The 56,862-nt window shown below is 72.8% G+C and carries 48 protein-coding genes and 3 tRNA genes (1 of these 51 only partly in view); 18 read left to right on the forward strand and 33 right to left on the reverse strand.

Going from position 1 to position 56,862, the window contains the following annotated elements; genetic code table 11:
- Positions 1 to 291: 291 nt before the first annotated feature.
- Both ACIGO8_RS25605 and ACIGO8_RS25610 read left to right on the forward strand, forming a co-directional pair.
- A complete protein-coding gene (locus ACIGO8_RS25605) occupies positions 292 to 1,536 on the forward strand; it encodes a sensor histidine kinase (RefSeq protein ID WP_399735083.1) in 1,245 nt (414 codons plus the stop codon).
- Positions 1,467 to 2,129 carry a response regulator gene (locus tag ACIGO8_RS25610; RefSeq protein WP_399735086.1) on the forward strand — a complete coding sequence of 221 codons (663 nt, stop codon included), beginning with the start codon at positions 1,467 to 1,469 and terminating at the stop codon, positions 2,127 to 2,129. The genes ACIGO8_RS25605 and ACIGO8_RS25610 overlap by 70 nt, the downstream gene beginning before the upstream one ends.
- A 98-nt stretch (positions 2,130 to 2,227) precedes the next feature.
- On the opposite strand, the gene ACIGO8_RS25615 is transcribed toward ACIGO8_RS25610, so the two are convergent.
- Positions 2,228 to 2,301: transfer RNA gene (locus ACIGO8_RS25615), tRNA-Lys, on the reverse strand.
- 95 nt (positions 2,302 to 2,396) lie between these two features.
- A complete protein-coding gene (locus tag ACIGO8_RS25620; RefSeq protein ID WP_399735089.1) occupies positions 2,397 to 3,155 on the reverse strand; it encodes an IclR family transcriptional regulator in 759 nt (252 codons plus the stop codon).
- A 350-nt stretch (positions 3,156 to 3,505) separates the two neighbouring features.
- Here ACIGO8_RS25620 and ACIGO8_RS25625 point away from each other — a divergent pair, with 350 nt between their 5' ends.
- Both ACIGO8_RS25625 and ACIGO8_RS25630 read left to right on the forward strand, forming a co-directional pair.
- Positions 3,506 to 4,570, forward strand: coding sequence for an LLM class flavin-dependent oxidoreductase (locus ACIGO8_RS25625; protein ID WP_399735813.1), 1,065 nt, complete (start codon positions 3,506 to 3,508; stop codon positions 4,568 to 4,570).
- Between the two features lie 259 nt (positions 4,571 to 4,829).
- Entirely contained in the window at positions 4,830 to 6,560 is a 1,731-nt protein-coding gene (locus ACIGO8_RS25630) for a glycosyl hydrolase family 18 protein (protein WP_399735092.1), read from the forward strand.
- A gap of 216 nt (positions 6,561 to 6,776) precedes the next feature.
- Here ACIGO8_RS25630 and ACIGO8_RS25635 read toward each other — a convergent pair whose 3' ends face one another.
- A complete protein-coding gene (locus ACIGO8_RS25635; RefSeq protein WP_399735095.1) occupies positions 6,777 to 8,789 on the reverse strand; it encodes a putative bifunctional diguanylate cyclase/phosphodiesterase in 2,013 nt (670 codons plus the stop codon).
- 355 nt (positions 8,790 to 9,144) lie between these two features.
- Between ACIGO8_RS25635 and ACIGO8_RS25640 the strand changes: the two genes are divergently transcribed.
- Entirely contained in the window at positions 9,145 to 10,398 is a 1,254-nt protein-coding gene (locus ACIGO8_RS25640) for a M6 family metalloprotease domain-containing protein (protein WP_399735816.1), read from the forward strand.
- A gap of 74 nt (positions 10,399 to 10,472) precedes the next feature.
- Here ACIGO8_RS25640 and ACIGO8_RS25645 read toward each other — a convergent pair.
- From ACIGO8_RS25645 to ACIGO8_RS25655, 3 genes are all read right to left on the reverse strand, one after another.
- A tRNA-Lys gene (locus ACIGO8_RS25645) sits at positions 10,473 to 10,546 on the reverse strand.
- Entirely contained in the window at positions 10,537 to 11,175 is a 639-nt protein-coding gene (locus ACIGO8_RS25650) for a hypothetical protein (RefSeq protein ID WP_399735098.1), read from the reverse strand. Before ACIGO8_RS25650 ends, ACIGO8_RS25645 begins: the two co-directional genes overlap by 10 nt.
- Positions 11,176 to 11,313: 138 nt before the next feature.
- Entirely contained in the window at positions 11,314 to 11,670 is a 357-nt protein-coding gene (locus ACIGO8_RS25655; protein ID WP_399735101.1) for a hypothetical protein, read from the reverse strand.
- Between the two features lie 286 nt (positions 11,671 to 11,956).
- Here ACIGO8_RS25655 and ACIGO8_RS25660 point away from each other — a divergent pair, with 286 nt between their 5' ends.
- Positions 11,957 to 13,150, forward strand: a complete 1,194-nt coding sequence (locus tag ACIGO8_RS25660) for a serine hydrolase domain-containing protein (protein ID WP_399735104.1) — start codon at positions 11,957 to 11,959, stop codon at positions 13,148 to 13,150.
- Positions 13,151 to 13,166: 16 nt separating this feature from the next.
- On the opposite strand, the gene ACIGO8_RS25665 is transcribed toward ACIGO8_RS25660, so the two are convergent.
- The 4 genes from ACIGO8_RS25665 to ACIGO8_RS25680 are packed head-to-tail and all read right to left on the reverse strand — an operon-like array spanning position 13,167 to position 18,025.
- Positions 13,167 to 14,525: an AAA domain-containing protein gene (locus tag ACIGO8_RS25665; protein ID WP_399735107.1), complete on the reverse strand. Its 1,359-nt coding sequence runs from the start codon at positions 14,523 to 14,525 to the stop codon at positions 13,167 to 13,169.
- Positions 14,522 to 16,111, reverse strand: coding sequence for a hypothetical protein (locus ACIGO8_RS25670; RefSeq protein ID WP_399735110.1), 1,590 nt, complete (start codon positions 16,109 to 16,111; stop codon positions 14,522 to 14,524). The genes ACIGO8_RS25665 and ACIGO8_RS25670 overlap by 4 nt, the downstream gene beginning before the upstream one ends.
- Positions 16,102 to 17,214 (reverse strand): hypothetical protein, encoded by a 1,113-nt coding sequence (locus ACIGO8_RS25675; RefSeq protein WP_399735113.1) that lies wholly within the window; start codon positions 17,212 to 17,214, stop codon positions 16,102 to 16,104. The genes ACIGO8_RS25670 and ACIGO8_RS25675 overlap by 10 nt, the downstream gene beginning before the upstream one ends.
- Positions 17,147 to 18,025 (reverse strand): phosphatase PAP2 family protein, encoded by an 879-nt coding sequence (locus ACIGO8_RS25680; RefSeq protein ID WP_399735115.1) that lies wholly within the window; start codon positions 18,023 to 18,025, stop codon positions 17,147 to 17,149. Before ACIGO8_RS25680 ends, ACIGO8_RS25675 begins: the two co-directional genes overlap by 68 nt.
- A gap of 157 nt (positions 18,026 to 18,182) precedes the next feature.
- On the opposite strand from ACIGO8_RS25680, the gene ACIGO8_RS25685 reads away from it, so the two are divergent.
- Positions 18,183 to 18,776 (forward strand): histidine phosphatase family protein, encoded by a 594-nt coding sequence (locus tag ACIGO8_RS25685; protein WP_399735117.1) that lies wholly within the window; start codon positions 18,183 to 18,185, stop codon positions 18,774 to 18,776.
- Between the two features lie 96 nt (positions 18,777 to 18,872).
- Here the strand turns inward: ACIGO8_RS25685 and ACIGO8_RS25690 are convergent, their stop codons facing one another.
- On the reverse strand, positions 18,873 to 20,174 hold the full coding sequence (locus tag ACIGO8_RS25690) for a tetratricopeptide repeat protein (protein ID WP_399735119.1): 1,302 nt from the start codon (positions 20,172 to 20,174) through the stop codon (positions 18,873 to 18,875).
- Between the two features lie 224 nt (positions 20,175 to 20,398).
- On the opposite strand from ACIGO8_RS25690, the gene ACIGO8_RS25695 reads away from it, so the two are divergent.
- Together ACIGO8_RS25695 and ACIGO8_RS25700 are read left to right on the forward strand one after the other, a co-directional pair.
- Positions 20,399 to 20,893 (forward strand): hypothetical protein, encoded by a 495-nt coding sequence (locus tag ACIGO8_RS25695; protein ID WP_399735122.1) that lies wholly within the window; start codon positions 20,399 to 20,401, stop codon positions 20,891 to 20,893.
- Positions 20,894 to 20,970: 77 nt separating this feature from the next.
- Complete coding sequence (locus ACIGO8_RS25700; protein WP_399735124.1) at positions 20,971 to 21,837, forward strand: spermidine synthase; 867 nt, start codon at positions 20,971 to 20,973, stop codon at positions 21,835 to 21,837.
- Between the two features lie 197 nt (positions 21,838 to 22,034).
- Here the strand turns inward: ACIGO8_RS25700 and ACIGO8_RS25705 are convergent, their stop codons facing one another.
- A complete protein-coding gene (locus ACIGO8_RS25705; protein ID WP_399735127.1) occupies positions 22,035 to 22,631 on the reverse strand; it encodes a hypothetical protein in 597 nt (198 codons plus the stop codon).
- Between the two features lie 34 nt (positions 22,632 to 22,665).
- Between ACIGO8_RS25705 and ACIGO8_RS25710 the strand changes: the two genes are divergently transcribed.
- From ACIGO8_RS25710 to ACIGO8_RS25720, 3 genes are all read left to right on the forward strand, one after another.
- On the forward strand, positions 22,666 to 23,388 hold the full coding sequence (locus tag ACIGO8_RS25710; protein WP_399735130.1) for a response regulator transcription factor: 723 nt from the start codon (positions 22,666 to 22,668) through the stop codon (positions 23,386 to 23,388).
- A complete protein-coding gene (locus ACIGO8_RS25715; protein WP_399735133.1) occupies positions 23,385 to 24,767 on the forward strand; it encodes a sensor histidine kinase in 1,383 nt (460 codons plus the stop codon). The genes ACIGO8_RS25710 and ACIGO8_RS25715 overlap by 4 nt, the downstream gene beginning before the upstream one ends.
- A 259-nt stretch (positions 24,768 to 25,026) precedes the next feature.
- A complete protein-coding gene (locus ACIGO8_RS25720) occupies positions 25,027 to 26,523 on the forward strand; it encodes a cellulose binding domain-containing protein (RefSeq protein ID WP_399735136.1) in 1,497 nt (498 codons plus the stop codon).
- A gap of 78 nt (positions 26,524 to 26,601) precedes the next feature.
- On the opposite strand, the gene ACIGO8_RS25725 is transcribed toward ACIGO8_RS25720, so the two are convergent.
- The 6 genes from ACIGO8_RS25725 to ACIGO8_RS25750 form a co-directional block, all read right to left on the reverse strand.
- Positions 26,602 to 28,254, reverse strand: a complete 1,653-nt coding sequence (locus ACIGO8_RS25725) for a bifunctional aspartate transaminase/aspartate 4-decarboxylase (protein WP_399735139.1) — start codon at positions 28,252 to 28,254, stop codon at positions 26,602 to 26,604.
- Between the two features lie 57 nt (positions 28,255 to 28,311).
- A complete protein-coding gene (gene aspT / locus ACIGO8_RS25730; protein ID WP_399735142.1) occupies positions 28,312 to 29,994 on the reverse strand; it encodes an aspartate-alanine antiporter in 1,683 nt (560 codons plus the stop codon).
- Between the two features lie 182 nt (positions 29,995 to 30,176).
- Positions 30,177 to 30,249, reverse strand: a tRNA-His gene (locus tag ACIGO8_RS25735).
- Between the two features lie 140 nt (positions 30,250 to 30,389).
- Entirely contained in the window at positions 30,390 to 30,992 is a 603-nt protein-coding gene (gene orn, locus ACIGO8_RS25740) for an oligoribonuclease (protein WP_399735145.1), read from the reverse strand.
- A 115-nt stretch (positions 30,993 to 31,107) separates the two neighbouring features.
- Entirely contained in the window at positions 31,108 to 32,301 is a 1,194-nt protein-coding gene (locus ACIGO8_RS25745) for a helix-turn-helix domain-containing protein (protein ID WP_399735148.1), read from the reverse strand.
- Positions 32,302 to 32,608: 307 nt separating this feature from the next.
- A complete protein-coding gene (locus ACIGO8_RS25750; protein WP_399735151.1) occupies positions 32,609 to 33,040 on the reverse strand; it encodes a hypothetical protein in 432 nt (143 codons plus the stop codon).
- A 334-nt stretch (positions 33,041 to 33,374) separates the two neighbouring features.
- Here ACIGO8_RS25750 and ACIGO8_RS25755 point away from each other — a divergent pair, with 334 nt between their 5' ends.
- Together ACIGO8_RS25755 and ACIGO8_RS25760 are read left to right on the forward strand one after the other, a co-directional pair.
- A complete protein-coding gene (locus tag ACIGO8_RS25755) occupies positions 33,375 to 33,896 on the forward strand; it encodes a universal stress protein (protein WP_399735154.1) in 522 nt (173 codons plus the stop codon).
- A 174-nt stretch (positions 33,897 to 34,070) separates the two neighbouring features.
- Positions 34,071 to 34,634 carry a GPR1/FUN34/YaaH family transporter gene (locus ACIGO8_RS25760; RefSeq protein ID WP_399735157.1) on the forward strand — a complete coding sequence of 188 codons (564 nt, stop codon included), beginning with the start codon at positions 34,071 to 34,073 and terminating at the stop codon, positions 34,632 to 34,634.
- Between the two features lie 283 nt (positions 34,635 to 34,917).
- On the opposite strand, the gene glmS is transcribed toward ACIGO8_RS25760, so the two are convergent.
- Complete coding sequence (gene glmS, locus ACIGO8_RS25765) at positions 34,918 to 36,735, reverse strand: glutamine--fructose-6-phosphate transaminase (isomerizing) (RefSeq protein WP_399735160.1); 1,818 nt, start codon at positions 36,733 to 36,735, stop codon at positions 34,918 to 34,920.
- A 33-nt stretch (positions 36,736 to 36,768) separates the two neighbouring features.
- Positions 36,769 to 37,044: a hypothetical protein gene (locus ACIGO8_RS25770; RefSeq protein ID WP_345488104.1), complete on the reverse strand. Its 276-nt coding sequence runs from the start codon at positions 37,042 to 37,044 to the stop codon at positions 36,769 to 36,771.
- Positions 37,045 to 37,229: 185 nt separating this feature from the next.
- Here ACIGO8_RS25770 and ACIGO8_RS25775 point away from each other — a divergent pair, with 185 nt between their 5' ends.
- Together ACIGO8_RS25775 and ACIGO8_RS25780 are read left to right on the forward strand one after the other, a co-directional pair.
- Complete coding sequence (locus tag ACIGO8_RS25775; RefSeq protein ID WP_399735163.1) at positions 37,230 to 38,855, forward strand: beta-N-acetylhexosaminidase; 1,626 nt, start codon at positions 37,230 to 37,232, stop codon at positions 38,853 to 38,855.
- 61 nt (positions 38,856 to 38,916) lie between these two features.
- Positions 38,917 to 39,846: a hypothetical protein gene (locus ACIGO8_RS25780; protein WP_399735166.1), complete on the forward strand. Its 930-nt coding sequence runs from the start codon at positions 38,917 to 38,919 to the stop codon at positions 39,844 to 39,846.
- Here ACIGO8_RS25780 and ACIGO8_RS25785 read toward each other — a convergent pair.
- The 11 genes from ACIGO8_RS25785 to ACIGO8_RS25835 all read right to left on the reverse strand — a co-directional run bounded on the left by ACIGO8_RS25785 (position 39,843) and on the right by ACIGO8_RS25835 (position 53,703).
- The gene (locus ACIGO8_RS25785) at positions 39,843 to 40,481 is read right to left on the reverse strand and encodes a PT domain-containing protein (protein WP_399735169.1); all 639 of its coding nucleotides are present in this window, start codon (positions 40,479 to 40,481) and stop codon (positions 39,843 to 39,845) included. The genes ACIGO8_RS25780 and ACIGO8_RS25785 overlap by 4 nt on opposite strands.
- A gap of 136 nt (positions 40,482 to 40,617) precedes the next feature.
- The gene (locus tag ACIGO8_RS25790) at positions 40,618 to 42,399 is read right to left on the reverse strand and encodes an IucA/IucC family protein (RefSeq protein ID WP_399735172.1); all 1,782 of its coding nucleotides are present in this window, start codon (positions 42,397 to 42,399) and stop codon (positions 40,618 to 40,620) included.
- Positions 42,396 to 42,932, reverse strand: coding sequence for a GNAT family N-acetyltransferase (locus ACIGO8_RS25795; RefSeq protein WP_399735175.1), 537 nt, complete (start codon positions 42,930 to 42,932; stop codon positions 42,396 to 42,398). The genes ACIGO8_RS25790 and ACIGO8_RS25795 overlap by 4 nt, the downstream gene beginning before the upstream one ends.
- A complete protein-coding gene (locus tag ACIGO8_RS25800) occupies positions 42,929 to 44,212 on the reverse strand; it encodes a lysine N(6)-hydroxylase/L-ornithine N(5)-oxygenase family protein (protein WP_399735177.1) in 1,284 nt (427 codons plus the stop codon). Before ACIGO8_RS25800 ends, ACIGO8_RS25795 begins: the two co-directional genes overlap by 4 nt.
- Positions 44,199 to 45,638: a pyridoxal phosphate-dependent decarboxylase family protein gene (locus ACIGO8_RS25805; protein ID WP_399735180.1), complete on the reverse strand. Its 1,440-nt coding sequence runs from the start codon at positions 45,636 to 45,638 to the stop codon at positions 44,199 to 44,201. Before ACIGO8_RS25805 ends, ACIGO8_RS25800 begins: the two co-directional genes overlap by 14 nt.
- A 135-nt stretch (positions 45,639 to 45,773) precedes the next feature.
- Complete coding sequence (locus tag ACIGO8_RS25810; RefSeq protein WP_399735183.1) at positions 45,774 to 46,712, reverse strand: siderophore-interacting protein; 939 nt, start codon at positions 46,710 to 46,712, stop codon at positions 45,774 to 45,776.
- A 3-nt stretch (positions 46,713 to 46,715) separates the two neighbouring features.
- Entirely contained in the window at positions 46,716 to 47,768 is a 1,053-nt protein-coding gene (locus ACIGO8_RS25815; protein ID WP_399735185.1) for an ABC transporter substrate-binding protein, read from the reverse strand.
- Between the two features lie 193 nt (positions 47,769 to 47,961).
- Positions 47,962 to 49,122: an acyl-CoA dehydrogenase family protein gene (locus ACIGO8_RS25820; protein WP_399735189.1), complete on the reverse strand. Its 1,161-nt coding sequence runs from the start codon at positions 49,120 to 49,122 to the stop codon at positions 47,962 to 47,964.
- 2 nt (positions 49,123 to 49,124) lie between these two features.
- Positions 49,125 to 50,063 carry a hydroxymethylglutaryl-CoA lyase gene (locus ACIGO8_RS25825; RefSeq protein WP_399735192.1) on the reverse strand — a complete coding sequence of 313 codons (939 nt, stop codon included), beginning with the start codon at positions 50,061 to 50,063 and terminating at the stop codon, positions 49,125 to 49,127.
- Positions 50,060 to 52,075 carry a biotin carboxylase N-terminal domain-containing protein gene (locus ACIGO8_RS25830; protein WP_399735194.1) on the reverse strand — a complete coding sequence of 672 codons (2,016 nt, stop codon included), beginning with the start codon at positions 52,073 to 52,075 and terminating at the stop codon, positions 50,060 to 50,062. The genes ACIGO8_RS25825 and ACIGO8_RS25830 overlap by 4 nt, the downstream gene beginning before the upstream one ends.
- Before the next feature lie 20 nt (positions 52,076 to 52,095).
- Positions 52,096 to 53,703, reverse strand: coding sequence for a carboxyl transferase domain-containing protein (locus ACIGO8_RS25835; RefSeq protein WP_399735197.1), 1,608 nt, complete (start codon positions 53,701 to 53,703; stop codon positions 52,096 to 52,098).
- An 87-nt stretch (positions 53,704 to 53,790) separates the two neighbouring features.
- Between ACIGO8_RS25835 and ACIGO8_RS25840 the strand changes: the two genes are divergently transcribed.
- Positions 53,791 to 54,381, forward strand: coding sequence for a TetR/AcrR family transcriptional regulator (locus ACIGO8_RS25840; RefSeq protein ID WP_399735200.1), 591 nt, complete (start codon positions 53,791 to 53,793; stop codon positions 54,379 to 54,381).
- Between the two features lie 551 nt (positions 54,382 to 54,932).
- Positions 54,933 to 55,715, forward strand: a complete 783-nt coding sequence (locus ACIGO8_RS25845) for a phosphatase (protein ID WP_399735203.1) — start codon at positions 54,933 to 54,935, stop codon at positions 55,713 to 55,715.
- Here the strand turns inward: ACIGO8_RS25845 and ACIGO8_RS25850 are convergent.
- Positions 55,705 to 56,694 carry a cation diffusion facilitator family transporter gene (locus tag ACIGO8_RS25850; RefSeq protein ID WP_399735206.1) on the reverse strand — a complete coding sequence of 330 codons (990 nt, stop codon included), beginning with the start codon at positions 56,692 to 56,694 and terminating at the stop codon, positions 55,705 to 55,707. The genes ACIGO8_RS25845 and ACIGO8_RS25850 overlap by 11 nt on opposite strands.
- Before the next feature lie 23 nt (positions 56,695 to 56,717).
- Positions 56,718 to 56,862, reverse strand: partial view of an acyl-CoA thioesterase gene (locus ACIGO8_RS25855; RefSeq protein ID WP_399735209.1) — the 3' end only. The gene runs 725 nt beyond the window's last position; only the last 145 of its 870 coding nucleotides appear in the window; its start codon lies off the right edge, out of view — the gene reads right to left on this strand; it ends in the stop codon at positions 56,718 to 56,720.

Below are 56,862 nucleotides of genomic sequence, written 5' to 3' on the forward strand. Positions count from 1 at the left end.
GGTGCGGGTTCAGGCGCAGGTGCGGAACGCGCCCGCAAGGGCGCCGTCCCGTGTGCCCACCCGTCCCGCCCCAGCGGGACGAATGCCCACACGGGCGCGGGGCGAGGGCGCCGCGCAAGCAGGCGCAGCCCACACGGAGGTGAGCGAAGCGCGCCGCGCAAGCAGGCGCAGCCCACACGGGGGTGCACCAGGGGCGCCGCGCAAGTGGGCGCGCGGTAGGGACAGGTATACCGCGGGGACGCCCGGCAGAGGCATGGCCCCGGGGGCGGGGGCGCGCCTAGCGTGAGGCGCATGGCACCCCGCACCCCCCGCCCCTGGCGCGCCCTCGCCTACCTCCTCACCGGCCCCCTCAGCGGCGCCACCGCCCTCGCCGCCCTCCTCCTCGCCCCGCCCCTCGTCCTCCTCACCGGAATCGGCTTCGGCCGGCTCGAGCGGTGGCGGCTGCGGCTGGTCGACCCGGACCCGGCCGCCGACCCGCACCGCACGCCCGACGCGCCCGGTCTCGCCGCGTGGCTGCGGCTGCGGGTGCGGGAACAGGTGACCTGGCGGGAGCTCGCGTACGTCCTGCTGCACGCCACCGTCCTGTGGCCGCTCGACCTGCTCGTCCTCACCTTGGGGATCGGTCTGCCGGCCGCGCTGCTGAGCGCGCCGGTGCAGCTCGCGGCGGACGGCCACGAGGCCAAGGTGGTCAAGGCGTATCTGGTCACGTCCTATCCGCAGGCCTTCGCCGCCGCGCTCCTCGGTCTCGTCCTGCTGCCCGTGCTCCTCTATCCGCTCACCGTGCTCGCCGCCGCCCGCGCCGCCCTCGGCCGCGCGCTGCTCGCCCCGCGCGAGGCCGAGCTGCGGGCGCGGATCGGAGAGGTCACCGCCTCGCGGGCGCGGCTCGCGGCCGCCTTCGAGGCCGAGCGCCGCCGTATCGAGCGCGATCTCCACGACGGCGCCCAGCAACGTCTGGTCGCCCTGACCATGACGCTCGGCCTCGCCCGCTACGACGCCCCGCCCGGCCCGCTCGCCGACCAGCTCGCCAAGGCCCACGAGGAGGCCGGGCACGTGCTCACCGAGCTGCGCGAGCTGATCCACGGGATCCACCCGCGGGTCCTGGCCGACTACGGGCTGGCCGCCGCGCTCACCGACGCCGCCGACCGCACCACCACGCCCGTGGACACCGCCGGCGTCGACGCCGCGCTGCCCCGGCTCCCGGCCGCCGTCGAGAGCGCCGCCCACTTCGTGGCCCGCGAGGCCCTCGCCAACGTCGACCGGCACAGCGGCGCGGACCGGGCCCGCATCACCGCACGGCACAGCGAGGGGACACTGCTCCTCGTCGTCGAGGACGACGGCCGCGGCGGCGCCGACCGAGCGCGGGGCTCCGGTCTCACCGGACTCGCCGACCGGCTCGCCGTGCTGGATGGCACACTGACGATCATGAGCCCGCCGGGCGGGCCGACCCTGCTACGAGCGGAGATCCCGTGCCGACCGCTGCTCAGCCCCTCCGTGTCGTCCTCGCCGAGGACAGCGTCCTCCTCCGCGAGGGCCTGATCGGTCTGCTGTCGCGTTTCGGCCATCAGGTGGCCGCCGCCGTCGGCGACGCCGAGGGCCTGCACGCCGCGGTCGCCGCGCACGACCCGGACGTCGTGGTCACCGACGTACGGATGCCGCCCGGCTTCCAGGACGAGGGGCTGCGCGCCGCCGTCGCCCTGCGCGCCGAGCGGCCTGGCCTGCCGGTGCTGGTGCTGAGCCAGTACGTCCAGCGCAGTTACGCCGCCGACCTCCTCGACACGGGTGACGGCACCGGCGTGGGCTATCTGCTCAAGGACCGGGTCGGGCAGGTCGAGGAGTTCGTGGCCGCCCTGGAGCGGGTCGCGGCCGGCGGCACGGTGGTCGATCCGGAGGTCGTACGGCAGCTGCTGCGCCGCCACCGCGACCCGCTGCAGGCGCTGACCCCGCGCGAGCGGGAGGTCCTGGGCCTGGTCGCGGAGGGCCACTCCAACGCGAAGATCGCCCGCCGCCTGGTCGTGACGGAGGCCGCCGTCGGCAAGCACATCGGCAACATCCTGGCCAAGCTGGACCTGCCGCCGGCCGAGGACACCCACCGCCGGGTCCTCGCCGTCCTCGCATACCTCCAGGCGTAGGGCGGGCGGGTCCGGAAAGTCCCGCCTCGTCCCGTCCCGCCTGGCCCGTGGGCGCAGCAAGAAGGCCCCTCGCTTACGCGAGGGGCCTTCTTCGTCTGTGCGCCGCCAGGGACTCGAACCCCGGACCCGCTGATTAAGAGTCAGCTGCTCTAACCAACTGAGCTAGCGGCGCCTGCTGACAGAGAAAATACTACCTGGTCCCGAGGGGTGCTCGTGACCACCCGCGCCGCCGTCCCGGGACCGGCCTCCCGCGTGGCCTCCCGGTCCTCAGATCGCCAGCGACAGCACCACCGGCGCGGCGCGCCGGTTCAGCGTGTCGGCCGCCGAGCGGAGCCGGTGGGCGTGCTCGATGGGCAGGGACAGGGCCAGGCAGCCCACGGCCGAGCCGGCCGTCAGCGGGACCGCCGCGCAGACCGTGCCCACCGCGTACTCCTGGAGGTCGAGCACGGGGACGGTCGGCGGCTGGCTGTCCAGCTTGGAGAACAGCACCTTCTCGTTGGTGATCGTCCGGGAGGTCAGCCGGGCGATCTTGTGGCGGGAGAGGTGGTCGCGGCGCCCGTTGAGGTCGAGCTGGGTCAGCAGGCACTTGCCGACGGCGCTGGCGTGGGCGGCTGAGCGGAAGTCCACCCACTCGTTGACCTTCGGGGTGCGCGGCCCGTCGGCGAACTGGGTGATCTTGACCTCGCCGTCGATGTAACGGCTGATGTAGACGGCGGCGCCGACGGAGTCGCGCAGCTCGGTGAGCGTCTCCTGGAGCTTGCGCTCCAGGGCCTCGCGGCGGGTGAGGCCGGAGCCGAGGAGGACCGTGGAGTCGCCGATGACGTAGGCGCCGTCGGAGACCTGCTCCACGTAGCCCTCGCGCCTCAGCATCAGGAGCAGGGACGACAGATGGGCGACGGGCAGGCCGGTCTCCCGCGCGATCTGCGCGTCCGTCACGCCGCCGCCGTGCCGTGAGACCGTCTCAAGCACGCGCAGGGCGTATTGCACCGAATGGAACGGCGCGGTGGGCTCGGGCTTCAGCGCCACGGTTTCCCCCTACCAGGTTGTGACCGCAAGCTTCCGTACCACGATAGCCGCCAAGCCCCCGCCACGGGACGGCTGTTGGCGAGATTGATGCGGCGCTCAGGGTGCCTGTCCTGCGACTCACCACCCTGGCATATGCCATGGTCACAGCCCTGCGGGAGAAAAGGAGGTCAGGGCCGTGGGCGGGGCCCTGCGCGCGGCCGTTCGGAGGGCTTCCGGACGTGAAGATTTTTTCCCGGGAATAACCGGAGACTCCCTCCTGTTAGCCCTACTGAACCGGATTCCCCGGTTCCCGTACTGAGTCACCGCGCAGGAAGGCCACCAGAGTGAGCGACGAGGCGATGCGAGACGTGATCCGAGACGCGATCCGAGGCGAGGTGCTCGGGACCGCGCCCGTGCCGCTGTCCGTACTGGACCTCGTGACCGTCGGCAGCGGACGCACCGCGAGCCAGGCGCTCGCCACCAGCGTGGAGCTCAGCCGGCTCGCCGAGAGCCGCGGCTTCCACCGCCACTGGGTGGCCGAGCACCACTCCATGCCCGGCGTCGCCTCCTCCTCGCCCGCCGTGATCCTCGCCCACCTCGCCGCCCACACCAGCCGCATCCGGCTCGGCTCCGGCGGCGTGATGCTGCCCAACCACGCGCCGCTGGTGATCGCCGAGCAGTTCGGCACCCTGGAGGCCCTCGCTCCGGGCCGGGTCGACCTCGGCCTCGGCCGCGCGCCCGGCACGGACGGCGCGACCGCCGCCGCGCTGCGCCGCACCGCCACCCTCCACGAGGGCGCCGACGACTTCCCCGAGCAGCTGGCCGAGCTGACCCGCTTCCTGGACGACGCGTTCCCGGACGGCCATCCCTACGCCCGGATCCACGCCGTGCCCGGTCCGGTGCAGGGCCCGAAGGGCCGGCCGCCGATCTGGCTGCTCGGCTCCTCCGGCTTCAGCGCCCGGCTGGCCGGCCTGCTCGGCCTGCCCTTCGCCTTCGCCCACCACTTCTCCGCGCGCAACACCGTTCCGGCGCTCGATCTTTACCGCGAGTCCTTCCGGCCCTCGTCCGTCCTCGACGCGCCGTACGCGCTGATCGCCGTCTCGACGCTCGCCGCCGACGACCCGAAGGAGGCCCACCGGCAGGTGCTCACCGGCGCGCTGTCGATGGTGCAGCTGCGTTCCGGCAGGCCGGGGCTCGTGCCGACGCCGGAGGAGGCGGAGGCGTACGACTTCCGCCCGGCGGAGCGGGAGTTCGTCGACGGCTGGCTGGCGGACATCGTCTACGGCACGGCGGACGAGGTCCGCGGCGGCCTGGACGACCTGCAGAAGCGGACCGGCGCCGACGAGCTGATGATCACGGCGCACGCGCACAGCGGCGAGCTCCGGGTGCGCAGTTACGAGCTGATCGCCGACGCGTACGGGCTGCCGCGGCTGTGAAAAACCCGGGGCGCTGGTTCGTCGCCGGGCGGCCACGAGCCGTCCGGCAGCCGCCGCCCTAAGGGAACCTTAAACCGCTCGTCACCTGTGGTGGCGGGCGGTTGCTTTTTGTGCTGCGCGACCTCCGGACGGCGCTGACAAGGGCTTTCGCGACCCAATTGGTCTAGTCCTCAATCTGGTTCAGACCATTGACGTGCTGTTCATACGGCGGATATCACTGCTCCAACTTCCGTACCGCCACCCCTCCCGGAGGCCGCACGTGCACCCCCGCAATCCCCGCTCCCCCCGCAGACCACTGATCGCCGCGCTCCTCACCTCGGCCCTCGCCGCCGGAGCGCTCGCCGCCACCGCCGGCCTCGGCTCCGCGCAGGCCGCCGGCAGCGCCGCCACCGCCGCGCCGTCCACCGGCGGCGTCAAGATCGCCTACTACGACCAGTGGAGCGTGTACGGCAACGCCTTCTACCCCAAGCACCTCGACGAGCGGGGCATCGCGGCCAAACTCGACGTCATCAACTACTCGTTCGGCAACATCCACCCGACCGACCTCACCTGTTTCGAGGCCAACAAGGCCGCCGGCGACGACAACAACCCCAACGCCGGTGACGGCGCGGGCGACTCCTACGCCGACTACCAGAAGTCCTTCTCGGCCGCGGACAGCGTCGACGGCGTGGCCGACAAGTGGGACCAGCCGATCGTGGGCGTCTTCAACCAGTTCAAGGAACTGAAGGCGAAGCACCCCAAGCTGAAGATCAACATCTCGATCGGCGGCTGGAGCTACTCCAAGTACTTCTCCGACGCGGCCAGGACCGACGCGAGCCGCAAGAAGTTCGTGGCCTCCTGCATCAAGCAGTACATCCAGGGCGACCTGCCGGTCGAGGGCGGCTTCGGCGGCCCCGGCACCGCGGCCGGCATCTTCGACGGCATCGACATCGACTGGGAGTACCCCGGTTCGCCCGACGGCCACCTCGGCAACCACTACGCCGCCGAGGACAAGCAGAACTTCACGCTGCTGCTCGCCGAGTTCCGCAAGCAGCTCGACGAGTACGGTGCTGCCCACGGCGGCAAGAAGTACCTGCTGACCGCCGCCCTGCCGGCCGGCCAGGACAAGATCAAGAACATCGAGACGGACAAGATCGGCGCGTACCTCGACTACGCCAACATCATGACGTACGACATGCACGGCGCCTGGGACGGCGACGGGCCGACGTACCACCAGTCACCGCTGTACTCCGGCGCCAACGACCCGACCGACGTCATCAAGCCGGGCACCGAGAAGTACTCGATCGACAACGCCATCGACTCCTGGATCGACGGCAAGCCCGCCTACGGCATCACCGGCGGCTTCCCGGCGAACAAGCTGACGCTCGGCTACGAGTTCTACTACCGCGGCTGGAAGGGCGTCCCGGCCGGCACCACCAACGGCCTCGCCCAGACCGCCACCGGCGGCTCCGGCGCCCGCCCGCTCAGCCAGGCCGCCGGCATCGCGTACTACAAGGAGCTCGGCGGCATCGTCGACAACCCGGCCGCCACCTTCTGGGACGACCAGGCCAAGTCCGCCTACTTCTACAAGGACGGCGAGTTCTTCACCGGCCTGGACCAGCGCACCATCCAGGCCCGCGCCGACTACGCCCACCAGCGCGGTCTGGCCGGCGCGATGATGTACTCGCTGCTCGGCCTGGACGCCAACGCCACGCTCCTCAACCAGATCGTGACCGCGGTCGGCTCGTCGCCGACGAGCCCGACCACTCCGCCCACCACGCCGCCGACGACGCCTCCCACGACTCCGCCGACCACGCCGCCCACGACTCCGCCGACGACGCCGCCGACCACCGGCTGCACCGCCCCGGCGTACGTGGCCGGCACCGTCTACACCGGCGGCACGGTCGTCTCCCACAAGGGCCACAAGTGGCTCGCCCAGTGGTGGACCCAGAACGAGGAGCCGGGCACGACCGGCCAGTGGGGCGTCTGGAAGGACCAGGGCGCCTGCTGACGCCCGGCCCCGACTCCCTGCCCCTGACGCCCCGCCCCTGACGGCGCTGCCTCGCCGGCCCCGTCACACCGCATGAGCCACTGCCCCCGCCCGGAATGTCCCTCCGGCCGGGGGCAGTTCCATGCCGGGGACCCGGCGGCCCGGGGGCCCGAGGGCGGGTGCCGTACGGAAGCGCCGGCCAGGCGGCGCCGGACGGGAAGCGCCGGACGGGAAGCGCTAGACGGGGAGCGGCGCGACGCCGATGAGTTCGCCGATCCGCTCCGGCGCCACCGCCCGCGAGTAGAGCCAGCCCTGCCCGGTGTCGCAGCCGATCCGGCGCAGCCGGGCGGCCTGGCCCGCGGTCTCGACGCACTCGGCGGTGACCGTGAGCCCGAGCCGGTGGGCGAGCTGCACCAGCGCCTCCACGATCAGCTGGTCGGCCGGGTTGGCGTGCTCCTCGTCCTGGAAACCGCGCACGAAGGATCCGTCCAGCTTCAGGACGGAGACCGGCAGCCGGCTCAGATAGGCGAGGTTCGAATAACCGGTGCCGAAGTCGTCGATCGCGATCCGCACGCCCATGTCGCTCAGTGCCTGCAGCGCCTGGAGCGGCCGCCCGGCCGAGCCCATCACCGCGGACTCGGTCAGCTCCAGCTGGAGCAGGTGCGGGGCGAGCCCGGTCTCGGCGAGGATGCCGGCCACGTCGGCCACCAGGTCGGAGTCCCAGACCTGACGCACCGCCACGTTGACGCTGACGAAGATCGGCCGGTCGCCGGGATGGTCCTTCTGCCACTGCCGGGCCTGGCGGCAGGCGGTGTGCAGCACCCAGCGGCCGAGCTCGACGATCGAGCCGTCCTCCTCGGCGATGCCGACGAACCGATTCGGCGTCAGCACGCCGAACTGCGGGTGGTTCCAGCGCACCAGCGCCTCCACGCCGCGCACCGCCGCGTCGGCGAGGTCGACGAGCGGCTGGTACTCGAGCGCGAACTCGCCGCGTTCCACCGCCGGGCGCAGGGTCGAGCTGAGCGCCTGCCGGGTCATCCGGTGGGCGTTGCGCTCGGGGTCGAAGAGCGTCCAGCGGGCCTTGCCGTCGGCCTTCGCCCAGTAGAGCGTGGTGTCGGCGGCCTGCATCAGCCAGGTCGCCGAGGAGCCGTGGGCGCGCCGCTCGACCACGCCGATCGAGGCGGAGACGGAGAGCCGCTGCCCGGCCAGGTCGAAGGGCTCCTGGAGCGCGGTGAGCACGGACTGGGCGAGGTCGGCGAGTTGCTCGGTGCCGGTGGAGTCCTCGACGAGGATCGCGAACTCGTCGCCGCCGAGCCGGGCCACGAGGTGGCCGCCGTTGCGGGTGTAGCCGTAGCCGTCCGCGCACTCGGTGAGCCGGCTCGCGACGGCGGCGAGCAGCCGGTCGCCGACCCGGTGGCCGAGGGTGTCGTTGACCGCCTTGAAGCCGTCGAGATCCAGGTAGCAGATCCCGATCCGCCCTGTTCTGCCATGCCCGTACGACTCGTAGGACTGGTGGGACTCGTACGGCCGGTCCTCGTCGTACGACCGCTCCTCGGGCTCCTCCGCCGGGCCGTCCGCGGCGGCGCTCTCCAGGGCGGCGGTCAGCCGCTCGAAGAACAGGGTGCGGTTGGGCAGCCGGGTGACCGGGTCGTGCATCTGGAGGTGGCGCAGTCGGGCCTGGAGTTCGCGCCGGTCGCTGATGTCCGCGACGGAGAGCAGGACGCGCGGGCTGTCGGGGACGGGCGAGACGGTGACCTCGGCCCACAGCGAGCGCCCGTCGGGGTGCTTGAGCCGGCGGGTGCAGCGGAAGCGGGAGCGCCGGCCGCGCAGCACCTCGCGGTAGGCGTGCCAGGTGCGGCCGTCGGAGGCGAGGTCGACGAGGTCGGCGGCGGCCTGTTCGCGCAGGGCGGCGGCGTCGGTGCCGAGGAGGGCGCCGAGCGAGTCGTTGGCGGCGACGACGACGCCCGACTGGTCGACGACGGCCATCGCGAGCCGGGAGGCGCGGAACGCGGCGCGGTAGTCCCGGAGATCCCGGTCCCGGTGGTCCAGGTCCCGGTCCCGGTGGTCCAGGTCCCGGTCTCGGAGATCCCGGTCCCGGTCCGGGAGGTCATGGTCCCCGTGGCCGCGGTCTCCGTGGTCCCGGTCCCGGCGGTCCCGGTCCCCGAGTTCGGATTCGGGTGCCGGGTCGTGACGCTCCGTGAGCGCCGGTTCTGCCGACGGGTGCACCGGTACTTCGGGGGTTCCGCTCACCGCTCGCTCCCGTAGTGGCTTCGGGCCGTACAGATGTGGTCGGAAAGGTCGGCCAAGGAAAGTGTGCCGATCATAGAGGCTGGCCGGGGCGCCGTTCCAGCTCCTGAGACCGCCGTAGCGGCCGGGCGCGTGGTGACACCGCCCACCCGAACGCTCCGGCCGATCGTTTCTGCGCGGGTCTGACACGGGTCGATGAGGCGCTGACCGAATGTGACTTTCCGTGAGCTGATGCACGCCCGTGTCGCGTCGACCCGGCGGGTCCCGCTCACCCGACCGGGGCAGCGGAAAGGTGCGAAACCCCGCAAACCACCACAAGGTGGGTGAGGTGTCCCGCATTCCGGAGCCGGAGGTCCACGTGAGGAGTCAGCAGCCACCCGGGGGAGTGCAACGCTCGCGCCTGCGTGCCGGTGCGGCTGCCTTCACCTCGCTCGCGGCGCTCGCCGCGACCGGCCTCGTCGCCGGGCCCGCCGTCGCCGCGCCCTCCGCCGGACCCTGCGCCCTGCCCCGTACCGCCGCCCATCACTCACTCGGCCTCGACAGCTGGAACGAGTCCTATCCGCGGCCCACCCGGGCCCTCGACGCCGTCATGATCTTCCTGTCGTTCCCCGACTCCGCGCCGCTGACCAGCCCCTCCGAGCTGGCCGCCGACCACTTCCCCGGCACCGCCCGGTTCTTCGAGCGCGCCTCGTACGGCCGCTTCGCGCTGCGCGTCCACCCGCAGAAGACCTGGACCCGGATGCCGCAGGACTCCGCCGCGTACGCGATACGGCGCGACTGGAGCGCCGAGCACCGCGCCGCGTATCTGCGCGACGCGATCCGGGCGGCCGACGGCACGGTCGACTTCTCCCGCTACGACATCGTCTATCTGGTCGCCGACCCGGACGCGCCCGGCGTGGACTCCGACGCCACCAAGGTCGTCAACCTGGAGCGCCCGCTGGAGGCCGACGGCACGGAGATCAAGCGGGTCGTCACCGTCTTCGAGCGCCACCCGCCCGACCGCAACGTGCTCGCCCACGAGACCGGCCACGTCTTCGACCTGCCCGACCTCTACCACCGGCCCACGGACGGCAAGGGCGACTGGGACACCCATGTGGGCGACTGGGACGTCATGGGCAGCCAGTTCGGCCTCGCGCCGGACCTCTTCGCCTGGCACAAGTGGAAGCTGGGCTGGCTCGACCGCGCCCAGGTGGCCTGCCTGCGCGGCCGCGGCACCCATGTGATCGGCCTGGAGCCGGTCTCCGCCGCCCCGGTGGCCGGCGGCACCGTCGGCACCCGTCTCGCGGTGGTCCGCACCGGCGAGAACAGCGCGCTCGCCATCGAGGCCCGGTCCGCGACCGGCAACGACAAGGACACCTGCACGGAAGGCGTGCTCGTCTACCGGGTCCGCAACCAGGCGGCCTCCGGCGAGGGTCCGGTCGAGGTGGTGGACACCCATCCGCGCACCGAAGCCTGCTGGGAACGCTCGGTCTACCCGCCGCTCGCGGACGCGCCGCTCCAGGAGGGCGAGTCCTTCACCGTGCCGGACACGGGCGTACGGGTGGAGGTCGCCGAGCGGACCAAGGCGGGCGTCTGGACCGTACGGATCACGGGCCCGCAGCCGGTCCGGTGAGGCCCCGGCCCGTCACGGCGTCGGATGGGAACACGAAGAAGCCCCTCGCTTGCGCGAGGGGCTTCTTCCGTCTGTGCGCCGCCAGGGACTCGAACCCCGGACCCGCTGATTAAGAGTCAGCTGCTCTAACCAACTGAGCTAGCGGCGCCTGCTGACGTCGTAGACATTAGCATCCGGATCGGCCGAAGGAAAAATCGATACCCGCACGTCGGCGGCCGAAACCGCCCGGGCGGCTCGAACACAGGCCCACAGCAGAACCTCGGGCCCCGGAAGCCAGGGCGAGCGGGTGTCGGGCGCGACCACCCAGCGCGGTGCGGAGGTGTCGCCCTCGCGCGGGGCGAGCGGCGGGACGGTCACGGCGTCGCCGGTGCCGTGACAGAGCGGCCGCGGCACTGCCTCGCCCCACTCCTCCCAGTCGAGCAGGCTCGGTAACCGCTGGGCGGTGCCGGGCGCGGCGAACAGCAGCATCCGGCCCCGGTGGACGGCCACCGGCCCGCAGCCGGGCCCCTCCGCCCAGAGCCGGTCGAGCATCCGGCGCCCGAAGATCGGCTCCACGTTCACCACGTCGAAGACCGTCCCGCAGGGCAGCACGGCCGCGCTGCCGGGCCGCTCCCGCCAGCGCGCGAGCGCGGCGCCGGGCTGACCGGCGGCCGCGGAGGCGAGCCAGGCGGCCCCGCAGTCGGTGACCCGTGCGGCCTGGTGCCGCTCCTCGTCCGGGTTCCGCAGGAAGCGGAAGATGTCGTACGGGGTCGTCTCGTCACGCAGCCAGGTGGTCATACCAAAGATCTACCGGCCGTGACGGCTCCGCTTCGGCGAGTTGCGGAAAACCCGGACAGGCCGGTGCCGGGCGGAGTATCGTGCGGCCCGCATATGCCGGACGGCAGACCGGGAGGCCTACTCCTCGAGCCGGGAGGCCTACTCGTCGAGGTCGCGGCCGCTGCCGCGGATCAGGTCCCGGCCGAACTCGATCATCTTGCGCGCGTAGTCCTCGGTCCACTCCGCCCGCTCGGCCACGTCCGCCGGCGTCAGCCGGTCGAAGCGGCCCGGGTCGGCCAGCTGGGCCGCCGCCACCGCCTGGAACTCGATCGCCCGGTCCGTCGCCGCGCGGAACGCCAGCGTCAGCTCGGTCGCCCGGGCCAGCAGCTCCCGCGGGTCCTCTATCGACTCCAGGTCGAAGAAGTGCTCCGGGTCGGCGGTCGCCTCGGCCGGCTCGAAGATCAGCGGCGCCGGCCTGACCCGCCGCTGCCCGCTCCGCTCCGCGGATTCCGCCATGATCCTTCTCCTCCTCGCACGCACACGGCCCGGACGCCCGGGCCGCCACCTTCCATTCTCCCGCGCCTGGCAAGAGGGCGTCCCCGGATCCGGTGCCGACGTCCCCGGATCCGGTGCCGGCGGTCCCCGATCCGGTGTCCGCGTCGGGCCGGCGGTCCCTGATCCGGTGTCAGGGTCGGTTCAGGGTCGGGCCCGGGTGATCCCCGTCGAAACGGGCGGGCCGGACGGACAGACTCGAGAAGAACAAGATCGACGTCCTGCCCGCCCCGCCTCGTGGAGTCCGACCGTGCACCGTTCCGCAGCCCTGCTCCTGACCGCCGCCGCGGCCCTGGCCCTCGCCGTTCCCCAGCAAGCCGTCGCCGCCGGGCCGCCGGCCGCCGGCGGCCTGGACCGCGCCGCCCTGCGCGAGGCGATCACGCTGCGCCCCGACGACGGCGCCGCCGGAGCCGTCGCGGAGATCCACAAGAACGGCGAGACGTGGCGGGGCACCTCCGGAGACCTCGTGACCGGCACCCGCGTCAGCCCCGACGCCCACTTCCGCATCGGCAGCGTCGGCAAGCCGATGATGGCGGTGATCCTGCTCCAGCTGGCCGCCGAGGGCCGCATCGACCTCGACCGGAGCGTCCAGGAGTATCTGCCCGGCCTGCTGCCCGAGGACCGCTTCAAGGAGCCGGTCACGGTGCGGCAGCTGCTCGACCACACCAGCGGCCTGCCCGAGGACTTCGAGGGCGCCCCGCCCACCGACCCGGACGACGAGATCGACGGCCGCTTCGACTACGTCACCTTCGACGAGGTCGTCCAGCAGACCCTCCACCCCGAGGGAAGGCCCGCGCCCGGCCCCCGCTTCCGCCCCGGCACCCGGCAGGAGTACAACTCCTTCAACTACCGCGTCGCCGGCAAGCTGATCGAGGACGTCACCGGCCACAGCTTCCAGGACGAGGTCACCCGCCGCATCCTCAAACCGCTGCACATGACCCAGACCAGGGCCGCCCGGCCGGACCGCGCCACACCCGTGCCCCGGCCCTACCTGCCCGGCTATCTGCCCCGCACCAGCGGCGAGCTCGTCGACGTCAACGTCCAGGGCGGCCTGCCCGCGTCCATGACCTCCACCACCCGCGACCTCGACCGCTTCCTCACCGGCCTCTTCGAAGGCCGCCTGCTGTCGCCGGCCCAGACCGAGGAACTGTTCACCGTCCCCAAGGGCCCCGACGGCAAGCCCCTGCCCTACGCCAACACCTCCAACTGCAACACCGGCCCGGCCAAGGGCACGGCCTGCTACAGCGTCGCCCTGATGTACGTCCCGCTCCCCGACGGCTCGGTCCTGTGGGGCAAGACCGGCTCCGACCCCGGCTATCGAAGCGGCGTCTTCGCCACCCGCGACCTCCACCGTCGCGCGGCCTACGCGATAGGCACCGCCAGCCGCGACTCCGGTGCCCCGGCCCTGGCCCAGCGCCTCGCCCGGACCGCCTTCTCCGACTGACGCTCCCGCAGCAGCCTCACGGCGCCCACGCCACCCGGTGCTCGGCCAGGTGGGACAGGACCGCGTGGTTCGCCTCCCAGCCGTCCGGGAACTTCACCGTGACGCCCAGCTGGACCGGCTCCGTCGAAGGGTGCTCGTCCAGCAGGTCGGTGACGCCCGCGCGGCACACCACGATGCAGGCGTGGCGGTGGCGGGAGGCCAGGACGCACAGGCGGCCGGTCTCCAGGTGGAAGGCGGTGGCGTCCGGGCGGCCGGACAACGGGTGGAGGACGACGGTCACGTCGTACTCGCGGCCCTGGAGGCGGTTGGCGGTGTCCACCGTCACGCCCGGCACGCCGAGCTCCGCGAGCGCCGCCCGTACCGCCGCCGCCTGGTCGCGGTGGGCGGTGCCGACGGCGATGCGGTCCGGGGTGAGCGGCGCCGGGTCGGAGGAGCGCTCCGAGACCGAGGCCCCGCCCCGGTCCAGGAGGCGGCGCACCACCAGGGCCACCGCCTGGACGGCCTCCGGGTCGGTGCGCGGGGTGTGGCGGGCGGGCAGTTCGAGCAGGCCCCAGCCGGACTCGGCGGCCTCGTCCAGGACCCGGTCCGGGGCCGAGCCGTCCGACGGCACGCCGAAGGAGAGCTTCCGGTCGCCGTGGCCGGTGCCGCTGCGGAAGGGCGTGTACGGATAGAAGGCGTCGGAGACGAGGGGCGCGGCCGACGCCGGGAGGCGCCAGGACACCGGGAGCCGGTGCTGCGGGAGGTCGGGGTTGTGGGCGAGCAGGGTGCTCACGGCGGAGGCCGACGGGTCGTAGGACAGGCCCGCCCACTGCTCCGCGCCCACCACGGAGAACGGGTCCAGCTGGCCCGGGTCGCCCACGAACAGGGCCCGCTCGAACAGGCCCGCCACGGCGAGCAGCGCGTCCGAGCGCATCTGGTAGGCCTCGTCCACGATCGCGTGCGCCCAGGGCTCCACGTTCTTCACGTGCGCCCACTTCGCCGCCGTGGACACGACCACCGGCAGGCCCGCCAGGTCGCCGGCCTTGGCCGACGTGCGCACCTGCTCCAGGCCGTCGAGCGCCTTGTCGTACGGGTCGGAGTCGTTGGAGTGCAGCCGGCCCACCTGCAGCTCGGGCTCCTTCTCGGCGATCCGCAGCACCAGGTCGTCGACCTGCGCGTTGGTCTGCGCGACGACCATCAGCGGCCGTCCGGCCGCGGCCAGTTCGAGCGCGGCCCGCACCACGAGCGTCGACTTGCCGGCGCCCGGCGGGGAGTCGACGACGACGCCCCGGGCGTCGCCGTGCAGGGTGCTCGCCAGGATGTCGGCGGTCGCCCGCGCGGCCTCGGCGGACGGGTCGAAGGGCCCGGCGTCCAGGCCCGTACGGTCGAAAGTCACAGGACGTCCTCCGGCGTCACGGCATCGGGCAGTTCCACGGCGTCCGCGCGCGGTGGCCCGCCGTGCGTCCACGGCGTCGCCTCCGGGTCGGGCAGCTTCGCGCCCATCCGCTGCTCGTGCTCGAACAGCGTCCAGGCGATCCGCTCGCCCTTCTCCGGCAGCGAGCCCTCCGCCGGCTCCTTCCCGCGCCCCATCTTGTCCAGGACGCGCAGGACGAGGGAGCCGTCGGGCTCGTGTCCCACGAACTCGGCCGACTGCGGCTTGCCGTCCAGTGAGCGGTACACCTTGACGCCCGCGCCCAGCTGCGGACGGTCCTGCGTGCGGACGGTGAGCAGCGGGCGCGGCGCCGGCCGCTTCGACTCCGACCAGGCCATCGTCACCTCCACCACCTCCGCCACGAACGCCTCGCCCGCGAGCCGGCGGCCCGCCAGCACCAGCGGGTCGTCCAGCGCCTCCTGCGCCTCCAGCTGGCCCTGGGCCTGCTCGCGCGCGGCCAGCTTCTGCGCCGCGGTCACGGCGTCGTCCCGGCGCGGCTGCGGCGGCTCGCCGGCCGCGATCCGGTCCCGCTGGCCGGTGAACGACCAGCGGTCGCGGGTCCAGCGGTCCTCGACGCGCGCGCCCTCCGGGAGCTCCCGCAGCAGGTCGAGCGCCCGCCACACCGCGTCCCAGGTCGGCTTCAGCTGGGCGGCGAGCAGCCCGCGGATCGCGCGCTCGGCGCCGTGCAGGGCGGCGAGCCCGGTGTCGGCCGCCTCGCCGTCCTCGGCCGCGCCCAGCGCCTGCCGGGCCCGGTCGTACGCCTCGATCGCGGGCGCGAGCAGCCGGTTGTCGAAGGCGGGATCGGTCGCCGGACCGGCCGGCGGGCACAGCAACTGGCCGCGCTCGTCCCGCCCGAGCTCCGCCCGCAGCGCCGCCTCGGCCCCGGACCCGCCCTCCGGGACGTCGATCCACGCGAGCAGCGCGCCCAGGTGCTGGTCCTCCAGGGACGACTGGCCGGTCGCCCAGTGCCGGTTCAGCAGGTCCGTCGCCGCCACCAGCAGCGAGGAGCCCGGCACCCGCGCCCGCTCTCCGAAGTGCGTCAGCCAGCGGCCGAGCAGCGGCACCCGGGGCGGCGCGGGAAACGGCGTCTCCGGGTCCTGCTCGGCCGTGCGCCGGAAGCGCATGGAGCGCCCGAGGAGCCGTACGTACTCGATGCCCGCCCGGCTCGGCACCACCAACTGCGGCGCGTCCGCGCACAGTTCGACCTCGACCTTGACCTTCTTGCCGGTCTCCGGATCGGTCTCGGACCGCTCCACGGCCTCCACCGCGCCCGCGAAGGAGTCGACGTACGGCAGGATCGCGTCGGCGAGTTCGGCGAGGAACGCGAAGCGCAGGTCACGGTCGCGCGGCTGCGGCACGACGAGCAGCCGCGGCTGCTCCGGGTCGGTGCCCACCAGTGCTCCCAGCGGTGCGCCCGCCTCGCCCGAAGTCGTCAACGGCACGAAGACCAGCGGCCGTTCGGACAGATGCCGGTGACGGACCGTGGCCAGCGGCTGGGCCCGGCCCGACTCGACGGCCTCCATCCGGGCCAGCGAGGAGATCAGCGACATGCCAGGGCCTCCGTCCGCAGCGCGCGCGCCCGGCGCAGCGCCGCGACCGCCGGATCGTCCGGGTCGCCGGCCTCGCCGCGCGCCGCCGCCAGGACCTCGCCGATCGTCGTCAGGCCGCCCAGCTCGCCGCGCACCGACCGGCCGAGCGTCGTCACCACGTCCGCCGCCCGGGCCCGCTCCCGGCAGTGGAAGGCCAGCTCACAGGCGGACAGGCAGTCCGGCGCGTACGCGTGCGGCACGCACTCCACCGCCGCCGCCAGCTCCTGCGCCGAGCACTCCGCCACGTCGAAGGTCACGCCCGGCGGCAGCGTGTCGGCGATCTCCTCGATCCGGGTGAGCCGGGACAGCTGCCGCCGGGTCACCGACAGCTGCTTGCGCACGTCCACCGCCGAGGCCGTCGGCAGGTTGGAGAAGTCCTTCGGGCAGACCAGGAGCACCTGGTGCGCCACCCGCGCGCCGTCCGTGCGGGCCGCGACCCGCTCGAGCGCGAGGACGTAGACCGCGGCCTGCCGGGCCGCCGCGCCGACCTTCGCCGCGTCGGCGGAGCCGTCGACCATCGGGAAGGACTTGATCTCCACGACCGTCCACTGCCCGCCCGGGTGCACCACGACCGCGTCCGGCTCCAGATAGACCGGGGAGCCCGCCACCTCCAGGGCCAGCATCGGGTGGTCGAGCAGTGCCCAGCGGCTGGCCGCCGTCGCCTCGCGCAGCGCGAGCGCCGTGCGGGCGGCGCGGCCCTCGGGACCGGCCGCCGCGAGGTCCGGCAGATCCACCGCGGACGGCTCCTCCACGCCGAGCAGTCGCAGCAGCTCGCGGCCGCCGTCCGCCTTCACCTTGGCCTCGAACGCGTTGCCCCGGGCGATCGCGAACTGCGACTGGCCGAAGCCCGAGGGCGCGCCCAGCTTCTCCGCGAGCGCCGTCTTGTCCACCCCGGCGCCGTCGAGGATCGCCCGCCGCCGGCAGCCGGGGTTGGCGGCCAGCGCGGCCAGCGCCCGCGCGTCGAGCGGACGCGGCACGGAGGCCGGTCCGCGCAGCTCAGCGAGCCGATGCCGGAGTGTCGTCTGCGGCGGTCGGTGCGGACCGCTGTCCAGGGATGCGCTCACCCGCGGAAGTCTCCCATCCGCCACTGACAAGCGGGGAACTTCGCGGGGATTCGCCCCCGATGGCCCGGCCCGTCACCCGGCCCGCCCGGCCCGTCACCCGGTCCGCCAGGCGCGTCGCGTACGGGGTGAGCAGCAGGCCCGCGCCCATCACGGCCGCGCCCGCGACCGCGTCCAGGAAGTAGTGGTTGGCCGTGCCCATCACGACCAGCGCCGTCAGCAGCGGATAGGCCACGCCGAGCGCCTTGAACAGCGGCGTCCGCCCGTACCGCCACAGCATCACCCCGCACCACAGCGCCCAGCCCACGTGCAGGCTCGGCATCGCCGCGTACTGGTTGGTGAGGCCCCCGAGACCGCGCGGCGCGCTCGCCTCGCCGCCCCACCAGCCGTAGCCGCTGAACCGCGCCATCGTGTCGACGAAGCCGTGGGCCGGGTCGAGGAGCCGGGGCGGGCAGGTCGGCAGCAGCGTGAAGCCGACCAGTCCGAGGAGGGTCGCGGCCATCAGCCAGGTGCGGGCCGCCCGGTAGTGGGCGGGCCGGCGGCGGAAGAGCCAGACCAGGACCGCCGGCGTCACCACGTAGTGCAGCGAGGCGTACGCGAAGTCGGCCGGGACACCGAGCGCGGGCGTCGCCGTGAACAGGCGGTTGAGCGGGTGCTCCAGGTCCAGGCCCAGCGTCTGCTCGATCCGCAGGATGCCGAGCCCGTGGCCGACGGCGCCGTCCACGTCGCCGCGGGCGAGGAGGCGTCCGCCGGAGTAGGCCGCGTACACCGCGGCGATCAGCGGCAGCTCCGCCCACCAGCGTGGCCCGCGCATACGAGGTCCCCCCGCCTTCTGTCGACCCGCCGTCCGCCGACCGGTCCTCGACCGTGGAAGGACGCGAGGCGGGGCCGACGGGTTGCCCGGAGGTCACGCGGAATCCACGTGGGCGATGATGGAAGGGCACCCGATCCGTGAACCTCAGGAGCCCTCCATGGCACCGCGCATCCTGCTCGCCCGGCACGGCCAGACCGAATGGTCGCTGCTCGGCCGCCACACCGGCAGGACCGACATCCCGCTGCTCGACGAGGGCCGGCGCGGCGCGAAGCTGCTCGGCGCGCGCCTCGGCCGCGGACCGTGGAACGGCCTCGACGGCGTCGAGGTGCGCACCAGCCCGCTGGTGCGGGCCCGGGAGACCTGCGACCTGGCCGGTTTCGGGGAGCGCGCGGAGAACTGGGACGCGCTGATGGAGTGGGACTACGGCGCGTACGAGGGCATGACGCCGGCCGAGATCAAGGCCCTGCAGCCGGACTGGTTCATCTGGCGCGACGGCGTGCCCGACGGCGAGACCCTGGACCAGCTCTCGGACCGCGCCGACACGATCGTCGAGTGGGCCCGCTCGGCCGACCGCGACGTCCTCGTCTTCGCGCACGGCCACATCCTGCGCTCCATCGCCGCCCGCTGGCTCGGCGAGCACGTCTCCTTCGCCGCCCGCATCCGCCTCGACCCGACCAGCCTGTCGGTCCTGGGCTGGGCCTACGGCGACCCGGCGCTCGAGCGCTGGAACGACACCGGCCACCTGGAGTAGCCGCACCGGCAGGCCGTCCGTACGAGGCGCCGTCGGTACGAGGCGCCGTCCGTACGAGGAGCTGTCGGTACGAGGCGCCGTCGGTACGAGGCGCCGTCAGTACGAGGCCAGGACCCGGCGGGTTTCCGACAGGAGGGTGCGGATACGGGCCGACTCGACGCCCTGCAGGGAGTCCTCGACGCGCCGCACCTCCGCCGCCGCCTCCTCGGGCCGGCCCGCGTGGGCGAGGTCGCCGGCGAGCTGGGCGCGGTAGAGGGCGAGGTTGCGGGCGAAGTGCGGGTCCTGGAGGACGGTGGCCCGCTCGGCGTGGCGGGCCGCGCGGGACCAGTCGCCGAGCAGCGACCAGCACTGGGCCTCCAGGGCCTCCATCTCGGGCTCGCCGAAGAACGACATCCACTCCGGGTCGCCCTCGCCCGGGCCGCGCTGGAAGTAGCCGTGGGCACGGCCGAGGGCCTGCGCGCAGGCGGACCGGTCGCCGAGGCCCGCCCACGCGCCGGCCTCGCGCAGCGCGAGCAGCGTCAGCAGCCGCGCGGAGGCGAGCGGCTGCGCCGCGCGCAGACCGGCCTGCGCCGCCCGCACGGCCTCCCGGTAGCGGCCGGTGTCGCGGGCCAGGAACGAGGTGTTGCAGAAGGCGTGCGCCTCCAGGGCCGCGTCCCCGGCCACCCGGGCCATGGCGAGCGCCTCTGCGTAGTGGGAGCGGGCGTCGTCGACCCGGCCCGAGTCGTGGGCGAGCCAGCCGACGGAGATGGCCAGTTCACCGGCGCCGTTGTGCAGCCGGTCGGCGGTGGAGCGGCGGGCGGTGACGCCCGCGTCGAGCAGCGCGAAGGCGGTCCGCAGGGGCTGGGTGGCCCGCAGGTACAGGCCGTCGGCACCGTGCCGGTCGTCGAGCAGCCGGATCTGCCGTACCGCGTCCTCGACGGCGCGGACCTCGGTCTCGCCGACGCGGTGGACGCCACGGGGCGCGGGGATCGTGGCGCCGGCGGTGCCGCCGAGTCCCAGCGAGGCGGCCGCCACGGTGACGGTGCCGCCGGTCATGAATGCGCGACGCAGCACGTCGCTCTCCTCATCGTTCCGGGTGGTGATGGCGAGGGGCGGCGGCAGCCCGGCCGCCGTGGCCGCCGCAGCGGCCGGCCGCCGGCCGCGAACGGCCTCCCGCGCCGAGAACCCCAGGTCCGCAAGGCTCAGTCCGGGGAACATGTGCAGGAAGACCCGCTCGTAGGCGTAGTTCGGGCAGCGGATCTCGCCCGCCTCCACGCGCCCGATGTACCGGGCGTCGCACGCGACCTGCTCGCCGATCTCCCGCGCCGCCCGGCGGACGAGCGCGGCGAACTCCGCCGGCGAACGCTGTCCGCGCAGTCTGCGGAAGGCGAGATTGGGAACTGCCCGTGACAACGCCATGGCCGAGCCCTCTCCTGGTGCTGCCGGTGTTCCGGCGGGGCAAGAACGTACCTGCTGTGACCGGCCGCGTACGCAGGGTTTGGCAACAAATCGGATATCTCGCCTGCGATCTGCCATGAACTGCCATCCTTTGCGGCGGCGTGCCGCCGTAGCCGTTGACGCGTACGGGCGTTGAACCATGCGGAGAGACGGAACGTGTCTCCTCTGGAGTGAGGAGGGGTCCCATGGTGGAGACCGGAGCGATCGGCACGGCGGCGGCTGCGGGCGTCCGGGCCGGGTCGACCGCGCAGCACACGCCCACGCAGGACGCGAGCGCCTTCCCCGCGCACCTCGCGTCCCCGCTCGCGTCCCAGGACTGCGACCTGGTGACCGTGCCCGCCCGCCAGGGCCTCGAGGCCGTGGACATCCTGCGCCGCGGCGGCGCTCCGGCGGTCGGTCCCGTGCTGCACGACGACGCCTGCGACACCCTCGGCTTCCTGGTGCCGCCCGGCACGGCGGCGGCCTGGGACATGCCGGGCAGCGCGTGTACCAGGACCGACGGCCGCGGCCTGCGGCTGCCGGAACTCCCCGAACTCCCCGGCACCGACGGCGCCACCCCGCGCCCCGCCGACTGGCTGCTGCCTCCCGGCGACAGCGGCGAGGTCACCGACCCGGCGATGCTCCGCGAGGCGCTGGGCCAGGCGGCCCGCCTGATCGAGGCGGCGGACGGCTGCCGCTAGGCCGGGTCCTGGCCCGGAAAAAGTCCCGCCCGGCCCGCGCGGCGGTGGCAGGGAGCGGCTGCGCCGATAATGGGGACGTGGGCAGGAACAGGCAGCGGGAGCAGGGCGTCGCAGGCGGAGCGGTCGTCGAGACGGTGGACGGCGGGCTCGCCGAGCTCATACCCGACCGGGAACGGCCCCGCGCCTGGACGCTGCTCCTCGACGGCGCCCCGCAGTCGCACGTCGACCTCGACGATCCCGCGTACCTCTCCTTCGAGTACCAGCGGCGCCTCGGCCACGTCGCCGACCTCGCCGCCCCGCCGAACAAGCCGATCCAGGTCCTGCACCTCGGCGGCGGCGCCTTCACGCTCGCCCGGTACGTCGCCGCCACCCGGCCCCGCTCCACGCAGCAGATCGTCGAACTCGACGAGCGGCTGGTGAGCCTGGTCCGCCGGGAGCTGCCGCTCGACTCCGCCGCCCGGGTCCGGGTCCGCTCCACCGACGCCCGTGCCGGGCTCGGCAAGGTGCCGGACGGCTGGGCCGACCTGATCATCGCCGACGTCTTCAGCGGGGCGCGCACGCCCGCGCATCTGACCAGTACGGAGTTCCTGGACGAGGTACGGCGGGTGCTGCGGCCCGGCGGCTTCTACGCGGCCAACCTCGCCGACGGTCCGCCGCTGACCCATCTGCGCGGCCAGATCGCGACCGCCGCCACCGTCTTCCCGGAGCTGGCGCTCGCCGCCGACCCGACCGTGCTGCGCGGGCGCCGCTTCGGCAACGCCGTCCTGCTCGCCTCGGACCGGGAGCTGCCGGTGGCCGAGCTGACCCGGCGGGTGGCGACCGACCCGCATCCGGGGCGCGTCGAACACGGGCGGGCGCTCGCCGACTTCACGGGCGGCGCGGCGCCGGTCACCGACGCGAGCGCCAAGCCCTCGCCCGTACCGCCCGCGTCCGTCTTCCGCTGAGCCCGGGGGCCGCGGGCCGCGGTTCGCCGGCCGACGTCCGCCGCCCGCGGGACCCGGGCCGGATCCACGACCGTCGGGCCCGATGCCCGACGCCTCAAGCCTCACGCCTCACGCGTCACGCCTCACGCCTCACGCGTCACGCCCGACACCCGTCGCCCGTCGCCTCACGCCCGAACCGACGTCCGCCGCCCGGGCTCTCAGCGTTCGTCGATCTCCACGCGCGGCGCCGTGTCGTGCCACACGCAGAAGACCGAGATCTCCCGCCCGTCCTTGGTGAACGTCACCCGGATCCAGGTGGGCTGCTTCCACACCTGCATCTGCCAGCCCGATCCGGGCGTCGCGGAGACCAGCTCGGCGGAGGACGGGCCGAGGTCGAAGACGACCCGGCCGCCGTCCGTCCCGTAACTCTTCACGTTGCCCGTGCCGCCCGTGCCGCCCGTCCCGCCGGCCGCGCCCTGCGAGCCGCCGCCCTGGCCGCCGGGGCTGCTCGTCGCGGGCGCGGCCGGTGTGTGCCGCGGGGACGGGGCCGTCGTCGCCGGCGCCGAGGGACGGGTGGTGCCGGGCGTGGCCGTCGGTGTCGCGGACGGCGTCCGCGCGCCGTGCGTGGAGGAGGCCAGCGGGTCGGCGGCGGTGCCGTCGGTGGCGGTCCCGGACGGGATGGGCAGGGCGCGCGGCGGGTCGTAGACCGTGCCGGCCAGCACCGTGTGCACGCCCCACCAGGAGAGCGTGACCGCCGCGCCGGTGGCGAGCGACCACGCCAGCGCGTGTACCAGTCCTCTTCGCATCCGGCTCATACTGCCATCCCTCGAATGGCGTACGGTGCCGCCCATGGCAAGTGTGCTCGTGGTCGAGGACGACCAGTTCGTACGCTCCGCCCTCATCCGGCATCTGACCGAGGCCGCACACACCGTGCGGAGCGTCGGCACGGCCCTGGAGGCGTTGCGCGAGGTCGCCCATTTCCGTTTCGACGTGGTCATCCTCGACCTCGGTCTGCCCGATCTGGACGGCGCCGAGGCGTTGAAGATGCTGCGCGGCATCACCGACGTGCCGGTGATCATCGCGACCGCGCGCGACGACGAGGCGGAGATCGTCCGGCTGCTCAACGACGGCGCGGACGACTACCTCACCAAGCCGTTCTCCGTGGAGCACCTGTCCGCGCGGATGGCGGCCGTGCTGCGCCGCGCCCGCGCCTCCGCCGGCGAGGCGCCGCCCTCGCGCGAGATCCGGGTCGGCGGCCTCGCCATCGACCCGCTGCGGCGGCAGGCGGCGCTCGACGGCACCGCGCTCGACCTGACCCGGCGGGAGTTCGACCTGCTGGCCTTCCTCGCGGGCCGGCCGGGCGTCGTCGTCTCGCGCAAGGAGCTGCTCGCCGAGGTGTGGCAGCAGTCGTACGGCGACGACCAGACCATCGACGTACACCTGTCATGGCTGCGACGGAAACTGGGTGAGACGGCCGCCCGCCCGCGCTATCTGCACACCCTGCGCGGCGTGGGCGTGAAGCTGGAGCCGCCGCAGGAGGCCGCGGCCGCGAGACCGGAGCCGCGGCCGTGAGATGGGCGCTCGTCAAGGTGTCCCTCGCGGTCACCGTCATGGTCGTGGTCGCGTTCGCGGTGCCGCTCGGCCTGGTCGTCAAGGAGATGGCCCGCGACCGGGCCTTCTCCAACGCCGAACGGCGCGCCGCCGGCCTCGCGCCGGTCCTCGCCATCACCACCGACCGCGAGCAGCTGGAGCGGGCCGTCGCCACCACCGACGACGGCGCCGAGGGCCGGCTCGCCGTCCACCTGCCGGCGCCCGCCGGCGCGCCGGGCGGCAAGGACGTCGAGATCGGCAGCCGCCGGGTCGGCGACGAGGACCTCGCCACCACCCGCAGGCTCGGCCGGGCCACCATCGCCGAGGTGCCCGGCGGCTCCGCGCTGCTCCAGCCGACCGCGCTCAGCTCCGGGCAGGTCGCGGTCGTCGAACTCTTCGTGCCGGAAGGCGAGGTCAGCAACGGCGTCGCCACCGCCTGGCTGGTGCTCGCCGCCGTCGGCATCGCCCTGATCGTGGGCTCGGTCGCGGTCGCCGACCGGCTCGGGCTGCGCATGGTGCAGCCCGCGCAGCGCCTCGCCCGCGCCGCCCACGACCTGGGCGAAGGCAAGCTCGGCGCGCGGGTGCGCGAGGAGGGACCGCCGGAGCTCAAGTCGGCCGCGGTCGCCTTCAACTCGATGGCCGACCAGGTCGTACGGCTCCTCGCCAACGAACGCGAACTGGCCGCCGACCTCTCGCACCGGCTGCGCACGCCGCTGACCGTGCTCCGGCTCAACGCGGCCTCGCTGGGCTCCGGCCCGGCGGCCGAGCAGACCCGGGCGGCGGTCGAGCAGCTGGAGCGCGAGGTCGACACCATCATCCGTACGGCGCGGGAGGCGAAGCCGCAGACCGGGGCGACGGCGGTGGTGGCCGGCTGCGACGCGTCCGAGGTGGTGCGGGAACGGATGGACTTCTGGTCGGCGCTCGCCGAGGACGAGGGCCGCAAGGTGCGTGTCGCGGGCATCGACCGGCCGGTACGGATCCCGGTCGAGCGGCCCGAACTCGTGGCCGCGCTGGACGCGTTGCTCGGCAACGTCTTCCGGCACACGCCGGAGGGCACCGCCTTCTCCGTCGACCTCCACAACGGCGACGACGCCGTGATCGTCCTGGTCTCGGACGCGGGGCCCGGCATCGCCGACCCGGCCGCCGCGCTCGCCCGCGGCAACAGCGGCGGCCGGGCCGGCTCGACCGGCCTCGGCCTGGACATCGTGCGGCGGATGGCCGAGTCGACCGGCGGCGACGTCCGGATCGGCCACTCGGTGCTCGGCGGCACCGAGGTCCGCATCTGGATCGGTCTGGGCGACGCGGCCGACCGGGGCGCGCGCGGCGCTTCGGGTCGCCGAGGACGCCGTCGGGCCCGCTGAATCCTTCGGTGGCGCGCGGCGCGTCCGGGTCGACGCGGACGCCGTGGGGCCGGTGAACCTTTCGGCGGCGCGCGGCGCTTCGGGGCGCCGTGGACGCCGCCAGGCCCGGTGAACCTTTCGGCGTTCCGATGCCTTCCTTAAGCGGAGCCTAAGGATCCTCAACCACCGCCCTCTCCTTGGCATTTGTCCGTTTCCCAGCCGCTAGCGTGCTGCCGCACCCACCTCCCCCCACCCCCGGCACGCAGAGGCAGGCAACGCGATGGGCAACAGTTCGCACCGGCGCAGGACGAGTCGCAAGGCCAAGGCCGTCGGCGTGGTCGTCGGCGTCGCCGTGGTGGGCGGCGCGGCGTTCGCGCTGACCGGGACGGCGCAGGCCGCGTCCGTCGGCGCCGCCTACACCAGGACCAGCTCCTGGACCGGCGGCTACACCGGCCAGTACGTCGTCACCAACGAGACCTCCAGCGTCCAGTCGGGGGGCTGGACGCTGGAGTTCGACCTGCCCGCGGGCACCACGATCAGCTCCCTGTGGAACGGAGAGCACTCCGTCTCCGGCCGCCACGTCACGGTGAAGCCCGCGAGCTGGAACCGGCAGCTCGCGCCCGGCCAGTCCGTCACCGTCGGCTTCGTCACCTCCGCCGCGGGCGCGGCCGGTGACCCGCTCAACTGCCTGATCAACCAGGCCGCCTGCAGCGTCGGCGGCGCCACGCCCACGCCGAGCGGCCGCCCCACCGGGCAGCCCACGCGGACGGCCACTCCGGCGCCCACGCCGACCGGGACGGCGACCGCGAGCCCGAGCCCGACGAGGACGGCGGTGCCGACGCCCACCGCGACCGCGACCACCGCGCCGGCTCCCGCGCCCGGCACGGCCGCGAGGTTCGCCCCGTACGTCGACACCTCCCTCTACCCGGCCTACGACCTGCTCGCCACCGCCGACCAGACCGGTGTGAAGGAGTTCAACCTCGCCTTCATCACCTCCGGCGGCGGCTGCGCCCCGCTGTGGGGCGGCGTCACCGACCTCGCCTCCGACAAGGTCGCCGCCCAGATCGGCGCCCTGCGGGCCAAGGGCGGCGACGTCCGCGTCTCCTTCGGCGGCGCCGCCGGCCGCGAGCTGGCCCTGAACTGCTCCAGCTCCACGGACCTGGCCGCCGCGTACGGCAAGGTCGTCGACCGCTACGGGCTCACCAAGGTCGACTTCGACATCGAGGGCGCGGCGCTGCCCGACACCGCCGCCAACACCCGCCGCGCGCAGGCCGTCGCCGCCCTGCAGAAGTCCCACCCGGGCCTGAACGTCTCCTTCACCCTGCCGGTCATGCCCGAGGGCCTGACCCAGCCGGGCGTCGACCTGCTCGCCGACGCGAAGCGCAACGGCGTCCGCGTCGACGCGGTGAACATCATGGCCATGGACTACGGCCCGGCCTACAGCGGCGACATGGGCCAGTACGCCGTCTCCGCGGCCACCGCCACCCAGGCCCAGATCAGAAGCGTCCTCGGACTGTCCGACGCGGCCGCCTGGAAGGCCGTCGCCGTCACCCCGATGATCGGCGTCAACGACGTCTCCTCCGAGGTCTTCCGCGTCCAGGACGCCGGCCGGCTCGTCGACTTCGCGAAGTCCAAGGGCCTCGGCTGGCTGTCGATGTGGTCCTCCACCCGCGACAAGCAGTGCGCCTCGGGCGCGGTGACCTACGCGGACCCCACCTGCTCCTCGATCCTCCAGCAGCCGTACGCCTTCACCAAGACCTTCGCCGCCTACCGGTAGCCCACCGGCGGACCGCCGAAGTCCCCCCACACGCGCGCCCCGGGCGGAGCCACCCCACCGTCGCCCGGGGCGCGCCCCTCAACCCGCCCTCGCCGTACGCCATTCCTCCGCGTAGTCGTTGAAGAGCGCCCGCAGGTGGTGGCCGATCTTCAGGTAGTCGAGGTCGTCGAGGTTCGCGAGGGAGACCCGCACCGACCACTGCGGGCCGTCGAAGCCGCCGCCGTTGAGAAGGACCACGCCGGTCTGTTCGGCGAGCCGGAAGAGCGGGTCGACGGGCTCGTAGTTCTTCTCCAGGAAGTCGGCGAAGTCCTTGCCGTGGACGCGCTCCGCCTCCGCGAGGAGGTCGAGCTCGACGTAGTAGCCGGCCCGCTGCTCGTCGTCGGCGATTCTCATCCGCGCGCCTTCGAGGAGCAGGTCGAGGCGCTTGCGCACGATGCCGCGGATCCGTTCCTTGTAGGCCTGGCCCTCCGGCAGCAGGTCGAAGAGGGAGAAGAGGCACATCATGACCTGCTGGGGCAGCGAGAGGCCGGCCGTGTGGTTGAGCGCGACCTGCCGGGAGTCGGCGACCAGCCGGTCGATGAAGCGGAGCCGGTCCGGCTCCAGGGACAGCGCGCCGTAGCGCTCGCGCAGCCGCGCCTTCCGTGCCGCGGGCTGTTCGGCGATCATCCGGTCGATGACGTTGTCGTCGTTCAGGCCGATGACGCCCAGGCGCCAGCCCGTCGCGCCGTAGTGCTTGGACCAGGAGTAGACGAGCAGCGTGTGGTGGGGCAGCTCGGCGGCCAGGGAGCGGAAGCCGGGCACGAAGGTGCCGTAGACGTCGTCCGTCACGATCACCAGGTTCGGGTTGGCGGTGGCGACGATGTCCTTGATCTGGTCCGTCACGCGCTCGCTCAGCGCCAGCGAGGGCGGGTTGGAGGGATTGACCAGGCAGACCAGCTTGACCGACGGGTCGGCGAGCTTGGCGACCTCCTCCGCCGGATAGCGCCACTCGCGCACGCCGGTCTCCGCGAAGAGCGAGGCCTCGACGTGGACGACGTCGAAGCCGTACGTGTCGAGCTCGGGGATCTCGATGTACGGCGTGAAGACCGGCACCATCAGGGCGATCCGGTCGCCCTTCGCCAGGATCCCGTTCTTCGTCAGCGAGTCGAAGACGTAGCACATGGCCGCCGTGCCGCCCTCGGTCGCGAAGTACGACACGGTCCCGGCCGGCGGGCGGCCGTCGAACAGCTCCTCGGCGACGTAGGCGCGGACGATCTGCTCGGTGTGGCCGAGGATGCGGTCCGGTACGGGATAGGTGTCGCCGATCGAACTGTCGGTCAGCTCGTGCACGAAGGCGTCCTTGTCGAAGCCGAAGCGCTCGACCGCGTACTCCACGCACCGCTGCAGCAGTTCGATGCCGGGCAGATCGGGATGGCGCCGTACGAAGGAGTCGAAGCGCGCGCCCGAGCCCGCCCGCTCGGGCATGCCGCCCAGGTCGTCGGCGGTCCACACGCGGCGCGACTCGGAGAGCGCGAAGTAGCCGAGCGCGTGGAACGCCTCGCGCGGCCCGGTGGCGGTCCAGTTGGGGTTGCCGCGGCCCGCGTTGAGCATCTGGACCTGCGACTTGCCCTTCTGGCCCGGCTCGCCGGCCTGCGCCGCCTCGGCGATCTTGATGAACGTGTCCTTCAGCTCGAAGGGCGAGAGCTGCGCGAAGGACTTGATCTCCTCGCGGGAGAAGGTGGTCTTGGGCACGGTCCTACCGTCCTTACGGGAGTGGGTGCGGTCTCGTCCGTCTCGGTGAGCAAGCCGCTAGGCGCCGAGGACGCCGACCAGCAGCGGACCGGTCAGCGGCAGCAGGAAGTTCGACAGGGCGTAGGTGATCGTGTAGCCGAGCATCGGCACCGAGCTCTGCGCGACCTGGGTGACCGAGGTGATCGCGGGCGTCGAGCACTGCTGGCCGGCGATGGCGCCGATCAGCAGGGGCGGCTCGATCCGCAGCAGCTTGCGCCCCACGAGGAGCGAGAGCGTGGCCGGCACGAGCACCATCGCGATCCCGGCGAACGGCAGCAGCGCACCGTACTCCTTGAGCAGCGGCCCGGCCTGCGGGCCGGAGACCAGGCCCGTGCAGGCGATGAAGACCGCGAGGCCCATGTCCTTGAGGGTGGTGGCGGCCTGTGGCGGGAAGGCGCCGAAGGTCTGGCTGCGGGAGCGGAACCAGCCGAAGAGCAGCCCGGAGACGAGGCAGCCGCCGCCGGTGCCGAGCGACAGCGGCACGCCGCCGAACTTCACCACGATCTGCCCGATCAGGGAGCCGGCCGTGATGCCCGCGCCCAGGTAGATGAAGTCGGTGGCGTCGTTGCGCACCACGGAGCCGATCTTCGCGACCAGGCTGCCGAGCGCCGACCGTGCGCCGACGAGCGTGAGCACGTCGCCGCGGTGCACCTCGGTCTCGGGCGTGGCGGGCAGCACCTGGTCGCCGCGCTGCACCTCGGTGACATAGACGCCGCTGGTGGCGAACTCCGGGTGGTCCTTGCTCAGCGCGTCGAGGGAGCGGCCGGAGACGGACTTGTCGGTGAGCGAGACCTGGGCGGTGGCGAGCGGGGTGTCGAGGCCGGGGACGGCCGGCGTCTCCGGGCCGATGCGGCGGCCCGCGTCGATGATGCTGGACCGGCGGCCGACCATGAGGACCAGGTCGGAGAGGGTGAGTTCGAAGTCGGGCGGGGGAGGGGTGAGGACGCGGGCGCCCCGCTTCACCGCCTCCACGGTGACCCGGCTGCCGTTCTGCCGCTCCAGCTGGGAGACGGTGGCGCCGTCGGCGATCGTGACGAGGAAGGTGCGGCCGACCATGCCGGGCAGCGCCTCGCGCTCGTCGGCCTCCAGGCCGCCGGAGCCGCCGCGCATCCGCTCCCACAGCGCGCGCGAGGCGTCGCGGAGGTTGATCCGCAGCAGCATCGGCATGATCTGGCTGGTGTAGATCACGATGGTGACCAGGCCGAAGAGGTAGCAGACGGTGTACGCGGTGGCCACATGGCCCTGGTAGGTGCTGATCTGCTGGGCGGTCAGGCCGTCCAGCTTGCCGATGGCCTCGGTGGCGGTGCCGACCACGGCGGACTCGGTGGCGGCGCCGGCGAGGATGCCGGAGGCGGTGCCGACGTCGAGGTCGAAGGCCTTGGCGAGGCCGAGGGCGATGCCGACGACGCAGACGAGCTCGATGCCGCAGAGCGCGAAGAAGCGCAGGCTCTTCCTGTTGAGGTTGGCGAAGAACTGGGGCCCCGCCATGTAGCCGAGGGCGAAGATGAAGATCGCGAAGAAGACGGTCTTGACGTCCGCGTCGACCTGGACCTCGGTCCAGGCACCGAGGAGGAGCGAGACGATCAGCGTGCCGCAGATGCCGCCGAGGGTGATGGGGCCGACGCGCAGCTTGCCGACGAGGTATCCGGCGCCGAGGCAGAGGAACACGGCGAGTTCGGGATGGTCCTTGATCACTCCCACCCGGCCTCACCTCGTCCCCGAGGAGAGAAAGTGAAGATATCGGACATAAAGGGACGCTAACAGCGTCGATCCACCCCGACCCGCCGCCTCGGCCGAACGGGCGACGGGCCCCGCCTCGTCCCGTGCCGCCTGGAGACACGACTGAGGCCCCGGTTCTTCCGAACCGGGGCCTCAGTCTTCAGGGTGAGTAACGGGACTCGAACCCGCGACATCCTGGACCACAACCAGGTGCTCTACCAGCTGAGCTATACCCACCACGACCGGCGGTTTTCCCGAAGGTTTCCCCGACCGGCCGAGAAGAAGTCTACAGGGTCCCGGAGGGTGCTCGCGCACACGTTTCCCGAGGCGGGTCCGGTGGGCGCGAGCGGGGCCGGCGGGGGGCTAGCCGGAGGAGGTCATTCGGCGGGCAGGACGTGACGGGCCGCGATCTGCTTCGCGGTGTCGGAGTCGGGGCCGGGCTGCGGGACGAAGATCGCCTCGCGGTAGTAGCGGAGCTCGGCGATGGACTCGCGGATGTCGGCGAGCGCCCGGTGGTTGCCGTTCTTCTCCGGACTGTTGAAGTACGCCCTCGGGTACCAGCGGCGGGCCAGTTCCTTGACCGAGGAGACATCGACGATCCGGTAGTGGAGGTGGTTCTCCAGGGCCGGCATGTCACGGGCGAGGAAGCCGCGGTCGGTGGAGACCGAGTTCCCGCACAGCGGAGCCTTGCCGGGCTCCTTGACGTGCTCGCGGACGTAGGCGAGGACCTGCGCCTCGGCGTCGGCGAGCGTCGTGCCGGCGGCGAGGGCGTCGAGCAGGCCCGAGGCCGTGTGCATCTGGCGCACGATCTCCGGCATGGTCTCCAGGGCCGCGTCGGGCGGGCGGATCACGATGTCCACGCCTTCGCCGAGCACGTTCAGTTCCGAGTCGGTGACCAGCGCGGCCACCTCGATGAGTGCGTCGTCCGTCAGCGAGAGCCCGGTCATCTCGCAGTCGATCCACACCATGCGATCGTTCATGCGTCCTACCTTATGGCCGATGGATGCCCGAAGGGCGCCTGCGGTGGTGCCGCGGGCGCCCTTCGGTCCTTCTCGGTGCGCGGGGCTTGTGGCTCGCGCCGTACGGGGTGCAGCGCTACGGGGCGCTGCGCTGGCCCGGCAGGGCCGGCCGGCCGGGCGCGAAGGCGTCCGACTGCGGCTTGCCCGCCTCCAGCGGGTGGCCCGGGCGGCGCGGCGCGCCGTGGGCCTGGGCGTGGACCTGGGCTCCCTGGGCCGGGACGACCGCGTCCAGGAGCGCCGGGCCGCCGCCCTCACCCTGCGGCCGCCGGGCCCGGTAGGCCGCCCGGTAGGCGGCCGGCGAGGAGCCGAGCTGCCGCCGGAAGTGGCCGCGCAGGGCCACCGGCGAGCGGAAGCCGCAGCGGCCCGCGACCTCGTCGACCGAGTAGTCGGAGGTCTCGAGCAGCCGCTGCGCCTGGAGCACCCGCTGGGTGATCAGCCACTGCAGCGGCGCGGAGCCGGTCAGCGAGCGGAAGCGGCGGTCGAAGGTCCGCCGTGACATGTACGCGCGGGCCGCCAGGGTCTCCACGTCGAACTGCTCGTGGAGGTGCTCCAGCGCCCAGGCGACGACCTCGGCCAGCGGGTCGGCGCCGATCTCCTCGGGTAAAGACCTGTCGAGGTAGCGCTCCTGCCCGCCGGTGCGCCGCGGCGGGACGACCAGGCGGCGCGCCAGGGCGCCCGCGGCCTCCGTGCCGTGGTCGGTCCGCACGATGTGCAGACACAGGTCGATGCCGGCCGCGGTGCCGGCCGAGGTCAGCACGTCGCCGTCGTCGACGAAGAGCTCCCGCGGGTCCACGTGGACCGACGGATAGCGCTTGGCGAGCGTCGGCGCGTACATCCAGTGGGTGGTCGCCGGGCGACCGTCGAGCAGGCCGGCCGCGGCGAGCACGAACGCGCCGGTGCACAGGCCGACGATGCGCGCGCCCTCCTCGTGCGCCCGGCGGAGCGCCTCGAGCGCCTCCGGTGGCGGCGGCGAGGTGATCGAGCGCCAGGCCGGCACGACGACGGTGCCGGCGCGGCTGATCGCCTCCAGGCCGTACGGCGCGGTGAGTTCGAGCCCGCCTGTGGTCCGCAGGGGGCCGTCCTCGCCGGCGCAGACGAGCAGCCGGTAGCGTGGCACGCCCGCGTCCTGGCGGTCGATGCCGAAAACGGAGAGCGGGATGGAGCTCTCGAAGATGGGGCCACCGCTGAACAGCAGTACCGCGACGACTTCGCGACGGCGGCGCCCGGACAGCTTCCGTGCCGCCTCCGGTGCGGCGGAGTCCTGGCTCATGACGCTAAGCCCCCCTCGGTGTTGGCGTCTCCCTGGTCGTGTCGCTGTGCCACGTTTCCCCTCGGTTTTGCACGAGACCCCAGTCTTCGGTATCCATGATCGAATCTACTGCGTCCCGGGGAGCCGCAGAGCCACGTTCTCCTTCCGGGACATTGTCGACATGGCAACTTGGCGTGAAGCGTTCGATCGCCAGGCGCAGCCCAGAGCGGTGATGCCTGGACCTACGCGGGTTGAGCGGTCTTCGGCCAAGGACTCGCCGGTGACAGCAACTTGGCTGAAAACATACGGGATCGGCTGTACGACCCTGTCAACTCCGCGAGTGGTCCGGGCCCTGCGGACCGCCTCGCCCGTCCCGTGAACCGGCCCGCTGCTCCGCCCGCTGCTCCGCCCGCAGACCGCGCTCCGAGCGCCGCAGCAGCACCCGGCAGGCCGTCGTCACGGCGGCGAGCCCGAGGGCCGCGCCGGCCGCCCCGCCCACCGAGGTCCCGTAGACGAGCAGCACGACCGGGACCAGCACGCAGCAGAAGGCCGCCCAGCGCACCACGTCGCTCGCCGCGTCCTGCGGTCCCGCCGGCTCGGGCGCCCGGCGCCGCCCCGTCGCCCGGCCGGGCCCGCGGCCCGCACGGGCCGCGGCCGGAGGTACGACGAAGGCGGTGACCGTCTCGGCGGCGGCGAGGTCGGTGGCGCGGTCGGCGGCGGCGCGGCCGGCGGCGGTGTCCGTGGGCGACGGTGCGGGCACGGGCGAACTCCCTGCGACGGTGGCGTGACCTGTGGGAACGAGGAGCGGAACGTTCCGGTCACTGCGCGGGGCGTCCGTTTGGCCCCCGTACGGACACCTGTAGGGCACATCCGGCATTGCGCTACGGCGCGCGGCTCGTGCATGCTCCCTGGAACGCCGTACGGGCGCCCTCGCGGTCACCCCGTGGAGGCCCTGGGCACGGGAGGAGTGTCGCCGTACCCTTGGGGGTATGGGGTTGGGAAGACGATTCCCGGACACAGCTCCGCCGCCACACGTTGTTCCGCTCCCCGTCCTTTCCGCCCCTCTCCAGAGGACCTTCTTCGCCGAGACACCGATGGCCGGTCACGAAATCCCCGAACCCGCGGACCGCAAGCGCGTCGCCGACTCCACGGTCGACCCCCTCGCGGTGGAACAGCCACGTCACGCCTGCGACCCGGCCTTCCGGCACGGCGTCGTCGTCGGCTTCGACGGCTCGACGTCCAGTGAGCGCGCCCTCGCGTACGCCATCGGCATGGCCCGCCGCTCCGGCTCCGGTCTGATCATCGTGCACGTCGCGAACCGGCTGCCCACCACCGTGTGGGCGGGCTGCGAGCCGCCGGTCTTCGTCGACGTGCCGGACCACCGCACCGAGGTCCTCGGCCTGGAGCTGGCCTGCGCCGACCACCTCTCCGAGGTGCCCTGGATCCTCGTCGAGCGCGGTGGCGACATCTGTCACGAGCTGGAGGAGGTCGGCCGGGAGTACGCGGCCGACGCGATCGTGGTCGGCTCCACGCACGGCATCGTCGGACGGATCTTCGGCTCGGTCGCGGGCCGTCTCGCACGGCGCGCCCAGCGCCCCGTCATCGTGATCCCGTAACGCGCGCCCCTTCCGCCGCGCGCCGTCCCGGCTGTCTCTGTCGCCCCCAACTCCCTTGAACCGGCCATAATTTCGGCCTTCCTCAGGTGAATTGTGCGCTTGTGAAGGGTACATAAAAGGTCACCGGAACAAAGCGCCCCAGCAGCACAACTGCACACCTGAAGGGAGCCCGCCGTGTCCAATGAAGCCGCCGCGGGAAACAGCACCTCCACCCTCGGACACCTCGCACTCGGACTGACCCTGCTGGCCTTCGGGCTCGGCTCCACCGGCGTGATCGACCACGTCGGCGCGGCCGACGCCGCCGGGCTCGCCACCTGGGTCGGCGGTGTGGCCCTGTTCCTCGTCGGACTGCTCGCCCTGCGCGCGGGCAGCACCGCGGAGGGCACGGCCCATGCGGCGCTCGGCGCCTTCTGGTTCACCTGGGGCACCGGGGCCGGCGACGGCGGCGGCTCGGCCGAGGCCGCGGGACTCTTCCTGCTGCTGTGGGCGCTCCTCGCGCTGACGCTGACCGTGGCCGCGCGCGGGAGCGGGCTCTTCGGCCAGGGCGTGTACGGGCTGCTCTTCGTCGGCCTGCTGCTGCTCGGCATAGGCGCCCTCGCCGACAACGCGGGCCTCGGCAAGGCGGGCGGCTGGGTCGCCGCGGTGGCCGGCCTCGCGGCCTGGTACGGCGCGACGGCCGCGGTGACCGGCTGGCCCACCTCCGTGGCCCGCCGCTCCCGCGGCGCGGCGACGGCCTGACCGAAGGGCCCCCGGCGTAGTCGGCCAGTGGCCCAACGGCGAGTGAGCCGAAGGGCCGCGCCGGAGGAACAGTGACGAACGCGCGCAGTCCCCGAGGAACGAGGGGACGAGCACGTACGGCGCTGTGAGTCCGGCTCACAGCGGCCCGGAGGCGAACCGAGCCCCCAAAAAGAAAAAGCGGTCCCCGTGCTCCTGGGAGGCACGGGGACCGCTTTCGTGTCCGGTCGACCGCCGGGGGACAGGCCCGGCGTGCGGTTCGTCGGGGGACAGGCCCGAGGAGCCGCTACTCGACCGTGACGGACTTGGCCAGGTTGCGCGGCTTGTCGATGTCGCGGCCCATGGCGAGCGCCGTGTGGTAGGCGAGGAGCTGGAGCGGGATGCCCATGAGGATCGGGTCGAGCTCGTCCTCGTTCTTCGGCACGACGATGGTGTGGTCGGCCTTCTCCTGCGGCTGGTGGGCGACCGCGAGGATGCGGCCGCTGCGGGCCTTGATCTCCTCCAGCGCGGCGCGGTTCTTCTCCAGCAGGTCGTCGTCGGGGACGATCGCGACCGTGGGCAGGGCCGGCTCGATGAGGGCGAGCGGGCCGTGCTTCAGCTCGGAGGCCGGGTAGGCCTCGGCGTGGATGTAGGAGATCTCCTTCAGCTTGAGGGAGGCCTCCAGGGCGACCGGGTAGCCCCGGACGCGGCCGATGAACATCATCGACTGGGCGCCGGCGTACTCCTTGGCCAGCTTCTGGATCTCGTCCTCGGTCTTGAGGATCTCCTCGATCTGGCCGGGCAGCTTGCGCAGGCCCTCGATGATCCGCTTGCCGTCGGTGACGGACAGGTCGCGGATGCGGCCGAGGTGCAGGGCGAGGAGCGCGAAGGCGACCACGGTGTTGGTGAAGCACTTGGTGGACACGACGCAGACCTCGGGGCCGGCGTGGACGTACACGCCGCCGTCCGCCTCGCGGGCGATGGCGGAGCCGACGACGTTGACGACGCCGAGGACGCGGGCGCCCTTGCGCTTGAGCTCCTGGACGGCGGCGAGCACGTCGTAGGTCTCGCCGGACTGGGAGACGGCGATGTAGAGGGTGTCGGGGTCGACGACCGGGTTGCGGTAGCGGAACTCGGACGCGGGCTCGGCGTCGGCCGGGATGCGGGCCATGCCCTCGATGAGGGAGGCGCCGATGAGGCCGGCGTGGTACGAGGTGCCGCAGCCGAGGATCTTGATCCGGCGGATGGAGCGGGCCTCGCGGGCGTCCAGGTTGAGGCCGCCGAGGTGCACGGTGGAGAAGCGGTCGTCGATCCGGCCGCGCAGCACGCGGTCGACCGCGTCGGGCTGCTCGGAGATCTCCTTGTGCATGTACGTGTCGTGGCGGCCCATGTCGTAGGAGGCGGCCTCGTACTCGACGGTCTCGGGCGTGGCGTTGGTGGTGGCGCCGGAGGTGGTGTACGTGCGGAAGTCGTCGGCCTTGAGGGTGGCCATCTCGCCGTCGTCGAGGGTGACGACCTGGCGGGTGTGGGCGACGAGGGCGGCGACGTCGGAGGCGACGAACATCTCCTTCTCGCCGATGCCGAGGACGACCGGGGAGCCGTTGCGGGCCACGACGATGCGGTCGTTGAAGTCGGCGTGCATGACGGCGATGCCGTAGGTGCCCTCGATGTGCTTGAGCGCCTCGCGGACCTTCTCCTCGAGGGAGTCGGCCTGGGAGCGGGCGACGAGGTGGGTGATGACCTCGGTGTCGGTCTCGGAGGCGAAGACGACGCCGTCGGCCTCCAGCTTGGCGCGCAGTTCGGCGGCGTTGTCGACGATGCCGTTGTGGACGACGGCGACCTTGTTCTCGGGGTCGAGGTGCGGGTGGGCGTTGACGTCGCTCGGGGCGCCGTGGGTGGCCCAGCGGGTGTGCGCGATGCCGGTGGTGCCGGCGAAGCGCTTGGGGACGCGGGCCTCCAGGTCGCGGACCCGGCCCTTGGCCTTCACCATCTTCAGGCCGGCGGCCTTCGGGCTGGTGACGACGATGCCCGCGGAGTCGTAACCCCGGTACTCGAGCCGCTGCAGTCCTTCGAGCAGCAGCGGGGCGACGTCACGCTTTCCGATGTAACCGACGATTCCGCACATAAAGGTCTGACCCCTCCAGGTAGGTAGGTGTGCTCAGCCGTAGACGATCCGGCGCAGCTGCCGGAGCGAGAGCTCCGGTGGCGCCACGGCGCGGTGCGGCAGTTCGGCCGCGATGCGCTCGAAGATCTCGGCGTTCACGGAGCCGCCGGACTGCAGTTCGCGGTGGCGGCGGCGGACGAACTCCTCGGTCGACTCGTCGAAGTACGCCAGCACGTCGAGCACCACCCGGGCGGCCTCACCGCGCTGGAGCGCGGTGCTGCGCACCAGGTGGTCGATGAGGTCGTCGTGCGACGGTCGGCGTTCGAGCACCCGTGAATACTGAGGGCAACCCGCGATTCATTGCAAGAATTCTGCCCGATATCGGGCAGAGGGCTCCATGATCGCGCCTCCGAACGGGCTAATTGGTCTACACCTTGACCGCGGATGAGGTGCACGGTACGCATGGTGACTGTTCGGATACGCATCGCCCGCAGTCAGACGCCCATCGAAAGGCCATGCCTGTGAGACAGCGCAGAACGTTTCCGCTCCTCTTCTCCTCCCTCTCCCTCCTGCTCGCCGCCGGCGCCCTCGCGGGACGGGCCGACGCCGCGCCCGACCGGCCCGCCCAAGCCGCCGCCGCGAGCGCCGTACGGCCGCTCGGCGCCGTCGTGCCCGCGCCCGCCTCCGTCACGCCCGGCGGCACGCCGTACACCCTCAGCCGGGCGACCGCCATCCGGGTGGACTCCACCGATGCCGAGGCCCGGGAGATCGGCGGCTACCTCGCCGCCCTGCTCCGCCCCTCCACCGGCTACCCGCTGCCGGTCCTCGACGAGGCCGCGGGCCTCGGCGGGATCCGGCTCCGCCTCGACCCGCGCGCCACCGCGCTCGGCGACGAGGGCTACGAGCTGCGCTCCGGCCGCGGCGGAGTCACCCTCACCGCCCGCGCGCACGCAGGGCTCTTCCACGGCGTCCAGACCCTGCGCCAGCAGCTGCCCGCCGCCGTGGAGCGGCGGACCGTGCAGCCCGGTCCGTGGAAGATCGCCGGCGGCACCGTCACCGACACCCCGCGCTTCGCCTACCGGGGCGCGATGCTCGACGTCTCCCGCCACTTCTTCACCGTCGACCAGGTCAAGCGCTACATCGACCAGCTCGCCCTCTACAAGGTGAATGCTCTGCACCTGCACCTGAGCGACGACCAGGGCTGGCGCATCGCGATCGACTCCTGGCCCCGGCTCGCCGCCCACGGCGGCTCCACCCAGGTCGGCGGCGGACCGGGCGGCTTCTACACCAAGGACGACTACCGCGAGATCGTCCGCTACGCCGCCTCCCGCTACCAGGAGGTCGTCCCCGAGATCGACATGCCCGGCCACACCAACGCTGCCCTCGCCTCTTACGCCGAACTCAACTGCGACGGCGTCGCCCCGCCGCTCTACACCGGCACCGGTGTCGGCTTCAGCTCGCTCTGCGTGCCGAAGGAGGTCACGTACGACTTCGTCGACGACGTGATCGGCGAGCTCGCCGCGCTCACGCCGGGCCGCTACCTCCACATCGGCGGCGACGAGGCCCACTCCACCAGCCACGCCGACTACGTCGCCTTCATGGACCGCGTCCAGCCGGTCGTCGCGGCCCACGGCAAGACCGTCATCGGCTGGCACCAGATCACCGGCGCCCGGCCCGCGCCCGGCGCGCTCGCCCAGTACTGGGGCCTGGACCGCTCCTCGGCGGCCGAGAAGGAACAGGTCGCGGCGGCCGGGCGGAACGGCACCCGCGTCATCCTGTCGCCCGCCGACCGCGCGTACCTCGACATGAAGTACACCAAGGAGACCCGGCTCGGCCTGGCCTGGGCCGGCTACGTCGAGGTCCAGCGCTCCTACGACTGGAACCCGGCGACCCTGCTGCCGGGCCTGCCGGAGTCGGCCGTCGCGGGCGTCGAGGCGCCGCTGTGGACGGAGACGGTCTCCGAGAGCGCCCACATCGACCAGATGGCCTTCCCGCGCCTGCCGGGCATCGCCGAACTGGGCTGGTCACCGGCCGCGAGCCACGACTGGGAGGCGTACCGGCTGCGCCTGGCCGAGCAGGGGCCGCGCCTGAGCGCCCTGGGCGTCGACTTCTACCGCTCGCCGCAGGTGCCCTGGCCGTAGGAGGTCAGCCCGTTGGCGCGCTCTGCGTGCGGGGCCGGGCGCCGCCGCGGAGACTGACGGCATGCCTGTGTCGCGAGGGGAGCCGTCCCAGCCGACGCCCGCGCCGCCGAAGGTGTCGTACTTCGACAAGGTGGCCTACATCGTGGCGCCGGGGACCGTCGTCATCGGGCTGCTCTACTACTTCGGCAGCGTGTACACCGACGCCTACTACGCCGCGTTCGGTGTCCCCGCGGCCGACCTTCAGCTCTCCGTCCAGGCCTACCTGGCGAAGAGCCCGAAGGCGGTCTTCGGGCCGCTGTGGTTCCTGCTGATCTGCGGTCTGATCGTGCTGCTGGTGCTCGGCCGGGTCGGGCACCAGCTGGCCCGGCCGGGCCAGGACCGCCGACGCCGCACGGTGTGCCGGGTGCTGCTCGTGGTCGGTCTGGTCATGGTGATGCTCGGATTCCGCGTCTTCTTCGGGCAGACGGTCTGGATGCCCCTGCCCGCGAGCTGGTGGGGCACCCGGCTCGCCCCGTCCTTCCTGGTGGCCCTGGGGGCCACCTTGGCGTTCTTCTCCGTGCAGCAGCGCCTGCTGCGGATCGCGGACCACCCGCGGCGCCGTCGCGAGGGCGCCGCCGAGCGGATGTGGACCGCGGGCGGCGCGCTGCTCATCGGGCTCCTGGCCATGAGCCTGTTCTTCGGCGTGTCCCAGTACGTGGCGGACGCGGGCACGACCGAGGCCGTGGAGGCCATCGAGGACGGCAACCGCGAGAGCCTGCCCGTGGTGGTCTATTCGCGCTTCCCGATCACGCACGGCGCCCTGGGCATCGCCTATCAGGACATGGGTGCCGTGGCGGGGCCGTACCGGCACCGCTACACCGGCTTCCTCCTGCTGGTGAAGTCCCCGTCCCGCTACTACCTGGTCTCCTACACCTCGCGGGGCCGGGACTACATGACGGTCGTGCTGCCCGACGACGAGACCGTGCGGGTGGCGCTGACCTCGGTCTACTAGGTCTCCGGCACGTCCGTGGGCTCTTCCGTGGGCACGTCGGTCGGTTCGTCCGTGGGCTCTTCCGTCGGTACGTCCGTCGGCACGTCCGTGGGTTCGTCCGTGGGCTCGTCCGTCGGTTCGACCGTGGGCTCGTCCTCGACGGCCTCCCCGGAGAGGGACGCGGTGAGCGTCTCGCCCTGTGAGGTCTCGACGGTCAGCGTGCCGCTGTAGGAGCCCGCCTCGTACGGAGTGATCTCCAGGTCCAGCGTGCACTCCCCGCCGGGTTCCAGCGTGCCGGTGCAGCTGCCGAGACCCGCCGCGGCCGAGACGGCGTCGGGGTTCTCCACGGTCACCCGGGGCCCGGCGAGGTTCATGGGCTCGTCGGATTCGCTCCTGACCCTCATGTGCACGTGCTTCTTCTCGCCCACCTTGGCGGTCGGCACGTGGACGGGTACGGCCTGGCCGCCGCCGCCCTTGCCCGGGAAGAGCGTTCCGATCGGATCGTTCGAGCCCGGGTCCGAGCTCGTCGTGGGCGCCTCGGGGGTCGGGGTCGGGTCGTCGTCTCCGCCGCCTCCGCCGCCGCCTCCGCAGGCGACGGTCGTGGCGAGGACCGCGGTCAGGGCCGTGGAGGCGAGCGCACGGGAGATTCGCGTCATCACCGGGCCAACCTCGCACAGCGACGGTGCGTAGTCGAAGAGGCGGATGTGGTGACACAGGGTGATCGCCTGATCGGAGGGGGGAGGCGCGGGCCCTGGCGGAGGACCGTCTCCGCCGGGGCCCGCGCCTGGTCTCTCAGGCGAACCGGGCGATCGGGTTCACCAGGTCGCCGACGAGCTGGAGCGCCGCCGACGGGTCCGCCAGGTCCACCATCTGCCGGTTGTTGCGCAGCTGGAGCCGGTTGAGCGCGGACAGCGCGAAGGTCTCGGCGAACATGTCGTACTGCGCGAAGCGGTCCGCCAGCTCCGGCTTGGAGTCCTGGTAGTCCTTCACGCAGGCCGCGACCGTCCGCCAGAAGTCGTCCTCGCCGAGCACGCCCTCCGCCGCCAGGGTGGCCCCGAGGAAGCGGAAGAAGCAGTCGAAGACGTCCGTGAAGACGGACAGCAGCTTCATGTCCTCCGGGACCTCGGCGCGGATCCGCTCCACGGCGGGCGGGAGCACCGCGTCCGGGTCCATGACGCAGATCTCCTCGGCGATGTCCTTGAAGACCGCCCGCGAGACCGCGCCGCGCTCGTCGAGGACCAGGATCACGTTCTCGCCGTGCGGCATGTAGACCAGGTCGTACGCGTAGAAGCAGTGCAGCACCGGCAGCAGATAGGCGTCCAGGTAGCGGCGCAGCCACTCCGTCGGCGCCAGGCCCGACTCCTTGACCAGGGCGCCGGCGAAGGAGGCGCCGGCGTGGTCGACGTGCAGCAGCGAGGCCATCGTGGCCAGCCGCTCGCCCTCCGCGAGGCGCGGCACCGGCGACTCGCGCCACAGCGCGGCCAGCATCTTGCGGTAGGGCGAGTAGCGGTCGGTGGCCGCCTCGTACTCCAGGTGCCGGTAGCCGACCGCCGCCCGCTCCCGGATGATCGAGAAGCGCGCGGCCTTCAGGACCGGGTCGGCCTCGATCAGACCGGCCAGCCAGTCGTTGATCGCCGGCGTGGCTTCCATGTAGGCGGCCGACAGGCCCCGCATGAAGCCCATGTTGAGGACGGAGAGCGCCGTCTTCACGTAGTGCTTGGCCGGGTCGGTGGAGTTGAAGAAGGTACGGATGGACTGCTGCGCCAGATAGGCGTCGGCGCCCTCGCCCAGATAGACCAGGCGCTCCTGCGCGACCTCGGCGGCGAAGGTGACGGACAGCTTGTTCCACCACTGCCAGGGATGGACCGGCACGAGCAGGTAGTCGGCGAGGTCCAGGCCGCGGGCGGCGAGGGTCGCGGCGAAGCCGTCGACGGCGGCGTCGCCGAGCTCGGCCCGGACGAAGGTCTCGTAGTCGATCCCGGCGCCGGCGGTGAAGGTGGCGCGGTCGCGGTGCGCGGCCAGCCACACCAGGTGGACCGGCGTGGCCGCCTCGGGCGCGTAGGCCCGGTACTCGTCGACGCCGAAGCCGAGGCGCCCGTTGTTGGCGACGAAGCAGGGATGGCCCTCGGTCATCCCGGTCTCGATCTCCTGGAAGCCGGCCCGGGCCAGCTCGGCGGAGGTGACGCGCGGCTTGGTCGCCTTGTAGGCCGTACCGGCCAGGGTGGAGGAGATCTCCTCCAGGTACACCGGCAGGATCTCGTCGCTCAGGCCCAGCGCGCCGCGCAGCTCGGTGACGAACCGCAGGGCGTCCAGCGGCAGCTGCTCGCTGCCGCGGTGGCAGCTGATCGACTCCGGGTAGACCTGCCAGTGGTCGAGGGCGAACCGGTCGGCGGTGAAGCGGTATTCGGTGGCGCCGTCGTCGCTGAGCACCCGGTAGCGGCCCTCGCCCAGCTCCTGCGGGTCGAGCAGCCGCTCGTGGACGAACTCCGCGAGCGCCTTGCGGATCAGGGCGCGGTTGGCGTCGGCCCAGCGGGCCGGGGTGAGGTGGGCGACGGGATCGGCGACGGCGCTCATACGGCGGCTCCCGTGGCGGCCTCGAACTGCGCGCGGGTGCAGAAGCTCAGCAGGGCCGTCTTCTCCGGCTTCCGGATCTCGCGCTCGGGCACGAAGCCGACGGCCTCGTTGAGCGCGTGGACGGCGGTGTTGCGCACGTCGGGCTCGACGACCACGCGCGCGGTCGCCGGGTCGGCGAACAGCTCGCGCATGACGGCGGTGATGACCGTGCGGGTGAAGCCGTGCACGGGCGTGTCGGTGGGGGCGACGAGGAAGTGCATCCCGACGTCACCGGGCTCCGGCTCGTACAGCCCGACCAGTTCGGCCTTCGCCGGGTCGTAGCGCTCCATGAGGAAGGCGGGCTCGCCGTCCACCAGGCCGATGAAGGCGTCGTGGTGCGGGTTCGCGGCGATCGCCATGTACTCGCGCTCGACGTCCTGGAGCTCGAAGCCCTGCATCATCCAGTAGGTCGCCTTGGCGTCGGTGACCCAGGGGTGGATCAGCTCGGCGTCCTTGAGCGGGTCGAGCGGACGTATGTGGACACGGGGGGTCATACGGAGAACTCCTGGAACGCGATGGTCTTCTCGACGGGGTAGTACTCGGTGCCCAGCATCTCGCCGATGATGTAGGCGTTGCGGTACGCGCCCATGCCGAGGTCGGGCGAGGTGATGGAGTGGGTGTGGACGCCGGCGTTCTGGAGGAAGACGCCGCGGCCGGTGACGTCGACGGCGTAGTTGCGGGCGACGTCGAAGCGGCCCTGGGAGTCCCAGCGCAGGCGGTCGCGGACCGGCTCCAGAAAGCCCGGGACGGCGTACTTGTAGCCGGTGGCGAGGATCAGGCCCTCGGTGTCCAGCTGGAAGTCCTTCTCCTGCTCCTCCTGGCGGAAGCCGAGGGTGTAGGTGCCGGTCGTCTCGTCGTACGCGGCGGTGCGCAGCGCGGAGTTGGTGAGCAGGCGGGTGGGGACGGGGCCGGCCAGGTTCTTCTGGTAGAGCAGGTCGAAGATCGCGTCGATGAGCTCGCCGTCGATGCCTTTGAACAGGCCCTTCTGCTCGGTCTCCAGGCGGGAGCGGGTGCGCTCGGGGAGGGCGTGGAAGTAGTCCACGTACTCCGGTGAGGTCATCTCCAGGGTGAGCTTGGTGTATTCGAGCGGGAAGAAGCGCGGGGAGCGGGTGACCCAGTTGAGCTGGTAGCCGTGGACGTCGATCTCGCCGAGCAGGTCGTAGTAGATCTCGGCGGCGCTCTGGCCGCTGCCGACCAGGGTGATGGACCGCTTCTTCCGCAGCGCCTCCTTGCTGGGGAGGTAGCGGGAGTTGTGGAGGACGTCGCCGCCGAGGCCCTGGCAGGCCTCGGGGATGTGGGGCGGGGTGCCGGTGCCGAGCACGATCCGGCGGGACCGGAACGTTTCTCCGGCCTCGGTGGACACCACGTACTCCTCGGCGGCCTCGTCGTAGGTGACGGCGGAGACGGTGGTGGAGAAGCGGATCGAGGAGAGCTTGGCGGCGGCCCAGCGGCAGTAGTCGTTGTACTCGGTCCGCAGCGGGTAGAAGTTCTCGCGGATGTAGAACGAGTAGAGCCGGCCCTTCTCCTTCAGGTAGTTGAGGAAGGAGTAGGGCGAGGTCGGGTCGGCGAGGGTGACGAGGTCCGACATGAACGGCGTCTGGAGGTGGGCGCCCTCCAGGAACATGCCGGAGTGCCACTCGAAGTCCGGCTTGGACTCCAGGAAGAGGCCGTTCAGCTCGTCGATGGGCTCGGTGAGGCAGGCGAGGCCGAGGTTGAAGGGACCGAGCCCGATACCGATGAAGTCGTGCGGCTGAGCCGTCTCAGGCGTGGACAAGGTTCTCTCCCAGGTACTGCTCGGCGTGGCCGGCGATCAGATCGAGGACGGCGGCGATGTCGGCCGCGGTGGTCTCGGGGTTGAGCAAGGTGAACTTGAGGTACTGCCTGCCGTCGACCTTGGTGCCGGCGACCACGGCCTCGCCGGAGGCGAAGAGGGCCTTGCGGGCGTGGAGGTTGGCGCGGTCGATCTCGGCGGGCGAGGTGACGTTCTCGGGGACGTAGCGGTAGACGAGGGTGGACAGCTGCGGCTCGACGACCACGTCGTAGCGCGGGTCGGCGGCGAGCAGCTCGAAGCCGGTCCTGGCCAGGTCGCAGACCTCGTCGAAGAGTCCGCCGATGCCGTCGGCGCCCATGACGCGGAGGGTCATCCACAGCTTGAGGGCGTCGAAGCGGCGGGTGGTCTGGAGGGACTTGTCGACCTGGTTGGGGATCTTCTCGGCGAGCGTCCGGCGCGGGTTGAGGTAGTCCGCGTGGTACGTGGCGTGGCGCAGGGTGGCGCCGTCCCGGACCAGGACGGCGGAGGAACTCACCGGCTGGAAGAAGGACTTGTGGTAGTCGACGGTGACGGAGTCGGCCCGCTCGATGCCGTCGAGGAGGTGGCGGCGGGTGGGCGAGACGAGCAGTCCGCAGCCGTAGGCGGCGTCCACGTGCATCCAGGCGCCGTACTCGGCGGCCAGGGCGGCGATCTCGGGCAGCGGGTCGATGGAACCGAAGTCGGTGGTGCCGGCGGTGGCGACGATCGCCATCGGGATCAGGCCCTCGGCGCGGCAGGCCTCCAGCTCGGCGGCGAGGACGACGGACTGCATCCGGCGGTCGCGGTCGACGGGCACGGAGACGACGGCGTCGCGGCCGAGGCCGAGCAGGGTGGCCGACTTCTGGACGCTGAAGTGGCTGCACTCGGAGGAGAAGATCCGCAGTTTCGTCAGGTCGGTGCTGCCGGTCTCCTCGCGGGCGAGGAGCAGCGCCTGGAGGTTGGACTGGGTGCCGCCGCTGGTGAACACGCCGTCGGCGAGCGGGCCGAGGCCGATCCGGCGGGTGGTCCAGTCGATGAGCTTGCGCTCGATGAGGGTGCCGCCGGCGCTCTGGTCCCAGGTGTCGAGGGAGGAGTTGACGGCGGAGAGCACGGCCTCGCCGAGGACGGCGGGGATGACCACCGGGCAGTTGAGGTGGGCGAGGTAGCGCGGGTGGTGGAAGTAGACCGCGTCGCGGAGGTAGACGTCCTCGAGCTCGTCCAGGGCGGCGGAGGCGTCGCCGAGCGGCCGGTCGAGGTCGACGGCGTCGACGACGGGCGCGAGTTCGGCGGGCGTGATGCCGGTGAACGGTCCGCGTGCCGTGGCGAGTTTCCTCGCCACCCGCTCGACTCCTTCGGTGACGGAGTGTCGATAGGACTCCGCCGTCGTGTCGTTGAGCAGGTGGGAGCGCATGTGGGGGCCCTTCCGGGAGCGGACTCGGTCGGTGATACTTAGGTTAGCCTAACCTAAGTTCACAGCACAACGGCCCCTCAATCCGAAGGGATTGAGGGGCCGCCGGCCCTGTGGGGGTCTGTAGGAGGTACGGGGTTACGCGGCGTCCTGAGACGCGCCCTGAGACGCGCCCTGAGACGCGCTCTGGGGCGCCTCCGATGCCGCGTCCTGCGCCGCTTCCTGCGCCTCGTCCTGCGTCGCCTCGTCCGGGACCTCGCGCAGCGCGTCCTCGGACAGGCCCTTGCGCCAGTAGCCGACGAAGGTGACCCGGCGGCGGTCCAGCCCGCGCTCGCGCACGAAGTGCCGGCGCAGCGCCTTCACCGCACCGGACTCGCCCGCGATCCACACGTACGGCGCCTCGCCGGGCAGCTCGGCGCCCGCGATCGCCTCCACGGCGGACGGCGCGCCCTCCTCCCGTACGAGCCAGGTGACCGTCGCGTCGGCCTCGGTCGCCAGCTCCGTGCGGTCGCCGGCGTAGGGCACCTCGAGGTAGACGTGGGCGCGGGTCTCGGCCGGCAGCCACTCCAGGATCGCGGAGGCGGCCGGCAGGGCCGTCTCGTCGCCCCAGATGACGACCGAGTCGGCGTCCTCGGGAAGGCGGAAGCGCACGCCGGTGTTGTCGGCCACCGCCGGGCCCAGCACCACCACCCGGTCGCCGGCCTTCGCGTGCTGGGCCCAGCGGCAGGCGGGGCCGCCGTCCTCGTGCACGGCGAAGTCGATGTCGATCTCGGCGGCCGGTGAGGTGCGCTGCTCGCGGACGGTGTACGAGCGCATGACGGCCCGCTCGTCGTGCGGCATGGCCCGGTAGGCGCCCAGGATCGCGTACATGTCCGGGTCGTCCAGCGGCGGCAGCACCGGGGCGTCCTGCCCCGGGTGCGGCAGGAAGAGCGACAGCGACTGGTCGCGGCCGCCGGCGGCGAAGCCCTTCAGGTCCTCACCGGTGAAGGTGACGCGGACCAGGGACGGGCCGAGCCGCCTCGTCCGGTCGACCTGGAGGGAGAAGAACTGGAACGGGGCGGTCTCGGCGTTCGTCATGGGTCAGGACACCTTCTTGGCGTTCTCGAGGGCCTTGGCCAGGTCCTCCAGGAGCGGGGCGCACTTGGCGTAGGAGTAGATCGGCTCGGTGACGCGCGGGACGACCTGGCCGGCCTTGACGGCGGGCAGTGCGGCCCAGGTGGGCTTGGCCTTCAGGGCCTCGGGCTGCAGCGCGGAGGTGCGGTTGTCGAGCAGGATGACGTCGGCCTTGTACTTGTCGACGTTCTCCCAGCTGAGGAGCTCGAACCAGCCGGTCGGGTCCAGCTTGTCCGGGACGACGATGTCGACGCCCAGCTCCTGGAAGAAGAGCGTGTCGGTCGGGCGGACCGGCGTGGAGACGTAGAAGGTGTCCGGGGCGGCGGAGCCGATGAGGACCTTGATGCCCTTCTTGGTCCTGGCGGCCTTGCGGACCCGCTCGGCGGCGGCCTCGAAGCGGGCCTTGTCGGCCTTCACGCGCTCGCTGCGGACGTCGGCGCCGAGCGAGGCGGCGAGGTCGACGTGGCGCTGGAGGACGGCGGGCATGGACCGGCCGGCGGCCCACAGGGCGACGCTCGGGGCGACCTTGAGGATGGTGTCCTTCTGCTCGGCCGGGACGTACCAGAGGTCGTTCTTCTCCCACATGTCCGTGATGAGGACGTCGGGCCGCAGCTTGAGGTACTCCTCGGTCTTGAACTCGCCCCAGACGTTGCCGATGACCTTGACCTTCTTGATGTCGAGGTCGCCGGCCTGCACGTCCGGCCTCTCCTCGCCGGTCTTCGGGTCCTTGACCGTGGTCGGGCCGAAGACGCCCTTGACCTCGATGCCGAAGTCCTTGAGGGCGGCGGCGGTGCCGGTGAAGGCGACGATGTTCTTCGGCGTGGACGCCTTGGTGACGAGCTGGCCGCGGTCGTCCTTGAACTCCCAGGCGCCGGACGAGCCGGAGGCCGGCGAGGTGGAGCCGCCGTCCTTCTTGTCGTCGCTGCCGCAGGCGGCGAGCGCGGCGCCGAGCCCGAGGGCGCCGCCCGCGGCGAGCAGGCCGCGACGGGTGAGGGAGGTGGCTCGGGCGGTGCTGGGCATGGCGAAGTCGCTTTCGGTACGTGCCGATCGTCGGCGGGTCGGCCGGGTGAAGTCGAAGGTAGGTTAGCCTAACCTCATTCCGATCAACAGGGTCGGGTGCGGAACTGTGGCACGCACGACGAAGCCCGCCGCCCCGCACGGGGACGACGGGCTTCGCGACCACGGCCGAGGCGGCCTCGGGCCGTGCGGGACCTCAGGCGGACAGGCCCAACTCGCGGGCGATCAGCATCCGCTGGACCTCGCTGGTGCCCTCGCCGATCTCCAGGATCTTCGAGTCGCGCCACATCCGGGCCACCGGGTACTCGTTCATGAAGCCGTAGCCGCCGTGGATCTGGGTCGCCTCGCGCGCGTTGTCGACGGCCACCGTCGACGAGTACAGCTTCGCGAGCGCCGCCTCCTTCTTGAACGGCTCGCCGAGGACGAGGCGGGAGGCCGCGTCGCGCCAGCCGACCCGGGCCATGTGCGCCCGCATCTCCATGTCGGCGATCTTGAACTGGATCGCCTGGTTGTCGGCGATCGGCCGGCCGAAGGCGTGACGTTCCTTCGCGTACTTCACCGACTCGTCCACACAGCCCTGGGCCAGACCCGTGGCGAGCGCCGCGATCGCGATCCGGCCCTCGTCCAGGATCCGCAGGAACTGCGCGTAGCCGCGGCCCTCCTCGCCGAGCAGGTTCTCCACCGGCACCCGGACGTCGTCGAAGGCCAGCTCACGGGTGTCCGAGGCGTTCCAGCCCACCTTCGAATAGGGCGCCGCCACCGCGAAGCCGGGCGTGCCCGCCGGGACGATGATCGAGGAGATCAGCGGACGGCCGTCCGGCTTGCGGCCGGTCACCGCGGTGACCGTGACCAGACCGGTGATGTCCGTACCGGAGTTGGTGATGAAGCACTTCGAGCCGTTGATCACCCACTGGTCGCCGTCGCGGACGGCGGTGGTGCGGGTGCCGCCCGCGTCCGAACCGGCGCCCGGCTCGGTCAGGCCGAACGCACCGAGCATCTCGCCCGCGCACAGCTTCGGCAGCCACTCCCGCTTCTGCTCCTCGGTGCCGAAGCGGTAGACGGGCATGGCGCCCAGCGAGACGCCGGCCTCCAGGGTGATGGCGACCGAGGAGTCGACCCGGGCCAGCTCCTCCAGGGCGATGCCGAGCGCCAGGTAGTCACCGCCCATCCCGCCGTACTCCTCGGGGAAGGGCAGGCCGAACAGGCCCATGCGGCCCATCTCGCGGACGATCTCGTACGGGAACTCGTGCCGCTCGTAGTAGTCGCCGATCTTCGGCGCGACGACGTCGTGGGCGAACTCCTCCACGGTGCGGCGGAGTTCCTCGTGCTCCTCGGAGAGGCGGTGGTCGAGGGACATGATCAGGACTCCTTGTGGGAGAGCGCGCGGACGGTACGGGACGGGCTCGGGCGGCCCAGCTGTTCGGCCATCCACCCGCTCGTGGCGGTGAGGGCGGCCAGGTCGACCCCGGTCTCGATGCCGAGGCCGTCGAGCATCCACACCAGGTCCTCGGTGGCGAGGTTGCCGGTGGCGGACTTGGCGTACGGGCAGCCGCCGAGGCCGCCGGCGGAGGCGTCGACCGTGGTCACGCCGTGCCGCAGCGCGGCGAGCGTGTTGGACAGCGCCTGCCCGTAGGTGTCGTGGAAGTGCACGGCGAGGCGGGAGGTGGGCACGCCCGCCTCGTTCAACGCCCGCAGCAGCCGGGCCACATGGCCCGGGGTGGCGACGCCGATGGTGTCGCCGAGGCTCAGCTCGTCGCAGCCCATGTCGGCGAGCGCCTTGGTGACGCGGACGACCTGCTCGACCGGGACGGCGCCCTCCCACGGGTCGCCGAAGCACATCGACAGATAGCCGCGGACCTTCAGGCCGGCCTCTATGGCCCGGGTGACGGTCGGCGCGAACATCGCCAGCGCCTCGTCGACCGTCCGGTTGAGGTTGGCCTTCGCGAAGGACTCGGTCGCCGAGGCGAACACGGCGACCTCGCGGGCGCCGAGCGCGAGCGCCCGGTCGAGACCGCGCTCGTTGGGCACGAGGACCGGCAGCCGGACCGGCAGATCGCGGACCCGCGGGAACAGCTCCTCGGCGTCGGCCAGTTGGGGCACCCACTTGGGGTGGACGAAGCTGGTCGCCTCGACGGTGCCCAGCCCGGCGGCGGCGAGCCGCCGGATGAACTCCGCCTTCACCTCGGTCGGTACGGCCGTCTTCTCGTTCTGCAGACCGTCGCGCGGCCCCACCTCGTGGATCCGCACCCGGGCCGGCAGCGCGGGATCGGCCACGGTCATCGGCAGACCGGTGCTCATGCGTCCTCCTCCTCGCGGGGCGTCACCACGGCCAGGACCTGGTCCATGGCGACGGTCGTGCCGGGCGTGACGTCCAGCTCGGTGACGGTGCCGGCGTGCGGGGCGGAGATGACGTGCTCCATCTTCATCGCCTCGACGACCAGCAGACTCTGCCCGGCCTCCACCTCGTCGCCGACCGCCACCTTCACCACGGTCACGGTGCCGGGCATCGGCGCGGCCAGTGTGTCCGCGCCGCCGTGCCGGGCGCCGGAGAGCGCGGCGGCGACCGGGTCGTGGTCGAGCACGTGCCAGGAGTCGCCGTCCCGGCCGAGCCACCGTCCCTCCGCCGAGGAGGCGACGGTGAAGCGGTGCGTGACGCCGTCGACGGCGAGGACGAGCGCGGAGCCGCCGGCCTCGCCGACCAGCGCGGCGGAGAGGGCCTCGCCCCCGTCGCCGGGGACGGCCCCGCCGAGCAGCAGTTCGGCCGCGTCCGCCCCGCCGCGCACGCGCACGGTCACCGGCTCGTGTCCGGGCACCCGGAAGTCCAGCGCCGTCCAGGCGGGCGTGCCGCCAAGACGCCAGCCCGTCCGCGTGTCGAACGGGTCCGACCAGCCGCCGTCGCGCGCCGCCGCGGGCGCCGGGAAGTGGCGCAGCAGCGCCGCCGCCGCGTACACCTCCGGCGGGACCGCGCCGTCCACCAGGCTCTCCGCGTCCCGTTCCACCAGGCCCGTGTCCAGGTCGCCGGTGACGACGTCCGGGTGGGCCAGGAGCCGGCGCAGGAAGCCCGCGTTGGTCGGGACGCCGAGCGTGACCGTGTCCGCGAGCGCGGCGCGCAGCTTGCGCAGCGCGGTGGGACGGTCCTCGGCGTGGACGATGACCTTGGAGAGCATCGGGTCGTACAGCGACGACACCTCGGTGCCCCGGGACAGGCCCGAGTCCGTCCGCACGCCGTCGCCCTGCGGCTCGTGCAGCGCGAGGACCGTGCCGCCGGACGGCAGGAAGCCGCGCGCCGGGTCCTCGGCGCAGATCCGCGCCTCGATCGCCCAGCCGTCCAGGCGGACGTCCTCCTGCCCGAACGACAGCGGTTCGCCGGAGGCCACCCGCAGCTGCCACTCCACCAGGTCCAGGCCGGTGACCAGTTCGGTGACCGGGTGCTCGACCTGGAGACGGGTGTTCATCTCCATGAAGTAGTACGAGGACGGGTCGCCGCCCGGCACGATGAACTCGACCGTTCCCGCGCCCACATAGCCGCAGGACCGCGCCGCCTCGACCGCCGCCGCGCCCATCGCCGCCCGGATCCGAGGGGTCAGCAGGACGCTCGGCGCCTCCTCGATGATCTTCTGGTGGCGCCGCTGGAGCGAGCACTCGCGCTCGCCCAGGTGCACCACGTTGCCGTGCGCGTCCGCCAGGACCTGGATCTCGATGTGCCGCGGCCGGTCGATCCACCGCTCCACGAGCAGCGTGTCGTCGCCGAACGAGGACCGGGCCTCGCGCCGCGCCGCCGCGATCTCCTCCTCCAGGACGGTCAGGTCGCGCACCAGACGCATGCCCTTGCCGCCGCCGCCCGCGCTCGGCTTGAGCAGCACCGGCGCGCCCAGCTCGCGGGCCGCGTCGACGATGTCGGGGTCGGCGGCGCCGGGCACCACGGGCACGCCCGCCGCCCGCACCGTCTCCTTCGCCCGGATCTTGTCGCCCATCAGCGAGATCGCCTCGGCGGACGGCCCGATGAAGACCAGACCCGCCTCCGCGCAGGCCTTCGCGAAGCCCGCGTTCTCGGCGAGGAAGCCGTAGCCGGGATGGACGGCCTGCGCGCCGGTGCGCCGGGCGGCGTCCAGCAGGGCGGGAACGGAGAGATACGACTCCGAGGCCGCCGGCGGACCGATCCGTACCGCCGTGTCCGCCTCGCGTACGTGCCGGGCGTCGGCGTCCGCGTCGCTGTACACGGCGACCGAACGCACGCCGAGCGCCCGCAGGGTGCGGATGACCCGGACGGCGATCTCGCCCCGGTTGGCCACCAGGACGGTGTCGAACATGTGCTGCATCCTCTGGGTCCTCACATCCGGAAGACGCCGAACTGGGGGTCACCCAGGGGCGCGTTGGCACAGGCGGTCAGGGCGAGACCGAGCACCTGCCGGGTCTCCAGCGGGTCGATGACGCCGTCGTCCCACAGCCGGGCGGTCGCGTAGTAGGCGTTGCCCTGCGTCTCGTACTGCGCGCGGATCGGGTCCTTGAAGGCCTCTTCCTCCTCGGCGCTCCACGCGTCGCCGAGCTGGTCGCGCTTGACCGTGGCGAGCACGGACGCGGCCTGCTCGCCGCCCATGACCGAGATCTTGGCGTTGGGCCACATCCACAGGAAGCGGGGCGAGTACGCCCGGCCGCACATGGAGTAGTTGCCCGCGCCGTACGAGCCGCCGACGACCACCGTCAGCTTCGGCACGCGCGTGGTGGCCACGGCCGTCACCATCTTGGCGCCGTGCTTGGCGATGCCGCCGTGCTCGTACGCCTTGCCGACCATGAAGCCGGTGATGTTCTGCAGGAAGACCAGCGGGATGCCGCGCTGGTCGCACAGCTCGATGAAGTGCGCGCCCTTCTGGGCGGACTCGGCGAACAGGATGCCGTTGTTGGCGACGATGCCGACCGGGTGGCCGTGGATCCGGGCGAAGCCGGTCACCAGCGTCTGCCCGTACTCGGCCTTGAACTCCTGGAAGCGGGAGCCGTCCACCACCCGGGCGATCACCTCGCGCACGTCGTACGGCGTGCGGGAGTCGACCGGCACCGCGCCGTACAGCCCGTACGGGTCGACCTTCGGCTCCTCGGCCGGCTCCACCGACCAGGGCAGCGGGCCGCGCTCGGGCAGGGTGGCGACGATGTTGCGGACGATGCGCAGCGCGTGGGCGTCGTCCTCGGCGAGGTGGTCGGTGACGCCGGAGATCCGGGAGTGGACCTCGCCGCCGCCGAGCTCCTCCGCCGTGACGACCTCGCCGGTCGCGGCCTTCACCAGCGGCGGGCCGCCGAGGAAGATCGTGCCCTGATTGCGCACGATCACGGCCTCGTCGCTCATCGCCGGGACGTAGGCGCCGCCGGCCGTGCAGGAGCCCATGACCGCCGCGATCTGCGGGATGCCGGCGCCGGACATCCGGGCCTGGTTGAAGAAGATCCGGCCGAAGTGCTCGCGGTCCGGGAAGACCTCGTCCTGCATGGGCAGGAAGGCGCCGCCGGAGTCGACGAGGTAGAGGCAGGGCAGACGGTTCTCCAGCGCCACCTCCTGCGCCCGGAGGTGCTTCTTGACCGTCATCGGGTAGTACGTGCCGCCCTTGACGGTCGCGTCGTTGGCGACGATCACGCACTCGCGGCCGGAGACCCGCCCGATGCCGGCGATCACGCCGGCCGCCGGGGCCTGGTCGCCGTACATCCCGTTCGCGGCGAGCGGGGCCAGCTCCAGGAACGGCGAACCGGGATCGAGAAGCGTGTCCACCCGGTCGCGCGGCAGCAGCTTGCCGCGCGCGGTGTGCCGGGCGCGGGCCTTCTCGCCGCCGCCGAGCGCGGCCTCGGCGAGCTTGGCGCGCAGGGTCGCGGCCAGCTCGTGATGGGCCGCCTCGTTGGCCTGCCAGGCCGGCGAGGCGGGATCCGCCGCGCTCGTCAGCACAGGTGCCTGCTGCATCGGTCGAGCTCCCTTGCTCGGTTAATGAGCGTTAACGTATGTCCTTCAGGTTAACGACCGCTAACCGGGTTGTCTAGAATCGAATCCATGACCACGAGCCCGACGCGGACGGACGCGCCGACCCGACGCGAGCAGATCCTCAAGGAGGCCGCCCGCCTCTTCGCCGAGCGCGGCTTCCACGGCGTGGGCGTGGACGAGATAGGAGCGGCGGTCGGCATCAGCGGACCCGGGCTCTACCGCCACTTCCCCGGCAAGGACGCGATGCTCGCCGAGCTGCTGGTCGGCATCAGCGAGCGGCTCCTCGACGGCGGCCGGCTGCGGGCCGCCGAGTCGGACGGCGACCCGAGGGCGCTCCTCGCCTCCCTCATCGACGGCCACATCGACTTCGCCCTCGACGACCGGCCGCTCATCACCCTCCACGACCGCGAGCTCGACCGCCTCAAGGACGAGGACCGCAAGCGGGTCCGCCAGCTCCAGCGGCAGTACGTCGAACTGTGGGTCGCCGTCGTCCGCGACCTGTACCCGTCCGCGGCGGAGCCCGAGGTGCGGGCGGCGGTCCACGCGGTCTTCGGCCTCCTCAACTCGACGCCGCACCTGGGCGCGCCGCTGGGCCGCGCGGACATGGAGCGCCTCCTCCGCGCCCTCGCCGACGGCGCCTTCGGAGCCCTCTCCACCTGACCCCGCGCCCTCTCTGCGCGCCCGCGCCCGCGCCCGCCGGGGCGGTGCCCTTCGCCCACCTCCGTTGTCGGCATTCGTTCCGCCGGGGCGGTGCCCACCCATGGGCCGGCGCCCGTCGCCCACCTCCGTGTGGGCCTTCGTCCCGCTGGTGCGGTGCCCACCCCTCCGACGGGCTGGCGCCCTTCGCCACCTCCGTTGTGGGCATTCGTTCCGCTGGGGCGGAACGGGTGGGCACAACGGACGGCGCCCCTTGCCGGGCCTAGGCTCCCGAGCCTTGACCCGCACCCGGAGTGCGGGGTCCATGGGGTTCGGGCACAGGTGCGGAACGCGCCCGCAAGGGCGCCGTCCCGTGTGCCCACCCGTCCCGCCCCAGCGGGACGAATGCCCACACGGAGGTGACACGGCGCGCCGCGCAAGCAGGCGCCACTCGCACGGGGGGTGGACCGGGGGCGCCGCGTCAGCGGGCGCAGCCCACACGGGCGCGGAGCGCGGCCCGCACGGAAGTGGGCGCGGGCCGCGGGGAAGGTGGGGGGAACGGCAGAATGGGGCGCATGCCGATACTCAGCCGCGCCGCACTCGTCGAGCACCTCCTCCGGACCCGGATCGCCGGAGACGTCGCCACTCCCCGCGACAACAACCTCGCCCACTACCGCAGGCTCGCCAACGGCGACCGGCACTACTGGTTCGGCCTCGAGTTCGGCGACCGGTGGAGCGACGAGCAGGACGTGCTCGCCGTCATGGCCGAGCGGTGCGGCGTCGTCGACGACCCGGCGCACCGGACCGGGCAGGACACGATCGACCCGGAGTTGACCGTCGCCGCCCTCGACCGGATGGCCGCCCGCCTCGCCAAGGCCGCCGCCGCGAAGGAGCGGGTGCTGTTCGCGACCGGGCACCCCGGCGCCCTGATCGACGCCCACAGCCGGGTCGCCGCCGCGCTGCGCGCCAAGGGCTGCGACATCGTCCGCATCCCGGGCGGGCTGACCGCCGACGAGGGCTATGTCGTGCAGTTCGCCGACGTCGCCGTCTTCGAACGCGGCGCGAGCCTGTGGCACACCCACTCGCCCGAGCCGATGAACGCGATCCTGGACGGCCTGGAGGCCCTGGGCGAGCCGGCGCCCGGCCTGGTCGTCGCCGACCACGGCTGGGCGGGACGCGCGGCCCAGCGGGGCGTCGACGCGGTCGGCTACGCCGACTGCAACGATCCGGCGCTGTTCCTCGCGGAGGCTGAGGGCACCATGCAGGTGACCGTGCCGCTCGACGACCACGTCGTGGACCCGCGGTCCTACGAGCCGCTGACGGCGTATCTGCTGGACACGGCCGGCCTCACCGCCTGACACCCGGCCCGCCCGGCCCGCCCGCCTCCGGCCCCGAAGCATCCGGCCCCGGTCCCGGCGTCGGGTCCAGGTAGACGCGGCGGACGGCCGGGATGCGGGCGCGCAGCCGGGCCTCCGCCCGCTCGCAGGCCCGCTCGATCTCCGCCGCCGACGACAGGTCCCGGAAGTCGATCTTCGCGGCGACCAGGACCTCGTCCGGGCCCTGGATCAGCGTCGTGAGGTCGACCACGCCGATCACGTGCCCGTCGGCCAGCAGCTCCTCGCGGACGATCTCCCGCATCCGGGCCGGCAGCGGGCGGCCGACGAGCAGCCGCGCGTTGGACCTGCCGAGCACCCACGCCACGTACACCAGCAGCGCGCCGATGAGGATCGAGGCGACGCCGTCCCACACGCCGGAGCCGGTGAGCTGTCCGCCGAGCAGGCCGCCGGCCGCCAGCATCAGGCCGGCGAGCGCGGCGGAGTCCTCCATCACGACGGCCTTGACCGTGGTGTCGGGAGTCAGCCGCAGATAGCGGGCGAACGGCGCCCGCACCCGCTCCGCCTCCGCCGTGACCTGCCGGACCGCGGTGCGCAGCGAGAAGCCCTCGAGGACGAAGGCGACGGCGAGGACCACGTACGAGGCGAGCGGGTCGCCGAGGTCCTCGCCGTGGGTGAGGGTGTGGACGCCGTCGTAGACGGAGAAGACCGCGCCGCCGACGAAGGTGGCGACGGCGGCGAGCATCGCCCAGACGTAGCGCTCGCCCGCGTATCCGAGCGGATGGTCCTCGTCGGCCGGCTTCCCGCTGCGCTTGAGCGCGGTGAGCAGCAGGACCTCGGTGACGGTGTCGGCCACCGAGTGCGCCGCCTCCGACAGCATCGCGCTCGACCCGCTGACGAGTCCGGCGACGGCCTTGGCGACGGCGATGCCGAGGTTGGCCGCCGCCGCCACGACGACCGTGAAGGTGCTCTCGTTCTGGGTGCTCCGGTCCTGTACCGCCATGGACCGGACGCTATGTCGGCCCGTCAGCGCGGGACGCGAACGACACCCTCCTGGATGACGGAGATCGCGAGCCGCCCGTCCTGGGTGTAGATCCTGGCCTGCCCGAGGCCGCGCCCGCCGGAGGCGGTCGGCGACTCCTGGTCGTACAGCAGCCACTCGTCGGCCCGG

Source organism: Streptomyces sp. NPDC053493 (assembly GCF_044544825.1).
In the GTDB taxonomy this organism is placed as follows: Bacteria; Actinomycetota; Actinomycetes; order Streptomycetales; family Streptomycetaceae; genus Streptomyces.

Coding starts and splice junctions, on each gene's coding strand:
- ACIGO8_RS25605 (WP_399735083.1), top strand. CDS start 292: ATGGCACCCCGCACCCCCCGCCCCTGGCGCGCCCTCGCCTACCTCCTC.
- ACIGO8_RS25650 (WP_399735098.1), bottom strand. CDS start 11,175: ATGACCACCTGGCTGCGTGACGAGACGACCCCGTACGACATCTTCCGC.
- ACIGO8_RS25655 (WP_399735101.1), bottom strand. CDS start 11,670: ATGGCGGAATCCGCGGAGCGGAGCGGGCAGCGGCGGGTCAGGCCGGCG.
- ACIGO8_RS25670 (WP_399735110.1), bottom strand. CDS start 16,111: ATGTCGCTGATCTCCTCGCTGGCCCGGATGGAGGCCGTCGAGTCGGGC.
- ACIGO8_RS25680 (WP_399735115.1), bottom strand. CDS start 18,025: ATGCGCGGGCCACGCTGGTGGGCGGAGCTGCCGCTGATCGCCGCGGTG.
- ACIGO8_RS25685 (WP_399735117.1), top strand. CDS start 18,183: ATGGCACCGCGCATCCTGCTCGCCCGGCACGGCCAGACCGAATGGTCG.
- ACIGO8_RS25690 (WP_399735119.1), bottom strand. CDS start 20,174: ATGGCGTTGTCACGGGCAGTTCCCAATCTCGCCTTCCGCAGACTGCGC.
- ACIGO8_RS25695 (WP_399735122.1), top strand. CDS start 20,399: ATGGTGGAGACCGGAGCGATCGGCACGGCGGCGGCTGCGGGCGTCCGG.
- ACIGO8_RS25705 (WP_399735127.1), bottom strand. CDS start 22,631: ATGAGCCGGATGCGAAGAGGACTGGTACACGCGCTGGCGTGGTCGCTC.
- ACIGO8_RS25710 (WP_399735130.1), top strand. CDS start 22,666: ATGGCAAGTGTGCTCGTGGTCGAGGACGACCAGTTCGTACGCTCCGCC.
- ACIGO8_RS25720 (WP_399735136.1), top strand. CDS start 25,027: ATGGGCAACAGTTCGCACCGGCGCAGGACGAGTCGCAAGGCCAAGGCC.
- orn (WP_399735145.1), bottom strand. CDS start 30,992: ATGAACGATCGCATGGTGTGGATCGACTGCGAGATGACCGGGCTCTCG.
- ACIGO8_RS25745 (WP_399735148.1), bottom strand. CDS start 32,301: ATGAGCCAGGACTCCGCCGCACCGGAGGCGGCACGGAAGCTGTCCGGG.
- ACIGO8_RS25755 (WP_399735154.1), top strand. CDS start 33,375: ATGGCCGGTCACGAAATCCCCGAACCCGCGGACCGCAAGCGCGTCGCC.
- glmS (WP_399735160.1), bottom strand. CDS start 36,735: ATGTGCGGAATCGTCGGTTACATCGGAAAGCGTGACGTCGCCCCGCTG.
- ACIGO8_RS25775 (WP_399735163.1), top strand. CDS start 37,230: ATGCCTGTGAGACAGCGCAGAACGTTTCCGCTCCTCTTCTCCTCCCTC.
- ACIGO8_RS25780 (WP_399735166.1), top strand. CDS start 38,917: ATGCCTGTGTCGCGAGGGGAGCCGTCCCAGCCGACGCCCGCGCCGCCG.
- ACIGO8_RS25785 (WP_399735169.1), bottom strand. CDS start 40,481: ATGACGCGAATCTCCCGTGCGCTCGCCTCCACGGCCCTGACCGCGGTC.
- ACIGO8_RS25790 (WP_399735172.1), bottom strand. CDS start 42,399: ATGAGCGCCGTCGCCGATCCCGTCGCCCACCTCACCCCGGCCCGCTGG.
- ACIGO8_RS25795 (WP_399735175.1), bottom strand. CDS start 42,932: ATGACCCCCCGTGTCCACATACGTCCGCTCGACCCGCTCAAGGACGCC.
- ACIGO8_RS25805 (WP_399735180.1), bottom strand. CDS start 45,638: ATGCGCTCCCACCTGCTCAACGACACGACGGCGGAGTCCTATCGACAC.
- ACIGO8_RS25810 (WP_399735183.1), bottom strand. CDS start 46,712: ATGACGAACGCCGAGACCGCCCCGTTCCAGTTCTTCTCCCTCCAGGTC.
- ACIGO8_RS25815 (WP_399735185.1), bottom strand. CDS start 47,768: ATGCCCAGCACCGCCCGAGCCACCTCCCTCACCCGTCGCGGCCTGCTC.
- ACIGO8_RS25820 (WP_399735189.1), bottom strand. CDS start 49,122: ATGTCCCTCGACCACCGCCTCTCCGAGGAGCACGAGGAACTCCGCCGC.
- ACIGO8_RS25825 (WP_399735192.1), bottom strand. CDS start 50,063: ATGAGCACCGGTCTGCCGATGACCGTGGCCGATCCCGCGCTGCCGGCC.
- ACIGO8_RS25830 (WP_399735194.1), bottom strand. CDS start 52,075: ATGTTCGACACCGTCCTGGTGGCCAACCGGGGCGAGATCGCCGTCCGG.
- ACIGO8_RS25835 (WP_399735197.1), bottom strand. CDS start 53,703: ATGCAGCAGGCACCTGTGCTGACGAGCGCGGCGGATCCCGCCTCGCCG.
- ACIGO8_RS25840 (WP_399735200.1), top strand. CDS start 53,791: ATGACCACGAGCCCGACGCGGACGGACGCGCCGACCCGACGCGAGCAG.
- ACIGO8_RS25845 (WP_399735203.1), top strand. CDS start 54,933: ATGCCGATACTCAGCCGCGCCGCACTCGTCGAGCACCTCCTCCGGACC.
- ACIGO8_RS25850 (WP_399735206.1), bottom strand. CDS start 56,694: ATGGCGGTACAGGACCGGAGCACCCAGAACGAGAGCACCTTCACGGTC.